This is a genomic window from Arthrobacter sp. M4, assembly GCF_020251205.1.
GTDB lineage: Bacteria > Actinomycetota > Actinomycetes > Actinomycetales > Micrococcaceae > Arthrobacter.
Genome location: NZ_JAIWYX010000005.1, coordinates 169,740 through 227,410, shown reverse-complemented (window position 1 = coordinate 227,410; position 57,671 = coordinate 169,740). Strand labels below are relative to the sequence as shown.

49 protein-coding genes and 1 pseudogene (2 of these 50 cut by a window edge) are annotated in these 57,671 nt (G+C 63.2%); 23 read left to right on the top strand and 27 right to left on the bottom strand.

The window, feature by feature from the left end; genetic code table 11:
* The 3 genes in view from hpaE to LD110_RS11105 are tightly spaced (at most 39 nt apart) and all read right to left on the bottom strand, a layout consistent with a single transcriptional unit that may run on beyond the window.
* Positions 1-910, bottom strand: the 5' portion of a protein-coding gene (gene hpaE, locus LD110_RS11115) for a 5-carboxymethyl-2-hydroxymuconate semialdehyde dehydrogenase (protein ID WP_225498860.1). It extends 632 nt beyond the left edge of the window; 910 of the gene's 1,542 nt are visible here — the first part of the coding sequence; it begins with the start codon at positions 908-910; its stop codon lies beyond the left edge, outside the window.
* Positions 911-949: 39 nt separating this feature from the next.
* Positions 950-1,618, bottom strand: coding sequence for a GntR family transcriptional regulator (locus LD110_RS11110; protein ID WP_225498859.1), 669 nt, complete (start codon positions 1,616-1,618; stop codon positions 950-952).
* Positions 1,611-3,131 carry a fumarylacetoacetate hydrolase family protein gene (locus tag LD110_RS11105; protein WP_225499000.1) on the bottom strand — a complete coding sequence of 507 codons (1,521 nt, stop codon included), beginning with the start codon at positions 3,129-3,131 and terminating at the stop codon, positions 1,611-1,613. The genes LD110_RS11110 and LD110_RS11105 overlap by 8 nt, the downstream gene beginning before the upstream one ends.
* 206 nt (positions 3,132-3,337) lie before the next feature.
* Here LD110_RS11105 and LD110_RS11100 point away from each other — a divergent pair, with 206 nt between their 5' ends.
* A complete protein-coding gene (locus tag LD110_RS11100) occupies positions 3,338-3,910 on the top strand; it encodes an MOSC domain-containing protein (RefSeq protein WP_225498858.1) in 573 nt (190 codons plus the stop codon).
* A 14-nt stretch (positions 3,911-3,924) separates the two neighbouring features.
* Here the strand turns inward: LD110_RS11100 and LD110_RS11095 are convergent, their stop codons facing one another.
* Together LD110_RS11095 and LD110_RS11090 are read right to left on the bottom strand one after the other, a co-directional pair.
* On the bottom strand, positions 3,925-4,215 hold the full coding sequence (locus LD110_RS11095; protein WP_225498857.1) for a hypothetical protein: 291 nt from the start codon (positions 4,213-4,215) through the stop codon (positions 3,925-3,927).
* Positions 4,216-4,233: 18 nt separating this feature from the next.
* On the bottom strand, positions 4,234-5,529 hold the full coding sequence (locus LD110_RS11090) for an alpha-hydroxy acid oxidase (protein ID WP_308012428.1): 1,296 nt from the start codon (positions 5,527-5,529) through the stop codon (positions 4,234-4,236).
* 113 nt (positions 5,530-5,642) lie between these two features.
* Between LD110_RS11090 and LD110_RS11085 the strand changes: the two genes are divergently transcribed.
* Positions 5,643-6,347 (top strand): FadR/GntR family transcriptional regulator, encoded by a 705-nt coding sequence (locus LD110_RS11085; RefSeq protein WP_225498856.1) that lies wholly within the window; start codon positions 5,643-5,645, stop codon positions 6,345-6,347.
* 81 nt (positions 6,348-6,428) lie between these two features.
* On the opposite strand, the gene LD110_RS11080 is transcribed toward LD110_RS11085, so the two are convergent.
* Positions 6,429-6,632: a hypothetical protein gene (locus tag LD110_RS11080; RefSeq protein ID WP_225498855.1), complete on the bottom strand. Its 204-nt coding sequence runs from the start codon at positions 6,630-6,632 to the stop codon at positions 6,429-6,431.
* Between the two features lie 349 nt (positions 6,633-6,981).
* On the opposite strand from LD110_RS11080, the gene LD110_RS11075 reads away from it, so the two are divergent.
* The 4 genes from LD110_RS11075 (at position 6,982) to LD110_RS11060 (ending at position 9,541) form a co-directional block, all read left to right on the top strand.
* Positions 6,982-7,689 (top strand): FadR/GntR family transcriptional regulator, encoded by a 708-nt coding sequence (locus LD110_RS11075; RefSeq protein ID WP_225498854.1) that lies wholly within the window; start codon positions 6,982-6,984, stop codon positions 7,687-7,689.
* Positions 7,690-7,920: 231 nt separating this feature from the next.
* A complete protein-coding gene (locus LD110_RS11070) occupies positions 7,921-8,082 on the top strand; it encodes a hypothetical protein (protein ID WP_225498853.1) in 162 nt (53 codons plus the stop codon).
* Positions 8,083-8,240: 158 nt separating this feature from the next.
* Positions 8,241-8,786, top strand: a complete 546-nt coding sequence (locus LD110_RS11065; protein WP_225498852.1) for a cysteine hydrolase family protein — start codon at positions 8,241-8,243, stop codon at positions 8,784-8,786.
* Positions 8,783-9,541, top strand: a complete 759-nt coding sequence (locus LD110_RS11060; protein WP_374200329.1) for a DUF6766 family protein — start codon at positions 8,783-8,785, stop codon at positions 9,539-9,541. The genes LD110_RS11065 and LD110_RS11060 overlap by 4 nt, the downstream gene beginning before the upstream one ends.
* A gap of 30 nt (positions 9,542-9,571) precedes the next feature.
* Here LD110_RS11060 and LD110_RS11055 read toward each other — a convergent pair whose 3' ends face one another.
* From LD110_RS11055 to LD110_RS11045, 3 genes are all read right to left on the bottom strand, one after another.
* Positions 9,572-10,030 carry a hypothetical protein gene (locus LD110_RS11055; RefSeq protein WP_225498851.1) on the bottom strand — a complete coding sequence of 153 codons (459 nt, stop codon included), beginning with the start codon at positions 10,028-10,030 and terminating at the stop codon, positions 9,572-9,574.
* Complete coding sequence (locus LD110_RS11050; RefSeq protein ID WP_225498850.1) at positions 10,027-12,552, bottom strand: molybdopterin oxidoreductase family protein; 2,526 nt, start codon at positions 12,550-12,552, stop codon at positions 10,027-10,029. Before LD110_RS11050 ends, LD110_RS11055 begins: the two co-directional genes overlap by 4 nt.
* Positions 12,553-13,044: 492 nt before the next feature.
* The gene (locus LD110_RS11045) at positions 13,045-13,290 is read right to left on the bottom strand and encodes a hypothetical protein (RefSeq protein WP_225498849.1); all 246 of its coding nucleotides are present in this window, start codon (positions 13,288-13,290) and stop codon (positions 13,045-13,047) included.
* Positions 13,291-13,559: 269 nt separating this feature from the next.
* Here LD110_RS11045 and LD110_RS11040 point away from each other — a divergent pair, with 269 nt between their 5' ends.
* The gene (locus LD110_RS11040; RefSeq protein ID WP_225498848.1) at positions 13,560-14,417 is read left to right on the top strand and encodes a prephenate dehydratase; all 858 of its coding nucleotides are present in this window, start codon (positions 13,560-13,562) and stop codon (positions 14,415-14,417) included.
* A gap of 15 nt (positions 14,418-14,432) precedes the next feature.
* Here LD110_RS11040 and LD110_RS11035 read toward each other — a convergent pair whose 3' ends face one another.
* Both LD110_RS11035 and LD110_RS11030 read right to left on the bottom strand, forming a co-directional pair.
* Complete coding sequence (locus LD110_RS11035; RefSeq protein ID WP_225498847.1) at positions 14,433-16,250, bottom strand: thiamine pyrophosphate-requiring protein; 1,818 nt, start codon at positions 16,248-16,250, stop codon at positions 14,433-14,435.
* A gap of 75 nt (positions 16,251-16,325) precedes the next feature.
* The gene (locus LD110_RS11030) at positions 16,326-16,547 is read right to left on the bottom strand and encodes a hypothetical protein (protein ID WP_225498846.1); all 222 of its coding nucleotides are present in this window, start codon (positions 16,545-16,547) and stop codon (positions 16,326-16,328) included.
* A 181-nt stretch (positions 16,548-16,728) separates the two neighbouring features.
* On the opposite strand from LD110_RS11030, the gene LD110_RS11025 reads away from it, so the two are divergent.
* From LD110_RS11025 to LD110_RS10995, 7 genes are all read left to right on the top strand, one after another.
* The gene (locus LD110_RS11025; RefSeq protein ID WP_225498845.1) at positions 16,729-18,642 is read left to right on the top strand and encodes an alpha-amylase family protein; all 1,914 of its coding nucleotides are present in this window, start codon (positions 16,729-16,731) and stop codon (positions 18,640-18,642) included.
* Positions 18,643-18,762: 120 nt separating this feature from the next.
* Positions 18,763-20,640 (top strand): transketolase, encoded by a 1,878-nt coding sequence (locus LD110_RS11020; protein ID WP_225498844.1) that lies wholly within the window; start codon positions 18,763-18,765, stop codon positions 20,638-20,640.
* A 159-nt stretch (positions 20,641-20,799) separates the two neighbouring features.
* Positions 20,800-21,174 carry a DUF3311 domain-containing protein gene (locus LD110_RS11015; RefSeq protein WP_225498843.1) on the top strand — a complete coding sequence of 125 codons (375 nt, stop codon included), beginning with the start codon at positions 20,800-20,802 and terminating at the stop codon, positions 21,172-21,174.
* Positions 21,171-22,844 (top strand): monocarboxylate uptake permease MctP, encoded by a 1,674-nt coding sequence (gene mctP, locus LD110_RS11010; RefSeq protein ID WP_225498842.1) that lies wholly within the window; start codon positions 21,171-21,173, stop codon positions 22,842-22,844. Before LD110_RS11015 ends, mctP begins: the two co-directional genes overlap by 4 nt.
* Before the next feature lie 149 nt (positions 22,845-22,993).
* Positions 22,994-24,343 carry an MFS transporter gene (locus LD110_RS11005; protein WP_225498841.1) on the top strand — a complete coding sequence of 450 codons (1,350 nt, stop codon included), beginning with the start codon at positions 22,994-22,996 and terminating at the stop codon, positions 24,341-24,343.
* Positions 24,344-24,395: 52 nt separating this feature from the next.
* Positions 24,396-25,169: an SDR family NAD(P)-dependent oxidoreductase gene (locus tag LD110_RS11000; protein WP_225498840.1), complete on the top strand. Its 774-nt coding sequence runs from the start codon at positions 24,396-24,398 to the stop codon at positions 25,167-25,169.
* Between the two features lie 258 nt (positions 25,170-25,427).
* Positions 25,428-25,664 carry a hypothetical protein gene (locus LD110_RS10995; RefSeq protein WP_308012430.1) on the top strand — a complete coding sequence of 79 codons (237 nt, stop codon included), beginning with the start codon at positions 25,428-25,430 and terminating at the stop codon, positions 25,662-25,664.
* A 25-nt stretch (positions 25,665-25,689) separates the two neighbouring features.
* Here LD110_RS10995 and LD110_RS10990 read toward each other — a convergent pair whose 3' ends face one another.
* Genes LD110_RS10990 through LD110_RS10975 form a run of 4 tightly spaced genes read right to left on the bottom strand, consistent with a single transcriptional unit; the run spans position 25,690 to position 28,269 of the window.
* Positions 25,690-26,028 (bottom strand): MoaD/ThiS family protein, encoded by a 339-nt coding sequence (locus LD110_RS10990; protein ID WP_225498838.1) that lies wholly within the window; start codon positions 26,026-26,028, stop codon positions 25,690-25,692.
* Positions 26,021-27,160 carry a sialidase family protein gene (locus LD110_RS10985; protein WP_225498837.1) on the bottom strand — a complete coding sequence of 380 codons (1,140 nt, stop codon included), beginning with the start codon at positions 27,158-27,160 and terminating at the stop codon, positions 26,021-26,023. The genes LD110_RS10990 and LD110_RS10985 overlap by 8 nt, the downstream gene beginning before the upstream one ends.
* 39 nt (positions 27,161-27,199) lie before the next feature.
* Positions 27,200-28,048 carry a putative protein N(5)-glutamine methyltransferase gene (locus LD110_RS10980; protein ID WP_225498997.1) on the bottom strand — a complete coding sequence of 283 codons (849 nt, stop codon included), beginning with the start codon at positions 28,046-28,048 and terminating at the stop codon, positions 27,200-27,202.
* Between the two features lie 20 nt (positions 28,049-28,068).
* Positions 28,069-28,269 carry a hypothetical protein gene (locus LD110_RS10975; protein ID WP_225498836.1) on the bottom strand — a complete coding sequence of 67 codons (201 nt, stop codon included), beginning with the start codon at positions 28,267-28,269 and terminating at the stop codon, positions 28,069-28,071.
* Positions 28,270-28,435: 166 nt separating this feature from the next.
* Between LD110_RS10975 and LD110_RS10970 the strand changes: the two genes are divergently transcribed.
* Together LD110_RS10970 and LD110_RS10965 are read left to right on the top strand one after the other, a co-directional pair.
* A complete protein-coding gene (locus tag LD110_RS10970) occupies positions 28,436-31,087 on the top strand; it encodes a CHAT domain-containing protein (protein WP_225498835.1) in 2,652 nt (883 codons plus the stop codon).
* Positions 31,088-31,092: 5 nt separating this feature from the next.
* Positions 31,093-31,473, top strand: a complete 381-nt coding sequence (locus tag LD110_RS10965) for a CU044_2847 family protein (RefSeq protein ID WP_225498834.1) — start codon at positions 31,093-31,095, stop codon at positions 31,471-31,473.
* 151 nt (positions 31,474-31,624) lie between these two features.
* Here the strand turns inward: LD110_RS10965 and LD110_RS10960 are convergent, their stop codons facing one another.
* The 5 genes from LD110_RS10960 to LD110_RS23890 all read right to left on the bottom strand — a co-directional run bounded on the left by LD110_RS10960 (position 31,625) and on the right by LD110_RS23890 (position 43,668).
* Positions 31,625-32,386 (bottom strand): hypothetical protein, encoded by a 762-nt coding sequence (locus tag LD110_RS10960; RefSeq protein ID WP_225498833.1) that lies wholly within the window; start codon positions 32,384-32,386, stop codon positions 31,625-31,627.
* Between the two features lie 287 nt (positions 32,387-32,673).
* Positions 32,674-33,120, bottom strand: a complete 447-nt coding sequence (locus LD110_RS10955; protein ID WP_308012429.1) for a suppressor of fused domain protein — start codon at positions 33,118-33,120, stop codon at positions 32,674-32,676.
* Positions 33,121-34,138: 1,018 nt separating this feature from the next.
* On the bottom strand, positions 34,139-34,519 hold the full coding sequence (locus LD110_RS10950) for a hypothetical protein (protein ID WP_225498831.1): 381 nt from the start codon (positions 34,517-34,519) through the stop codon (positions 34,139-34,141).
* Positions 34,520-34,531: 12 nt separating this feature from the next.
* Positions 34,532-40,810, bottom strand: coding sequence for an RHS repeat-associated core domain-containing protein (locus LD110_RS10945; protein ID WP_225498830.1), 6,279 nt, complete (start codon positions 40,808-40,810; stop codon positions 34,532-34,534).
* Positions 40,807-43,668, bottom strand: coding sequence for a LamG-like jellyroll fold domain-containing protein (locus LD110_RS23890; RefSeq protein ID WP_225498829.1), 2,862 nt, complete (start codon positions 43,666-43,668; stop codon positions 40,807-40,809). Before LD110_RS23890 ends, LD110_RS10945 begins: the two co-directional genes overlap by 4 nt.
* 267 nt (positions 43,669-43,935) lie before the next feature.
* Between LD110_RS23890 and LD110_RS10935 the strand changes: the two are divergent.
* From LD110_RS10935 to LD110_RS10910, 6 genes and pseudogenes are all read left to right on the top strand, one after another.
* Positions 43,936-44,418, top strand: a pseudogene (locus LD110_RS10935) (universal stress protein); the annotation flags it as partial.
* Between the two features lie 488 nt (positions 44,419-44,906).
* Positions 44,907-45,923: a magnesium and cobalt transport protein CorA gene (locus LD110_RS10930; protein ID WP_225498828.1), complete on the top strand. Its 1,017-nt coding sequence runs from the start codon at positions 44,907-44,909 to the stop codon at positions 45,921-45,923.
* Between the two features lie 441 nt (positions 45,924-46,364).
* Positions 46,365-46,640, top strand: coding sequence for a hypothetical protein (locus LD110_RS10925; RefSeq protein ID WP_225498827.1), 276 nt, complete (start codon positions 46,365-46,367; stop codon positions 46,638-46,640).
* An 82-nt stretch (positions 46,641-46,722) separates the two neighbouring features.
* Complete coding sequence (locus LD110_RS10920; RefSeq protein WP_225498826.1) at positions 46,723-47,094, top strand: metal-sensitive transcriptional regulator; 372 nt, start codon at positions 46,723-46,725, stop codon at positions 47,092-47,094.
* Positions 47,095-47,227: 133 nt separating this feature from the next.
* The gene (locus tag LD110_RS10915; protein ID WP_225498996.1) at positions 47,228-47,470 is read left to right on the top strand and encodes a heavy-metal-associated domain-containing protein; all 243 of its coding nucleotides are present in this window, start codon (positions 47,228-47,230) and stop codon (positions 47,468-47,470) included.
* 74 nt (positions 47,471-47,544) lie between these two features.
* Complete coding sequence (locus tag LD110_RS10910) at positions 47,545-49,875, top strand: heavy metal translocating P-type ATPase (protein WP_225498995.1); 2,331 nt, start codon at positions 47,545-47,547, stop codon at positions 49,873-49,875.
* A gap of 7 nt (positions 49,876-49,882) precedes the next feature.
* Here LD110_RS10910 and LD110_RS10905 read toward each other — a convergent pair whose 3' ends face one another.
* On the bottom strand, positions 49,883-50,257 hold the full coding sequence (locus LD110_RS10905; protein WP_225498825.1) for a cupin domain-containing protein: 375 nt from the start codon (positions 50,255-50,257) through the stop codon (positions 49,883-49,885).
* Positions 50,258-50,408: 151 nt separating this feature from the next.
* Positions 50,409-50,873: a phage tail protein gene (locus LD110_RS10900; RefSeq protein WP_225498824.1), complete on the bottom strand. Its 465-nt coding sequence runs from the start codon at positions 50,871-50,873 to the stop codon at positions 50,409-50,411.
* 543 nt (positions 50,874-51,416) lie between these two features.
* Between LD110_RS10900 and LD110_RS10895 the strand changes: the two genes are divergently transcribed.
* Entirely contained in the window at positions 51,417-52,559 is a 1,143-nt protein-coding gene (locus LD110_RS10895) for an MFS transporter (protein WP_225498823.1), read from the top strand.
* Here the strand turns inward: LD110_RS10895 and LD110_RS10890 are convergent.
* The 5 genes from LD110_RS10890 to LD110_RS10870 form a co-directional block, all read right to left on the bottom strand.
* Positions 52,541-53,713: a glycerate kinase gene (locus tag LD110_RS10890; protein ID WP_225498822.1), complete on the bottom strand. Its 1,173-nt coding sequence runs from the start codon at positions 53,711-53,713 to the stop codon at positions 52,541-52,543. The two genes, LD110_RS10895 and LD110_RS10890, sit on opposite strands and share 19 nt — an antisense overlap.
* Before the next feature lies 1 nt (position 53,714).
* Positions 53,715-55,100 carry a C4-dicarboxylate transporter DctA gene (dctA, locus tag LD110_RS10885; RefSeq protein WP_225498821.1) on the bottom strand — a complete coding sequence of 462 codons (1,386 nt, stop codon included), beginning with the start codon at positions 55,098-55,100 and terminating at the stop codon, positions 53,715-53,717.
* Between the two features lie 150 nt (positions 55,101-55,250).
* The gene (locus LD110_RS10880; RefSeq protein ID WP_225498820.1) at positions 55,251-56,348 is read right to left on the bottom strand and encodes a tartrate dehydrogenase; all 1,098 of its coding nucleotides are present in this window, start codon (positions 56,346-56,348) and stop codon (positions 55,251-55,253) included.
* A gap of 134 nt (positions 56,349-56,482) precedes the next feature.
* Positions 56,483-57,412: a LysR family transcriptional regulator gene (locus LD110_RS10875; RefSeq protein WP_225498819.1), complete on the bottom strand. Its 930-nt coding sequence runs from the start codon at positions 57,410-57,412 to the stop codon at positions 56,483-56,485.
* Between the two features lie 3 nt (positions 57,413-57,415).
* Positions 57,416-57,671, bottom strand: partial view of a DUF2277 domain-containing protein gene (locus LD110_RS10870; protein ID WP_225498818.1) — the 3' portion only. It continues 17 nt past the right edge of the window; 256 of the gene's 273 nt are visible here — the last part of the coding sequence; its start codon lies beyond the right edge, outside the window; its stop codon occupies positions 57,416-57,418.

Sequence of the window (57,671 nt, the reverse complement as noted above, 5' to 3'; positions counted from 1 at the left end):
GGCTGCCGGCAGTGCAACGCTCACCGTTCAGGCTGAACACGCCAAAGACCGTGGCGTCGAGGGCGGCCTCGATGTCGGCGTCGGCGAAGACAACGGCTGGGCTCTTACCGCCGAGTTCGAGCGAGAGGCTTTTGAACTGCGGGGCCGCTGCGGTCGAGATGGTGGCACCGGTGGAGCTGTCACCGGTGAATGAGATGATCGGAACGTCGGGGTGCTTGACGAGGTAGTCGCCCGCAACGCTGCCGGACCCGAAGATCAGATTGAAAACACCGTCAGGCAAGCCTGCCTCGCGGAAGATTTCAGGCCAGAGCACAGCGGAGAGCGGGGTGTAGCTGGCCGGCTTCATGACGACGGTGTTGCCTGTCGCTATTGCCGGGGCCAGCTTCCACGACTCCTGCATAAAGGGGACGTTCCACGGCGTGATGAGGGCGGCGACGCCGATCGGCTTGCGATTCACGTAGTTGAGCTGGCGGCCGGGCACCTTGAACGCGTTGTCCTCTTGGGAAACGATGAGGTCGGCAAAGAAGCGGAAGTTCTCGGCAGCGCGGCGGGCCTGCCCCTTGGCCTGGGTGATGGGGAGGCCGGAGTCGAAGCTCTCGAGAAGGGCGAGTTCGTCATCGCGGGACTCGACGATATCGGCGATCTTGTGCAGCACGCGCGAGCGTTCGCGCGGCAGCATCTTTGACCACGGGCCTTCCTTGAAAGCACGCTTGGCCGCCGCGACAGCTAGGTCGACGTCTTCTGTCTGCGCGGCTGCAGCCGTGGCGTAATTCTGGTTGGACACCGGGTCGAGGACATCAAAAGTCTTCCCGCTGATCGAGTCAACGAATTTGCCATCGATGAAGTGCTGGATATGCGTGGGCAGATTTTCAGGAACGTAGTGCTTGGTGGTTTCTACTGAGGTCGTCATCGCTGAAGTCCTAACTTGTAATTGGTAGTTGGTCTGGCTTTAGTGCTTGGTTTGGGCCAGATAGGCATCAAGGGTGGCGCTGCGGTGGCGCCGGGCCGCTTTCTCGATCTCGTCAGCGTCAGCGTTGTTCTCGATGAGCTGCAACAGTGCTTCGTGTTCTTCAACGGACTCTTTGGCACGGCCGGGAACAAAACGGAACGTAGAAGACCGCAGCGAGGCGAGCCGGTTCCAGCCACGATGCACGAGGTCCAGGATGTGCGGATTGGGGCAGTGCTCGAACAAGACGCTGTGGAAGTCCTGGTTCAGCTGCGTAAACCGGACGGGGTCGAAGTGCTCCAAGCACTCACGCATCTCCTGGTTCACGGCACGTGCCCGCGCGATGTCGGCACCACCGATCAGCGGGGCCGACAGGGCGGTGGCCGCGCCCTCCACGATGCTCAACGTCTGCATGGTGTAGAGGTACTCGGTGGGGTCGATCCCGGACACGGTGGCACCGACGTTCCGTTCGAATTTCACCAAGCCCTCGGCTTCGAGCCGCCGAATCGCTTCACGCACCGGCACCACGCTGAAGCCCAGGTCCTCAGCGATTTTCGCGAGCACCAGCCGGTAGCCGGGAGTGTAGGTCCCCTCCACAATTCGCGCTTTAACGGCCGCGTAGGCCTGCTCGGATTTGCTGCCGGCCTTAATCTCGACGGCGGTTTCAGTCACCTTCGGTCTCCTTCCGGGTTGCTTCCCACTCCTGATACCGGGCCCGCCACGTGGCATTCATGGGGTACAGGCCGTCAACGCTGTTGCCCTGCTGGACCATCTCGAAGATGAACGCCTCTTCCTTTTCCTGCTGGATGCATTCATCCACCAGTTCCTCGGCGATGATCGGTGGGATCACCAGGATGCCGTCGGCGTCGGCCACAATGATGTCCCCCGGCTGCACTGTGGTGCCGCCGCAGGCAATAGTGATGTCTGTGTCCCACGGGATATGCCGGCGGCCCAGCACGGCGGGGTGCGGGTTGGCGTAGTACGTGGGCAAGTCGAGGTTCGCGACAGCCGTGAAATCGCGGACCCCGCCGTCGGTGATGATGGCCGCGGCGCCGCGAACCTGGGCGCGCAGGGCCAGGATGTCACCGACAGTGCCGGTGCCTTTCTCCCCGCGCGCCTCCATCACCAGGATCTCGCCCTCGTTCACGGAATCGATGGCGCGCTTCTGGGCATTGAATCCGCCGCCGTGCGTCTTGAACAGGTCTTCGCGGTTGGGCACATAACGCAGCGTCCTGGCCAACCCGACAACGCGGCGATCCGGACGGGTAGCCTCCAGGCCGTCGATGCTCACATTGTTCAGGCCGCGCTTGCGCATCTGCGAAGAAAGAGTGGCCGTGGCGACGCTTTCGAGCTTCTTCTTCAGTTCCGGCGCAAGCCCAGGGGTCTTGGTAGCAGGCAGGCCAGCCGCCTCACGCGAGCCCCAGGCCTCTTCCCGCTGCGTGTCGTCAACCTTCGGCCGGGCACCAAAGTCGGCGAACGGCGTCGAACCTTCCGTCACTTTGGTGACCAAGCGGCCGGTGCTGACGGCGCCGGCGCTGACTTCAACCTCGACGACGTCACCTGGGTTGGCGACGGACGCACCGGCCGGGGTGCCGGTCAGGATGATGTCGCCATCCTCGAGCGTGAGCAGTTGCGAGAGGTCGGCGACGAGCTGGGGGAACGGGAAGAGCAGGTCTTCGGTGGTGTCGTCCTGGACCACTACGCCGTTGTGCCAGGTGCGGATCCGCAGCTTGGCTGGGTCGACGGCGTCCGCGCGGATAAGTCCGGGTCCCACAGGAGTGAAGCCGTCGCCGCCCTTGGAACGGAGGTTGGAGCCCTTGTCCGCATAGCGAAGGTCGTAGACGCCCAGATCATTGCTGGCAGTGATCCATTCGACGTGGCTCCACGCATCTTCGAGGCTCACGCGCCGGGCAGGCTTGCCGATGATCAACGCGACTTCGCCCTCGTAGCCAAGCAATTCGCATCCTGCCGGACGTTCCACGGTGCCCGGCGCATCCTGGGACCCGAGGGCCAGGGACGAAGCCGGCTTGAGGAAATACGACGGCAGCTCCGGGGTCCTTCCCCGCTGTGCCGCCCGGCTGGGGTAGTTGATGTGCACTGCGATGACTTTGCGCGCGCGGTCCAGGCATTCCTGGCTGAGTTGGTCTGGGTTGCCTTGGGAAGTCTTGCCCGGCCCGGCGTTCAACTGCCCGGCGTTCAACTGCCCGGCGTTCGACTGCCCGGCGTTCGACTGCACCGCGTTCGACTGCTCGGTCACAGCGCCTCCACTTCATCGAGTACGAAATCGTATACGATAACTATGGACCGGCTTCGCAGGATCCGTCAAGCATTTTTCTCCCGATGCCCGCCTTGCAGGGCCTGGTCCGTGCCCGATGGGTTTAGCGTGGAGACATGACGCCAAACTTCAGGTATGACGTGGAGATCCTGCATCTGCTGGTCTCGCCGGCGCATGCCTACTTTGGCCGGACCCGGGACGGCGCTGCCGATGTGCCCACCACGGACGCGGAGAAGGTAGAGGTTGTGGCAGGCAAGGGGATCGTCGGGGATCGCTTCTTCGGCAAGGCAGCCCACATGGACGCCGCCATCACGCTGATTGCAGTGGAAGCCCTCGAAGCCATGGCCGCGGAGCTCGGTGTCGAGCCCTTCAATCCCCTCCTGACCAGGCGAAACGTTGTCATCAGGGGTGCCCAACTGGCTCCATTGCTGGGACAGGAGTTCGCCATCGAATCGCAGGGATCGGTAGTTCGACTCAAAGGCGGACGACCCGCACATCCATGCGCCTGGATGGATCAGATGCTGGCGCCAGGAGCACACGCGGCCATGCGGGGACGGGGCGGGATGCGATGCCAGGCCTTGTCCGACGGCCTGCTTCACCGCGGAAGTGCCGTACTGCTCAGCCCGGTGCCCCTGGACCCTGATCGGGCAGGGACACCTAGTGTCCTCCGCCCGAGCCGCCTACCGTAGCTGAAACAAGAATCTCAGCCCAAGCCACGATGCGCCGCCCACATCCCGCCTGCCCGAGTGGCAGCCTGGGCGATGAGTTCAGCCAGTTCGGGCCGGTCGGGGACGCGGAACGAGACGTACGTTCCACGACCACCCGCCACAGGCTTGCCATACGCCTTCGCCGCGAGGTGACCATCCGGAAGCAACCGGACGTTGAGCGTGGTCAGCCTGAAGACCTCGCCTCGTCGGGTATCCATCCAGCGGAGCGGCTCAGGGATGGTGACATTGATGGCCAGAGCGCTTACTTCCAAGTCTTCGCTGCTCATGGACGCATGATCCCACAGCTACCGACCCAGTAGCCTCACGTGGTCCGGATTCAGCTCCGAGATCCTGCTGACCCCCAGCAGCGCCATGGTGCGGGCCATGTCCTTCTCCAGAATCTGGATGGCCCTGTCCACGCCAGCCCGGCCGCCGGCCATCAGGCCGTAGAGGTAGGCGCGGCCGATCAGGGTGAAGTCCGCACCGAGGGCAAGCGCGGCAACAATGTCCGCACCGCTCATGATGCCCGTGTCCAGCATGATTGCAGCTTTGCTGTTGGCCGCCTTCAACGCCGCGGAAACCTCGGGCAGCAAGTGGAGCGGGATCGGCGCGCGATCCAGTTGGCGTCCGCCATGGTTGGACAGCACAATGCCGTCCGCCCCATGGTCTACAACCTTGCGGGCATCGTCCACCGTCTGGATTCCCTTGACCACCAGGTTCCCCTTCCAGGTGTCCCGCAGCCAGTCCAGGTCGTCGAAGGTCAGGGTGGGATCGAACATGGAGTTGATCAGTTCCGCCACCGTGCCTGAGTACCGGGACAGGGAAGCAAACGTCAGTGGCTCATGCGTGAGGAAGTTGATCCACCATGCGGGCCGGTAGGAGGCATCCAGCACGGTCTTCAGCGTGAGTGCCGGCGGGATAGTCAAGCCATTGCGAACGTCGCGCAGGCGTGCCCCCGCCACCGCGGTATCAACAGTCACCATCAACGTATCGTTGCCGGCCTTGGCTGCGCGCTCGATCAGTTCGAGGGATCGCTCGCGGTCAGTCCAGAGGTACAGCTGGAACCAGTTGCGGCCTGCGGGCGCTGCCGCGGCAACGTCTTCGATGGACGCCGTGCCCATCGTTGACAAGGTATAGGGGATGCCAGCAGCCTCAGCCGCCTGGGAGCCCGCGTATTCCCCTTCCGACTGCATCATCCGCGTAAAGCCGGTGGGCGCGATTCCCACGGGCAGCCTCGACTCCTGGCCCAAAATCTCGGTGCTGAGGTCGATGCTGGAGACGTCCCGAAGGATGCCCGGACGGAATTCGATGTCCTGGAAGGCTTCCCGGGCTCGACGCAGCGTGAGCTCCGATTCCGCCGCCCCGTCCGTGTAGTCGAATGGAGCCTTGGGTGTCCTCCGCTTGGCAATGTCACGAAGTTCCCAGATGGTGCTTGCCCGATTGAGCCGCGCAGCCTTGCTGAATTCGGGCTTCTTGAACTGCATCAACGGCGCAAGATCGGAGTATCTGGGGACGCGCCGCCGGAGTGCCGGAGGCAGCTTCCGCGGTGAAAGTCCGACGGCGGGAGTCGCCAAAGTGCTCGGTTCAACGGTGTGCGTCATTGCTTTCTCCAGCTCCTGTGGACTACGCATGGGTGTGGATCCGCCTTAGCGGAAGTGTGGTCTGACCACACTCTAATCCATGTGGTCAGACCACAGCAAGGTACTATTTCCCCATGCGTGCACATCAGCTGGTCCTCGAATGGGTGGAGGCCCAACTCTCCAGCGGCAAATTGGTCCTTGGAGGAAGGCTCCCGGCCGAGCGCGCCCTGGCGGAGCAGCTGGGCGTGTCCCGCACCTCGGTCCGTGAGGCTGTGCGGATCCTCGAAGCCATGGGCGTCGTTCGTGCGGGAGTCGGGTCCGGCCCGGATGCCGGGACGGTAGTCATCGCTGAACCGACGGCGGCCCTCGCCTCCGCGATCCGGCTTCACATGGCAACGCAACACCTCCCCGTAGCGGACGTGGTCCAGACCCGAGTTCTGCTGGAATCATGGGCCGCCGCACACGCTCAGCCGGATTCACCTGGCCTGGCGGAGGCGGAAGAGTTGCTGGAGGGAATGCGCGCCACGGCGGACACGGGAGCCTTCCTTGACCTTGATGTCCGCTTCCACCTTGCCCTGGCTAAAGCGGCTGACAACGTGGTGGTAAGTGCAATGCTGGCTTCGCTCCGCGAGGCCATCCAAGTCTACACCGCGAACGTCATGTCCAGACTGCCAAGTTGGGAGTCTGCATTGGCCCGGCTCCGCACCGAACACGAAGAAATTCTCAAAGCCATTGGGAATGGCCACGCCGAACTTGCTTCGCGTCTTATTGCCGAGCATATCGAGGGGTATTACGCGCAGAGCGCCCCGGAAAACACGCCGGAAAACACGCGGCAGTAAATGCAAAATACCGCCGCAAGAATGTTGCGGCGGCATTTTGCAGTTTCAGTTATTGGGCGGATTATGCCAGCTCGCCGCAGGCTAGCCAGCCTGCGGTACAGCTTCCCTGGCAAATTCGCCGGCGAGGCTGAGGGTAAACACATTCGGTCCGCTGCGGGTTACTTTGACCTGGTCCTTGGGGGCGTTTGCCTTGGTGGAAATGTCATGAATTGCGGCATCCAGCGTGTGGTTCATCGTGGAGCGGTCCCAGATTTTCAGGGTCATAGAGTGTGATTCAAAGATCATGCGTCATTGCTTTCTTTGATTATTGAGAATCGTGTAGCCACTTCGTCTCTGAGGCAGCCGCCGTCGAGTCTATCCAAGGCCCACAGAAAGTGGGCAGGAATGTGATGGACAAAACACAATTGACATGATTCCACTCGTGGCCGCAGACGCCAGCCGAACCAGGCGAGGCGACACTTGCCGCGGTGGAGCGCACCGCCGTCGACCGTCCCCCGCAGTAATCCCGGCGCCCGATCTGCGGACGGCGTCGAAGTCGCGGCGCAACTTCTGAAAGAATCAAAAGACCGACGGCGGTGCCAACCTGGCCGCTGAGCCGCTCGGGTAGTGGAAATTCAGGAAGTTGGGACACGCCATGGGCCGCAGGACTCTCGTCGACGACGTCGTCGATGCCCTGCTGGACGACATCCTTGCCGGGCGGCTCAAGCCCCACGACGCCATCCCCACCGAGCTCGAACTCGCGGCCCGGAACGACGTCAGCAGGCTCACAGTGCGTGAGGCCCTCAAGGCTCTTCGAGCGCAAAACATCCTGTATGTGAAGGCTGGTCGGGGCACGTTCGTCAATCCCACGGACAACTGGACCGGACTGGACGCAATCCTCCGTGCGGCTGCCCACGGCAATGGCGCGGACGAGGTGGCCGTAGGCCTTATCGAGATGCGCCGCATGGTGGAAACGGGTGCGGCGGGACTAGCGGCCAGGCGCCACACCGATGAGGACGTCGAGCGCATGCGGCAGGCCGTGCAGGACATGGAGCATTTCCACTCCTCCGGAGACCTCGAGGGATTCGTCGCGGCGGACATCGATTTCCACGACGCCATCCTCAAAGCCTCAGGGAACCCGTTCGTCAGGGCGTTGTTCGCGCAACTGGGCCAACTGCTGTACGTCGCCCGTCGTGCCACCTCCGCTGTTCCAGAGATTCAAGAGCACGCGATTGCGTTCCACCGCCGAGTCCTGGAGGCCATCCTGACTGGCGATTCGGAAACTGCCCGCAAGGCCATGGATGAGCACATGGACCAGACCTACGAAGACTACGAGAAGTACGTCCACGGGACTACCGCCTAGCAGCTGGTCCGAGGCCTGTCCTCACGGCACGCAACACCCCAACTAGCCAAAAATTCACCTAAGGGGTGCCATTTCAGCATTTCATCAGTATGCTTACTAATGATCCGTCCAAGACTGGGGTTCCTAGAACGGGAGGGACGGACCATACGGAAAGACCGCCGCACCCAGCGGGAGGCACCGGCGAAATATCGCCGGCCCAAAAGGTGTGACGTCCTGAAAGGATGGAAACCTATGAATGGACTGCTGGCCATCGTCGGCATTATCGCAATCGTTCTGCTCCTGGTCGGAGGATTCAATTCCGCATTGAACTTCCTATTGTGGGTAGGCATCATCCTGCTGATTCTGGCCGTCCTCGGCTGGGTCTTCGGCCGCTCCCGCGGCAGCCGGATTTGACCGGATACAGCTAGACGGAGGCAATCACCCCCAGTTGAAACAAGGTTCGGGCGTCCGGGCGGGGAACCCCGCCCGGACCCCGTTAACCCCCAGAAGGCAGGGGAGGACACACTGCTGAAGAACTTGCCGGAGACCCGCCCGTCCAGCGTGCAAGCGCCATGATGGCCGTTCTGATCATTGACATGCAGAATGCCTACTTTGAGGCTCCCGGGCTAAGGAAAAGGCAGGCCAGCGTGGTCAAAGCCTGTAACGGGCTAATTTCTGCGGCGTCGGACAAGGGAGCTCCTGTTGTGCTCGTCAAGACTGAACATGAACGGGATCGGTCTACGTGGACGCTCAATATGCTGGATGATGACCAAGGCTTCATCTTCCGGGGCAGCAGGCAAGCCGATTTTGTTCCGGGGCTTCACGTGGACGGCCTCTCCCAATTGGTCAAAACAAGGGACAGCGCCTTTCTGGGCACAGACCTTTTGCTGCGGCTGCGGAATTGGAAGGTCGACGGCGCCATCCTCGCCGGGGTTTCGGCCCACAACTGTGTGGCCCAGACTGGCGCCGACGCCTTTGCCCACAACATTCGCGTGGCCTATGCAAGGGAGGCACTCGCTTCCGAGGACCCAGAATCAGCCCGGAATATGCTGGGCATCCTCTCGAGTGAGTATCGGCAGCCAATCCTCAGCCTTGACGAAGCCATAGCCCGGATATGACACGGCGCCCAGCAACCCGCACCACGCCGCGGATCACGCGTGATGTCGACATCGCCCAGGGCTATCGAGACCATAGGACAAGCGGAGGTGCGATGAAGACGTGGATCCGTGATCGCGGACTGTTGTTGACCAATATTGCCCTGTTCCTGATCTTCTTCGGCGGAATGGTGATCTCCGGAGCTGCCGCCTACAGCGAAGACCAGCAGGCCCATGGGCAGCCGGCCGTTTCGCTCGTGGAATTCCTCACAACGGGGGCGTTTGTTGAGGCAACTTTTGAGAACTGGGAATCGGAATTCCTGCAGATGGGCATGTACGTGGTGCTGACTGCGTATTTGTTCCAAAAGGGCTCTTCGGAATCCAAACCAGTAGACAAGCCGGCCCCGCAGGACCAGGACCCGCGCACTGCATCAATAGGGCAAAACACGCCTTGGCCCGTTCGCAGGGGAGGCTGGGCCCTGAAAATCTACGAGCATTCCCTGTCCGCCCTATTCTTTATCCTTTTCGTGGGGTCCTTCGTTGCCCACGCGCTGGGTGGCGCGCGCCTGTACAGCGAAGAGCAATTGGCCCACGGCCAGCCAGCCGCCACGGTGTGGGATTACTTAGGCACATCCCAGTTCTGGTTCGAGTCTTTCCAGAACTGGCAAAGCGAATTCCTGGCCGTCGCGGTCATCGTGGGCGCCTCGGTCTTCCTTCGGGAGATCCGTTCAGCGGAGTCTAAGCCCGTGGCGCAACCCCACCGCGAGACAGGCGCCTAAACGACACACGCGCCTAAGCAGGTAATCGATCTACTCCGCCACCAGTAGGGCCTGGGGTGCGGCCTGCCGCATGCGTGATTGGAGCCAGGCGAGCTGGACGGCTGTCTGCTTGTCACACTGGTCCACCACCGCCAGCATCTCCGAATCCCGCAAGGCCTGTCCCGCCTGTTTGACCATGCCCCAGGTGATATCCACCAAACTCGCCAGCAGATACAGGTCCTGCAGGTCCCGCAAAAGCCCAACGGGACCCTGACGGGTTTCACTAAGTCCCTCCGCATGCAGCCGCTCGGGTTCCGCTTCCGGTGTTTCGCCGTAACGGTCCACCAAAGGTTGGAGTGCCCGCTGGTGTTCGTCGCACTGTTTGGCCAGCGTCTGGCAGAGGAAGTGCACGTCAGGCTCCTCACCATGCCCCTTTGCGACCTGCCGGAAAGAGTCGGCCAACGTCTGCTCGGCTTTGTGCAGAAGCCCCAGGTATACGGACAGGTTCATGCCGGCTCTCCTTCCCCGCCAATGAATTCTTCAGCCTCCGCATCCGCCCCGCCCAAAGTGGGCGGAACAGCCCGCTCTCCCGGAACTGCCCGCCCGGGCGGGACTGCCTGATGATCGACGACGGCGGGCCGGGACGCCGTCGTAGTTGGCGCCGGAGCCGGGCGGTCGCCGTCGGAGATTTTCTCGATCCGAACCGCCGCGTTCTTGAACACCGGCTGTTTGGATACCGGATCCCACTCGGTGATTGTCAGCTCGTTCGCCGCGGTGGTGTGGGGCGCTGAGGAAGCGGACACCGTGGAACCTGCGCCCAACCCTGCCGCCGCGTCCCAGTACCCGTAGTGGAAGGGCGCAAAAACCGTTCCGGCCCGCACATCACCGATACGGAGCGGGACCTGCAGCTCACCCCTACGGGAGACCACCCGGACGATATCCCCCTCGGCAAGGCCTGCCGCCTCCGCGTCACTCACGCTCATCTCCACCCACGCGGAGGGGGCAGCGGCGCGCAATTGACGTGATCGACCGGTTTTGGTCCGGGTGTGAAACTGGTAGGCAGTACGGCCTGTGGTGTAGCGGAGCGGGTATTCCTCGTCGGGCATTTCATGCGGTGGTGAATAATCGGCGGCCTTCAGGATGGCGCGGCCGGAGGGCGCCATGGCCTTGAACGCCACCGGTCCAACATTCGCTCCTGTCAGCAAATCGTGCCCGTAGCTTTCGCAATAGGACGGTTCGGTGGGGAAGGTGCCGTCACTATAAAGCCGCTCAGTGCCGCTGGGCGGGGAGTCGGTGCAGGGCCATTGAATGCCGCTGCCGCCGCGAAGAAGCTGGTACGTGATCCCGGTGTAGTCGCACGGCCGTCCGCGGGAGCACTCCTTCCACGCCTCGAACGCATCCTCCGGTCCGCTCCAATCCAGCAGGGGTGATCCGTCCAATGTCGTGAACCCCATCCGGCGCGAGTAGTCCAGGAAAATGTCCAAATCGCTACGGGCCTCCCCCGGCGGCTCTACCGCCTTGTCGGACAGGTGGACAGTGCGATCGACGTTGGTGAATGTGCCCGTCTTCTCACCCCAGCCCGCCGCTGGAAGCACGACGTCGGCCACCTCCGCGGTTTCGGTGAGGTACAGGTCCTGCACCACAACAAACAGTTCCGGCTTGGCCAGGATGTTTCGGATGCGGGACAGTTGCGGCAGCGACACCGCCGGGTTTGTGGCGGAAATCCACAGGAACTTGACGGAGCCTTGCTCGGCGTATCGGAAGATCTGCATCGCGTGGGTTGGATCGGCCCAGTGCGGGATCACCAACGGGTCGACGTTCCACAGGGAGGCCAACTGCTGAACATGCTCCGGGTTGGCCCAGTTCCGGAAACCCGGGAGGTCGCCGTCGGCACCGCATTCCCGGTTGTTTTGTGCGGTGGGCTGCCCGTTCATTTGCAGTAATCCACGCCCTGGGTTGCCGAGCATTCCGCGAAGCAGGTGCAAATTGTTGACCTGGCAGGCTGAGGCCGTGGCCTGGGAAGACTGATAAAAGCCCTGCAGGACCGTGGACAAAACCCGGTCCGTAGTCCCAAAGATCCGCGCCGCTTCCCGTATCAGCCCGGGGTCCACTCCGCACAGGGAACCCGCGGCCTCTGGTGTCCACTGCTCCACTACGGAGGCCAGTTCCTCCAGGCCCACTGTGTGGGCCCGGACATAGTCCTCGTCCACCCATCCGTTGTGCAGGAGCTCCCGCACCAGGGAATTCATGAGGGCCAGGTTGGTGCCCGGGTTGATCGCCAAATGGACATCGGCGTGTCGGGCTACGTCAGTGTCGCGCGGATCAACGCACACAAGGGCAGGCCTGTCCGGTCCAGCCAAACGATCCAGGACGCGCGACCACAAAACCGTCTGCGTCTCCGCCATGTTGTGGCCGAAAAGGAATAACGCCTCACAGCTGTCGATATCCCGGTAGGAGCCAGGCTGTCCGTCTGCCCCGAATGACTCCTTCAAGGACGATGCGGCGGTGGCCGTGCATAGCCGGGTGTTCCCATCCATGTGGGGCGTCCCGACTCCCGCTTTCCCAATGACGGCGAGAGCGTAATACTCCTCCAGGAACAGTTGGCCGCTGGTGTAGAAGCCATGGCTGAGTGGGCCCTTCTCTGTCAGCAGGGAGCGGCTGCGTTCCACCACCCGTTCCATGGCCTCGTCCCAGCTGCATTCCTGAAGTTTCCCGTTCCGTCGGATGAGCGGAGAGGTGAGCCTGTCCGGGTGGGACATTCCCTGCCAGCTTCCGAACAAACCCTTGGGCCCCAGCCGGCCGTGGTTCACCCGATCATCGGCGCGGCCGCGGATCCCCACCATCGCGCCGTCCTTCACGGCTATGTCGCAAGCACATCCGTTGCTGCAAAGCAGGCAGGCAGACTGGAACCAGCGATCCACAGTGTCCGCATCCACTCCGTCTGCCATCTTCCGGTCCACACGCACTGGCCACTGCCCGTCCTTGCCGTACGGCGTCCGTGTTCCCCATATCTCAGCAATGCGGTCCACCATGGTGGTCCTCCTCGTATCGGCGGATTGCTTCTGAGCAAAATCAGCTTTCAACTACAGGTACCCAGTCCCCTGCCAAGCTAGACGCAGTTGAAGGTGAGGTCGGCATTTTCCTTGCCTGCCGTCGTCGGGCGGGAATAGCCTGAATGTGGAAGGACAGTTCGCTCAAGCCTCGGGCGCGCCACCTCCCGCTTTCCAGGAGCGAGTCGATGCAGATCATCTCTCCTGTCGGGGCCGCGGCCCCGGCACCTGCCGGCACGACGTCGGACGTATCCGTCTCGTCAGGACCAACCGCGGTGCCTATCACCTTCGAGGCTTGCTGATGCACAAACGCCGTCCCCACCGACTGCCCCTCTTGAGGCCGCAACGTCGGGCGCTGCCATATGCCCAGCACCAGAAGCACCAGGAAGATAGGCCTTCAAGCAATCCGCCTCCGCGCAAAGCCAGGGACTGATGACCTGATTATCGGAGGCTGTCGAGGTGGCACTCACCCGGTCACTCCCCGGGTACTGCCCCCATGATCTCCGAGCGGCCCTGGCCAACAGGCAATGGAGCCTTGGGGACTCCAATCAACGTGGAAATCTCACCGTCCGCACCTTGCAGACGCAGGTGAACGAGCTTGTTTTCGCGTTCCATATCCACCACACGGAAGTTCAGTCCGCGGAGCCGGACCTTGTCTCCAGTCTGTACGTCCCGGAATCGTGAATCGCTGCGGCCTTGGGACTTCGAAGTTTTCGTCATCGCAGGTATGCCTCGCAAGTGGGGCCCAAATTCGGGCGCGCTGCCCCCGGCGGCTGCTTCACCGACGACCATTCACAGTCTATGACTTCGGTGTGCTTTGTCGAAGTCTTCGGTGCCGCGAGTCTGGTGGTCCGCTACTCCTCCGTGGAGGAGCTGATTGCGGCCGCCAGCTCCAGCGTCGGCAGCAGACATGACCAAAACGTCTTCCTAGATCTTCCTAATGCGACTCAGTTGGGCCGCTGGGCGGGCTGGGTGAAACGATGGGCATCATGGCCCAAAAGATTGCGTACCAAGGAGAGCCGGGAGCCAACTCGGACCTCGCATGCCGGGAAATGTTCCCCGAACTCGAGAGCGTGCCATGCGCCAGCTTCGAGGATGCTTTTGAGCTGGTCTCCACCGGAGCCGTTGATCTGGCCATGATCCCCATTGAAAACTCCATCGCCGGGCGTGTGGCCGACATTCACGTCCTGCTCCCCCAGTCCAAGCTGCAAATTGTTGGTGAGTACTTCTTGCCTATCCACTTCGACCTCCTGGGCATTCCGGGGAGCACCATCGAGGATGCCACGGAAGTCCATAGCCACATCCATGCGCTGGGACAATGCCGACGAATCATCCGCGAGGCAGGCCTGAAGCCCGTCATCGCCGGGGACACCGCCGGCTCGGCCCGGGAAGTGCGGGAATGGAATGACCCCCGCAAACTCTCCCTCGCTCCGCCGCTCGCAGCGGGACTCTACGGACTCAAGGTCCTGGCCTCCGGCGTCGAAGATGACCCCACCAACACCACCCGCTTTGTTGTCCTGGCGCGGGAGCGCACCCTCCCCAGCAAGCAAGAGTTGCCGGGCCCGGCGATAACCAGCTTCGTTTTTCGCGTCCGCAACGTCCCCTCAGCCCTCTACAAGGCATTGGGCGGCTTCGCGACAAACGGAGTGAACATGACCAGGCTGGAGAGCTACATGGTGGGCAACGAGTTCACTGCCACCATGTTCATGGCCGACGTCGAAGGCCACCCAGAGGACCCGCGACTCCGACGCGCGCTGGAAGAACTTGAGTTCTTCACAACGGACATCCGCGTCCTTGGCGTTTACGCGGCCGACGGCTACCGCGCCCGGCAGACAGTCAACGCCTAGTCCAACCCCGCGCTTTTAGGCGCGCCCTTCCTCGTCGCCGGCCTTGCGGTGGGGCAGCATCTCCTGCGCCTTCGTCTTGAGGCCCTTGGTGACCACTCCCCAGGCCGCCGCATCGCCCTTCGCCAGGGATTTGGCGGCGTTGAGCGCTTGTTCAAAGGTAGTGTGCGGCGGGATCGGTGGAATGTCCGGGTCGGTACGGACGTCCAGGACCATTGGCCGATCGGCGGCGAGCGCCGCCTCCCAAGCCAGCCCGACGTCGTCGGGGGCATCCACTGAAAGGGCGCCCAGGCCGAGGGTCCGGGCAAAAGCCGCGTAGTCGACGTCAGGCAGGTCCTGGGACTCCTTGAACGACGGCGACCCGCCCAGGGAGCGCAGCTCCCACGTCACTTGGTTGAGGTCGTTGTTGTGCAGGACGGCGACCACAAAGCGCGGGTCTTCCCACTCCCGCCAATAACGGGCGATGGTCGCCAGTTCCGCGAGGCCATTCATCTGCATGGCACCATCGCCTTCGAAGGCGATCACCGGGCGATCCGGATGGCCGAATTTTGCTCCGATTCCGTACGGGATCGCGTTCCCCATGGTGGCCAGACTGCCGGAAAGCGAGCCTCGGATGCCGCCACGGAATGTGAGGTGACGGGCGTACCAGTGGGCGGATGAGCCGGAATCCGCGGTAACAATCGCGTTGTCCGGGAGCCGTCCCGACGCTTCGCTGAACAAGAGCATCGGGTTCACGGGGTTGGCTGCCACCAATGCCTCGGCCCGCATTGTCTCCCACCAGCGTTCGACCTTTCGGGCGAGGCCGTCCTGCCAGGAACGGTCTTCCCTGGGCTCGAGCTGTGGCAGGAGCGCGCGAAGCGCCAGGGCGGCGTCAGCGACGATGTTCAGCTCGTTCGGGTAGCGGAGGCCCGCCAGGGTGGGGTCGATGTCGATCTGGATACCGCGCGCCTGGCCGGGCCGCGGGAGAAATTCGCTGTAGGGGAAGTTGGAGCCGACGGTCAGAAGGGCGTCACAGTCGCGCATCATCTCGTAGCTCGGCCGGGTTCCCAGGAGCCCAATGGAGCCAGTGACGAAGGGCAGTTCGTCGGACAGGACGTCCTTGCCGAGCAGGGCCTTGGCCACGCCCGCACCAATAGTGCGCGCCACCTGCTCCACCTCGGCTGCGGCGCCCCGGGCGCCTTGGCCAATCAGGATGGCGGGTTTCTTGGCCTCGTTCAGGATTCCGGCCGCAGCCGTGATGGCGCCCTCATCTGGCTGGATGCGTGGGAAGCCTTGGTTGCCCAGGCTGGATGGCACCATCTTGTGGGCATGCGACGGCGGAGCGTAGTCCAGTTCCTGCACGTCGGAGGGGATGATAATCGCCGTGGGTGCGCGTCTGGCTGTTGCGATCCGGATAGCGCGGTCGACGACGTTGGGCAGCTGCTCCGGCACCGTCGCCAGTGCGCAATACTCTGAGGCGACGTTTTGGAACAGCGCCGGGAGATCAACCTCCTGCTGATAGGAACCCCCGAGGGAGCTGCGCGCGGCCTGTCCGACGATCGCCACCACGGGGACATGGTCCAGCTTGGCGTCGTACAAACCGTTCAGCAGATGAATGGCACCCGGGCCGGATGTCGCCAAACAAACGCCAGGTTTTCCGGTGAATTTCGCATAGCCGACGGCTTCGAAAGCGGCCATTTCCTCGTGGCGTGCCTGAATAAACCTGGGCTGGTTGTCGGCAATACTAAATGCCACCAAAATGCCGTTGATTCCGTCCCCTGGATAGCCAAATACTTTCTCAACACCCCAAGCCCTGAGGCGTTCAAGCAGGAAATCCGCCACTGTCTGCGCTGCCATGCCTGGCCTCCTGAGCAGTTGATGCCGGCGACTATTTTCCAACCACTATTGGTCTGGCGCCTATTCCTCTGGCGCCTATTCCTCTGGCGGCGGTGCCAGGGGCTCGGTTGGGTCGTTCCGCCGGGGATCCTCAACCGGCGGAATGTCCGGGCGGTTTGGGTCCTCTTCCGGGTTGTCCAGCGGTGGAACTTCCTTCGGCGGCCCGGGTACGGCGCCTGGATCTTCGCGTGGGTCCGCAGTTGGATCGGGGCCCAGCGGGCCGGGTTCGCGGGTTGGGTCTGGAGGGATGGTGCTCATGGCGCTCTCCTAGAAGTGCCTCGGGAGCCATCAGTCTAGGCGCGATGGGACAGCGATGAAAGGGGCTGCCCTCCCGCTCTGCGAGTCCGGTGGGGCCGCTCTGGTGAAGCATAAAGCGCGGTCAGTATTGTGATCCATCAGAGGGGCCTGCGGTATTCGAAAGCTAGGAAGGCGCACACGCATGGACGACTTTGCAGGAGTGGAGCAAACGGCACGGCAGCACGTACTGGAGGCGCTGCGGGATGACGCCGGGCCCGCTGCCGGCGATCCGCATGCGGCCGCGTTCGAGCGCCGTTTCGATGCACACTTCCCGCGCCTAGCCAGGCTCTTCCATTCCTTGTACGGTTCCCGGCCAGATTGGCTCGACCACCTTACCAGCCTCGTAGCAGAGGCCCGCCACTCCTGGGCGACGCGGTCGGAGGCGCTGAAGGCCGTCGACCAGCAGCGGGAAGGCGACTCGGCGTGGTTCCAGTCCAACACCATGCTGGGCGGAGTTTGTTATGTGGACCGATATGCCGAGAATTTGGAGGGTCTTCGGGCAAGAATTCCATATTTCAAGGAACTTGGGCTCAGCTATTTGCACCTGATGCCACTTTTCCTGGCTCCCGAACCGAATTCGGACGGCGGGTACGCCGTGTCGAGCTATCGCCAAGTGAATCCGAAGCTGGGCACAATGGAGCAGTTGCGCTCCGTGGCAAGCGAACTTCGAGCCAACGGCATTAGCCTGGTGGTCGATTTCATTTTCAATCACACCTCGAACGAGCATGAGTGGGCCCTCCGGGCCGCCGAGGGTGATCCGGAATTCAGCGACTATTACTGGATTTATCCTGACCGGACAATGCCGGACGCATTCGAGCAAACTGCCAGGGAGATCTTCCCGGACGATCATCCTGGTTCATTTGTGCAGTTGCCGGACGGTCGTTGGGTGTGGGCAACCTTCCACACTTTCCAGTGGGACCTGAATTACTCCAATCCTGCGGTTTTCCGGGCGATGGCCGGTGAGATGCTTTTCCTCGCTAACCAGGGCGTGGACATTCTCAGGATGGACGCAGTGGCCTTTATCTGGAAGAGGTTGGGAACACCGTGCGAGAGCCTTCCTGAAGCTCATCTGCTGCTGCAGGCCTTCAACGCTGTTTGCCGGATCGCGGCGCCGTCACTGCTTTTCAAATCAGAAGCCATAGTCCACCCGGACGAAGTGGCGATGTATATCGATCCGGAAGAGTGCCAACTCTCCTATAACCCTTTGCAAATGGCGTTGACCTGGGAGGCACTGGCCACCCGGGACGTCTCCCTGCTGGCGCAGGCCCTTGAACGGCGGCACAATCTCCCCGCCCAGACGGCTTGGGTCAACTACGTCCGCAGCCATGACGACATCGGCTGGACCTTCGCCGACGAGGATGCCGCGGAGTTTGGAATCAACGGCTTCGATCACCGCCGCTTCCTGAACTCCTTCTACGTCAACCGCTTCCCAGGCAGCTTCGCCCGCGGCGTCCCTTTTCAGGACAACCCCCGCACGGGCGACTGCCGGATTTCCGGGACAACTGCTTCACTCTGCGGATTGGAGGACGGATCACCGGAGGCGGTAAAGCGCATCCTCCTGGCGCACTCGGTCGCCTTCAGCACGGGCGGCATTCCCTTGCTGTACCTCGGGGACGAGGTGGGGCAGCTCAACGATTACGGTTACGCCCAGGAAGAAGGGCACGACGCCGACAGCCGCTGGGTGCACCGGCCCCACTTCCCGGCGGAGCAGTTTGAGAAGAGGCACGATCCTGCTACGGCGGAGGGCGCCGTGTTCGCCGGCTTGCGCCGCATGGCCGAGGTTCGCGCCCAGACTCCGGAGCTGGCTGGGACGCACTTGATCGATTTTCGTACGAACAACCCGGGAGTGTTGGGTTACCAACGTCCCGGAACCAGCTCGGTTGTTCTGGCACTGGCCAATTTCAGCGACAACCGGCAGGTTATCAGTCCGGAAACGCTGTCCGGCTTTGAAGCGAGCGGGCACAGCCTATTGGTCGACGCTCCGGTGCGCCTGGACCAGGGGTTTGCCTTGGAGCCGCACGAATTCGTGTGGCTCAGGGTGCGGCCGCGGGCCTGAAGGAGGGCCGTCAATGCCCTTGCCCCTCCCGGCTGCCCGGAATAGCCTGAACACCGGAGTTTAAACGCGCACTCAAGCCGCGGGTGCTACCCATTCTCCCGCCGAACAGGAGCGTCATCCATGTCCACAATCACCGATTCCGCCCAGCGTTACGACCTCGAGCAGCTCGCCGCGCTTGCCGCGCAGTTGAGGGTCGATTCGATCCGCTGCAGCACCAAGGCAGGGTCAGGCCATCCGACGTCGTCGTTGTCCGCCGCGGACCTCATGGCGGTCCTGCTCGGCAGGCACCTCCAGTACAACTGGGATGAGCCGGACACGCCGAACAACGACCACCTCATTTTCTCCAAGGGGCATGCGTCGCCACTTCTTTATTCGATTTACAGGGCAGTGGGGGTCGTCAGCGAGGAGGAGTTGCTGAGCGGCTACCGCCAGCATGGCAGCCGGCTGCAGGGCCACCCGACGCCGGAACTCCCCTGGGTGGATGTTGCCACGGGATCGCTTGGGCAGGGACTGCCGGACGCCGTCGGGGTTTGCTTGGCAGGCAAGTACCTCGACAAGCTCAGCTATCACACTTGGGTCCTCTGCGGGGACAGTGAACTGGCCGAAGGTTCCATGTGGGAAGCGCTGGACAAGGCTGGGTTCTACAAGCTCGGCAACCTGACGGCGATAGTTGATGTGAACCGCCTGGGCCAAAACGGCCCCACCGAATTCGAATGGGACCTGAACCGTTACGCACAGCGCGTGGAAGCGTTTGGCGCCCGCGCCATCCGCATCGACGGCCACAACCTCGCCGCGATCGATGAGGCATTTAGCGATGCTGTGACTGATCCTGACCGTCCTACGGTGATCCTCGCCAAGACCATCAAGGGCAAGGGAGCCCCCGACGTCGAAGATAAGGACGGCTGGCACGGCAAGGCCCTTCCAGAGGATATGGCCGATCGGGCTATCGAATCCCTTGGCGGCACCAGCAGCATCAGAATCGCCACGTCGGTACCGGAACCGCTGGAACCCGCGATCGTCCCCGATCCCGGCGCACGCGTGAACTTGCCCAACTGGGAACCGGATGACAAGGTGGCAACCCGGGCGGCCTTCGGTGCTGCTGTCGCCGCACTCGCCGCCCGCCCCGAAGTCGTTGTGCTCGACGGCGAGGTGGGCAACTCAACCCATGCCTCCGAATTCAAGGACGCCGCGCCCGAGCGGTACTTCGAGATGTACATCGCCGAACAGCAAATGGTGGCCGCCGCAGTGGGCCTTTCCGTCAGGGGCTACATTCCGTTTGCCGCGAGCTTTGCCGCGTTCCTGGTATCAAGGGCTTACGATTTCATCCGGATGGCCGGTGTTTCGGAAGCCGATATCCGCCTTGTCGGAACACACGCCGGCGTCGAAATCGGCCAGGACGGTCCGTCGCAGATGGCCCTCGAAGACCTTGCCGCGATGCGCGCCATCCACTCCTCCACAGTGCTTTACCCGGCCGACGCACCATCGGCCGCGCACTTGGTGAAAGCCATGGCCGACACCCCCGGCATCACCTACCTCCGCGCCACCCGCGGCGGGTATCCCGTCATTTACGGGCCGGAGGAAACATTCCCTATTGGCGGCAGCAAAGTGCACAGGGCCGGAAAGAACGACGACGTCACACTGGTGGGTGCCGGCGTGACCCTTTACGAGTGCCTCGCCGCGGCGGACGAGCTCGCCGGGGAAGGGATCACGGCCCGGGTGATCGATGCGTACTCGGTGAAGCCCATCGATCGGGAAACCCTGGTTCAATCCGTCCGGGAAACAGGTGGCCGCGTGGTGGTGGCCGAGGACCACTATCCGCAGGGCGGGCTCGGATCCGCCGTGCTGGAGGCGTTAGCCGGCCAAATCACTGAGCTGCGCCCGTCACTCCTGGCAGTATCAGGCCTGCCCGGGTCCGGTAAGCCCGCGGAACTCCTGGACGCGGCAGGAATTTCTTCCCGCCACATAGCCGACGCCGCACGCCGCCTCCTTGCCGGGTAAGCGCTGCGGAAGTTTGGGCGGACTTCCTCTCACCCGCTGAGCCCTTCCGGAGTGGTTGCTGTAGCGGTACAAAAGAGGTGAGGAGGGTGGTTGTACCCTCCGTCCAGCCACTTTCCGCGACGCCGGAGAGCGGGGGTGGGGCTGAAAAGGAGGTCCCGGATGTCCCGTCATGATGGTCCTGACCCGAACCACCACCCCAATCCACCCGTTCCCCGAGGCCGACGGCTCACTCGGGAGACGCCCACCCGGGGCCCCGCACGCCGCACGCCCTACGTGATCGCCGGAATCCTCCTTGCCGCGGCGATCCTGCTCCCTCTCTTGCCCCAGACGTACTCATTCGCTGCACCCCGCGTGGGCGGCATGCCGTTCTTCTACTGGTATCAATTGCTCTGGGTGCCCATCTCCGCGGCGCTCAGCGGAATCGCGTACTGGCTGGTGACAACAGAGGATCGACGACGGCGGGCGGCGGCCCGGGCAGCCAGCTTGCCGGCAGAAGGCCAAGCCGGGACAGCGAGCGAAGGTGATCAGCGATGAACGGACGTGAGATCAATTGGATCGCGCTCATCATCGTCATTCTGCTCTTCGTCGCTGTTGCCATTATGGGTTTTATGGCGGCACGCTGGCGCCGGACCGGAGAGCAGGGACTGCATAGCCTCGATGAATGGGGGCTGGGCGGCCGCGGCTTCGGAACCTGGATTACTTGGTTCCTGCTGGGCGGGGACCTCTATACGGCCTATACGTTCGTCGCCGTGCCCGCGGCGATGTGGGCCACCGGGGCTGTGAGCGGCTTCTTCGCCGTTCCATACACAATCGTGCTTTATCCGATCATTTTCATCATCATGAGCCGGCTGTGGTCCGTATCCCACAGACACGGCTTTGTCACGTCCGCGGACTTCGTAGGCGGCCGTTATGGGAGCCGCTGGCTATCGCTCGCCGTCGCCGTCACGGGCATTGTGGCCACGATGCCCTATATCGCCCTCCAACTTGTTGGCATCAAGGCCGTCCTTACGGTGCTAGGCCTCGGCAGCTCCCAGAACATGCTGCTGACGGACATGCCGCTCATCCTGGCGTTCGTTGTGCTGGCCGCTTATACCTACACCTCGGGCTTGCGTGCGCCAGCCATGATCGCCGTGGTGAAGGACCTGCTTATCTACCTCTCCGTCATCGTGGCGGTGATCTACCTTCCGATCAAGTTCGGCGGTTGGGACACGATCTTCGGCGCAGCGGAGACCAAGCTGGGCACGGTGAACCAGGCAACCGGAAAGCCCGCGGGCGTGTTCATCCCCGGGCCAGGCAACTACTCCGCGTACTGGACCCTGGCGCTCGGCTCGGCCTTGGCGCTCTTTATGTATCCACACTCCGTGACAGGAGTCCTCGCTTCGAAGGCCCGCAACACCATCCGGCGCAACGCCGCCATCCTTCCCCTGTACTCGCTCATGCTGGGTTTCCTGGCCCTGCTGGGTTTCGTGGCCATCCAAGCGGGCACCAAGCCGGTTGACCTTGATGGCTCCGTCAACCCGCAACTTGTTGTCCCGCAGCTGTTCCTGGACCACTTCCCTGCCTGGTTCGCCGGGATTGCCCTCGCAGCCATCGCCATCGGCGCATTGGTACCAGCAGCCATCATGTCCATCGCCGCTGCGAATTTGTTCACGCGGAACGTGTACCGGGATTTCTTCCGCCCCAACGTCGATGCCAAGACTGAGGCGAACGTGTCCAAGATCGTCTCCCTGGTAGTGAAGGTCGGCGCGCTCATTTTCGTCATCGCCATGGATCAGTCGACGGCCATCAACATGCAACTCCTCGGTGGAATCTGGATCCTCCAGACGTTCCCAGCCGTCGTCGTCGGGCTTTATACGCGCTGGTTTGACCGCTGGGCCTTGCTGGCCGGATGGGCGGCCGGCATTGCCTTCGGCACTATTTCCGCCTACAACGTGGTCAACCCAGTCACTCACGCGCACTTTGGCGGATCCGTCGCCCCCATTCCCGGGACGGACTTCAGTGTCTATATCGCCGTTTCTGCCTTTGCGCTAAACCTCATCGTCAGCGCGCTGCTGACCCTCGTGCTGCGGGCCCTGAAGGTGCCGACGGGAGAAGATACAACGCGCCCATCGGACTATGGCGCCGACGAAACTGATCCGAAGATTGTGGAGATCGAGCGTACCCATCGCTTCGTGGAGCCCGGAGGCGCCCCGCCAGTGGCTTAGCCCGGATGGCCTCTTGCACATCATCATGTGAGTGCTATGATCTAAATCATAGTCAGATGTCAGACATCTGATAGTAAGAAAAGAAACCCCATCAAGCTCCAGCCGCGCCACAGTAGTCGAGCCGGAGCGCACCGACTAGAAGGTCAACGATGACTTCACTCACCCTGCAGTCCAATGCCCTTGGCGAACTCGGGGAACGCACGCTCCGCAAAGTGCGGCGTCGCCTTATGCCCCTGATCGTCCTGCTTTACTTCATCGCCTATCTAGACCGCAATAACGTAGGTTTCGCCAAGCTCACGATGAGCGAGGACATTGGCCTCTCTGCGGCTGCATACGGCTTGGGCGCTGGCATCTTCTTCCTCGGCTACGCAATTCTGGAGGTGCCGAGCAATGCCGGCATGTACCGCTTCGGCGCCCGGAAATGGCTTGCTCGAATCCTGATCACCTGGGGGCTCTTCGCCGCGGCAATGGCCCTGGTGAATGGCGAAGCCAGCTACAACATCATCCGCTTCCTCCTGGGCGCGGCAGAGGCCGGCTTCTTCCCGGCAATCCTCTTCTACCTGACACTGTGGTTCCCGGCTGCGCAGCGCGTTACCGTCCTGGGCATCTTCATCCTGGCCCAGCCCATCTCCAACGCCCTCGGCGCACCGGTCTCCGGCCTCCTTCTGCAGATGGACGGGATCCTGGGGCTCCACGGCTGGCAGTGGCTCTACATCATCGAGGGCATCCCGGCCGTACTCCTCGGCATCCTCACCCCAATCCTCATGACCGACAAGCCGCGCGACGCCAAGTGGCTGGCCGACGACGAGCGCGAATGGCTCGCCACCACCATGGACGCCGAACTGGCCCAGAAGTCCGCCAAGGGACACCACAACTTCCTGGCCGGCCTCAAGGACAAGCGCACGCTGGTCTACTCCGCCCTCTACTTCGGCCTGGTCTGCGGCATCTACGGCCTGGGTCTCTGGATGCCCACCATCATCGCCGCCCTCGGCAAGTTCTCGACGACGGAAGTCGGCTTCATCACGCTGATCCCCTACGCAGTGGCAGCAGTCTTCGTCTACTGGTGGAGCAAGCGCGCCGACAAGACCGGCAAGCGTGCGTGGCACGCTTCGGCCAGCATGATCCTGGCCGGTGTTGGCCTCGTGGCCGCAGGCTACCTGCTTCCGGTGAACGCGGTGCTGGCAATGGCCGGACTGGTGGTTTCCGCAATGGGCATCTACGGTGCCATCGCCCCGTTCCTGTCCATGCCGTCCGCAGCCCTGACCGGTGCTGCCGCGGCGTCCGGCCTTGCGCTGGTGAACTCGCTTGGCAACCTCGGCGGCTTCGTGGCCCCGTACGCCGTCGGCCTGCTCAAGGACGCCACCGGCAGCAATCAGAGCGGCCTGCTCTTCCTGTCCCTCTGCCTCGCCGTCACCGGCGTCGCCACGTACCTGTATGCCCGTCGCCGCCGTGAAGGCGACTCCAGTGCACAGGCGCGTGCCGCCGTCGAAGGCTCTTGAAACCTAACCGAACAACTCCCGGACCAGACAAGCAAGCTAAGGAACCATCGCCGTGAACACCACCCCTTTCCCCACCCAACGCACCGTCGTCCTGACGGGCGCCGCCTCCGCCCGCGGCATTGGCCGCGCGGTTGCGGACAAGATGGCAAGCGAGGGATGGGCAGTTGCCATCCTTGACATCAACGCCATTGACGCCAAAGCCGCCGCGGCTGAGGTAGCTGACAAGTTCGGCGTGCCGACCCTGGGCCTCGGTGCCGACGTCTCGGACAAGGCTTCGGTGGACGCCGCAATCGCCGAGATTGAGGCGGGGCTGCCCCCGATTGTTGGCCTGGCCAACATCGCCGGCATCAGCCGCCCGGTGCCATTCATGGAGGAAACCGTTGAAGGCTGGGACCGCGTTTTCGACATCAATATGCGCGGTACCTTCCTGGTGAGCCAGGCCGTGCTGAAGGGCATGATCGAGCGCAAGGTTGGCCGCATCGTCAGCATCTCGTCGATCTCCGCACAGCGTGGCGGCGGCACCTACTCCAAGGTGGCCTACAGCGCGTCCAAGGGCGGGGTCATCGGCTTCACGCGGGCACTGGCACGCGAAGTCGGCGAGCACGGTGTCACGGTCAACGCCGTGGCTCCGGGCCCCATCGACACCGACATCATGGGTGGAACGCTCTCTGACGAGCGCAAGGCCCAGATGTCCGAAGGCATCATGATGGGGCGCGTCGGCACCCGCGAGGAGGTTGCCGCGCTGATCAACTTCCTGCTCAGCGAGGAAGCCGGCTACATCACGGCTGCCACCTACGACATCAATGGTGGTTTGCAGGTTTCCTAACCGAGCAAAACCCGAGAGTGCCTCTGAACTGAACGGTTCAGGGGCACCTCGCCGTTTAAGAAGCCCGACGTCGGCACGCACGCGCGGCGCCGAACTTCCGGGCGCTGCCGGAAAGGTCACGATTCGGGAAACCGGCGAAACACACTTTCCCCAGAACTAACGCATCCCTTACTGCCGGGAAATAGTCCGGCAACATTCCGACGCCAGTATTGAAGGGTCGGCAAAACGCTGACGGCCCCGCAGACCTGGGAGGTCATGATGCTAAAGGATGTAACACCCCGAACCACACGTATACGCGCCCTGGACCAGCTTCACCGGGGCGATCAGATCGAAGCCCGCCTTTCCGTCGGACCGGCCTACGACGACGTCGTTATCCGCAGGGGCAGCGTCCAGGAAACGGCGCCGGGCATCGGAGTCGTCTGGATCATGGACCAGCTCAGCGGAATGCGCAAAGCCATCAATACCGACGAATGCAGCGTCTGGCGCGTCGCCTAACCGGCTGACCCGGACGCAGCAGGCCCTAGCCGCCCGCCACGGATTGAACGATCAGGATCTCCTGGCCCGCGGCGACCTCAGTTTTCAGACCATCAAGACGCCGGACCTCATCCCCGTTCACGTAAATATTCACGTAGCGGCGGAGGGCACCGGTTTCATCCCTCAAGCGACGGGCCAGGATCGGGTAATCCCCGGTCACCAGGTCCAGGAGACGCCCCACGGTCACAGCCCCGTCGGCGGACGCAGTCAGGTAGGACTGTCCGCCGACGAGTGGCTGCAAGACCCCCGGCAGCAGCACCGAGTATTCCGCAGAATCCGCTGAACTGGTGCTGCTGCCGTTGGCGGCACCCTTGATTTCAGCCATGGCTACCGGTTACGGATGCATCAGAGGCAGCGCCATTCAGGACTGCCGCGCGGACGCACAAAACATCGGGCAGGTGCGACGCGACTTCCGCAAACGTCTCGCCTTCGTCCGCGCTGGCGTAAACGAAACCGCTGCGGGTGCCGAAGTACACCCCTGTGGGTTCGGCCGTATCAACCCAGGCGGCGTCACGGAGCACTGCGTTGTACTCGTGGTCCGGGAGCCCGGAGTCCAAACGGGTCCAGGTGGAACCCGCATCATGCGTGCGGTGCACGGCCAGCCGACCCTCAGGTGGAATCCGGTGTTCCTCGGCGTGCATCGGAATTACCCAGGCGGTGCCGCTGCGATGCGGATGCGCCAGAACCGTGAAACCGAAGTCGGCTGGAAGGCCCTCTGCAATCGATTCCCAGGTGCCGCCGTCGTCGTCCGAGCGGTAGACGCCGCCGTGGTTTTGCGCGTAAAGGCGCCCGCCGCCAGCCGCGTCAGCGGCGATCTTGTGCACGCACTGGCCAAACTCCGGATAACGGTCCGGGAGGAAATCAGCCTGGATGCCCCGGTTCCGCGGCTCCCACGAAGCGCCCGCGTCGAGGGAGCGGTAAACGCCTCCCGTGCTCATGGCGATGAGTACGCGGTCCTCGTCCGAATCGAGGAGGATCGAGTGCGCGGCGGGACCGCCAAATCCGGCGCCCCATTCCGTGCGATGCGGGTGGTCCCAGAGTCCGCGGTTGAGTTCGAAGTGCTCGCCGCCGTCGGTGGACTTCCACACGGAGATCGGCTCGCAGCCGGCCCAGACTACTCCGGGACGCTCGGCGCTGTCTGGCTGGATCTGCCACACGCGTTCGAGTGCAGCTTCTGTGTCTTCAGGAAAAGTGATGGCGCCGTGGTCCGGCTCAGTCCACGTTGCGCCCAGGTCGTCGGAGTGAGCCACCGTTGGCCCCCAGTGTTCGGAGCGGACCCCCACCATAATCCGGGTCCTGCCGTCCCGCGTATCGATCCCGATGCTTGGTACTTCGCTCGTGATAAAGAACGGGCCGGAGAGGGACCAGGTGCTGCGGTCAGGGCTTGTGGCCAGCCACATTCCCTTTTTGGTCCCAATCGCCAAGACATAACTCTCTGCGTTAGCCATGCTCCCCACTCAACCATCAGCCAACGGGGGTGGCAACGACTTTTTGGCTCAGCGCCCCGTTTCCTTGGGGCTGCCGGCTGGCTTTCGGCCGGCCACAACGGTGGCGTCGAGGTCTTCGGAGTGTTCAACCGTCGTCATCAGGCCGGCTTGCTCCAGCAGTTGCCTGGTTTGGGGCGCCTGCTGCTCGCTGGTCTCAATGAACAGCCGACCGCCGGGCGCTAGCCAATCTCCGGCGTCGGCCGCTATCCGACGCTGCACCGCGAGGCCGTCAGCACCGCCGTCGAGCGTCACCCAGGGCTCGTAGAGCCTCGCCTCCGGCGGCATCAGCCGGATCGAGTCGCTGGGCACGTATGGCGCGTTGACCACCAGGAGGTCTACGCGGCCGCGCAAATTGGCCGGAAACGCGTGGTAAAGGTCGCCGCAGAGGACGGTTCCCCCGACGTCGGCGAGGTTCTTCGCGGCGCAAAGCACCGCCGTCGGGTCAATGTCAGTGGCGTAAAGCTCTGTTGGCCGGTTTGCCTTGGCCTCCAGTTGCGCGGCCACCGCCGCGCCAATTGCGCCGGAGCCGCAACAGAGGTCGACGACGACGGTCGGCTGTGATTTTGTTGGGGGCTCAACGGCCGTACCCACCTGCTTCCCGACCGCCAGTTCAACGAGGTATTCCGTTCTGCGACGGGGCACAAACACGCCCGCGTCCACGGCGTAGCGTCGACCGCAAAACTCCACCCACCCAAGAACGTACTCAAGTGGCACGCCGGAAATCCGTCGCTCGATCATGCCTGCAAGTTCAGCGGCTGAGCGGTCCTCGCCCAGCAACAGCAGGGCCTCGTCTTCGGCAAAAACGCAACCGGCAGCGCGAAGCCGGGCTACGACGTCGTTATACGACGGCTCGGACAGCGCCTCAGGGGAAACAGCGTTCAGTCGACAAACTCCGACTGTGTCTCAATGAATTCCCAGTCGGCTTCCGTGAGGCCGCCGTCGGGACTATCTGTATGGGGGCCACCGGCCTCAGCGATGCCCTGAATCACGGACATCGGCAGTTCCTCGGCGCGCAAATGCTCGCGCAGCCATTCCTTGTGTTCGACATCCAGGTCCAGCCACCACATGTAGATTTCCACTGCGGACCACCCCTTTCTGCCTCTAACTTAGGCGCGGCGCACCACCCGTTCAAGCCCTTAGGTGCCTGGAGCGGCGCTCCACGGGAGCGGCTTGGCGGCCCTCTTGTGAACGCCCCGGTGCTGGGCCAATCTTTAGCTATGGCTCGGTGTCCGGCTGCGTCCATGGATGGCATCGCTGGCGACGGCGGCTGACGTGAATGGTGATATTGAGCTGGAGATAAGCTCCAGCGTTGAACACGACGAATATACGGTGCGGGTGGTCCATGCACCGGCGGGCGGGCACGCCTCAGCGACCTTTCAACTCGATGTCGACTCGATCCTCCGCCGCCGAGCCGAGCTCGAGGCCACGGTCCTGGCGTCCGCTGTCTCGGCCCGGCGAAGTACACCGATAGCGGAGCTGCCCGTCCGGCAGGTTGGCCAGGAATTATTCCAGGCACTGTTCACCCGCGAGGTCTACGGCATTTATCGCGCCAGCCTGGGCGCGGCCCAGCACAGCGGCGAGCAGCTCCGGGTTGTTCTTCGGCTCGCGGCACCGGAGCTGGCGGCGATGCCTTGGGAGATGCTCTTCGATCCGGAGACCGAGTCGTATTTGTGCCAAACGGAGCCGCTCCTTCGGCATATCCCAGCGGCGGATTTCAACCTGAATCCTTTGGATATCGCGCCGCCGCTCCGGATATTGGGGATCGTGGCGGCCCCGCGGGACCTCCCCGGACTCGACGTCGACGCCGAGAAAGCCCACTTGGCACAGGCCCTCGCCGGCCCCATCAGCGATGGCACCATCGAGCTGGTCTGGGCTTCGAGCGGCACGTGGGACGACGTCCAGTCAAAGCTGCTGGCTGGCCCGTGGCACGTGGTGCATTTCATTGGCCACGGGGACTACGACGCCCGGACCGATGAAGGCCGGATTGCCCTGGTGGCTCCAGATAGTAGGGCGGCAATGGTCCGTGCCGTGCGGTTTATGGCGCTGTTGAGCGTGGCTGTGCCGAGGCCGCGGCTGGTGGTCTTGAACTCGTGCTCCTCGGGTGAGATCGGTTTGGAAGACCTGTTTTCCGGTACGGCTTCCACGCTGGTCCGCAGCGGTATCAGTGCGGTGGCCGCCATGCAGTTTGCCATCAGCGACACCGCCGCAATCGCCTTCGCGCACGGTTTCTACGCGGCAATCGCCAACGGCCGCGGCGTGGACGAAGCTGCTCGCGTCGGCCGGATCTCCGTGATGGCCAGCCCCGATGGGACCTTGGAATGGGCAACGCCAGCGCTGTACGTGCGCGGCGGATCCACGCAGTTGTTCACGCTGACCCGGCCGCCTTCGCGTAAAACCGTCGTGCCTGAATCGGACGACGCCAAGGCGGGCGGACCTGCTTTGCCGGCTGCCGCCGTCGGGGGCGCTTTGGCCGCCGCCTTCACGGGTGCTTCACGTGCGCCCGAGCCAGCGCAGCCTGATGAAGCGGCACAGCAGCGGGCCATGCATGCCCAATTACGCGCGCTGTATGTGCAGGCTCGGGCCGAGATGCGGGCGCGGCGGCACGACCTGGCGGTGGAGCTGTTGGATGACTTGTTGACGCTGCAGCCCGACTACCGGGAAGCCGTCGAGCTGCGTGCCGTAGCTGTGGAACGGGCCGAGGCATCACGCGCCTATCGGGCTGCGAGGGCCGCCCAGGACGCGGAGGATTGGCGGGCAGCGGCCGAAGTCTTTGCCGGGCTGGAGAAGGACCCGGAGTTTCCAGATGCCGCCGCGCGTCGCCAGGAGTGCGAGCGCCGCCAGCGTATGTCCGATCTACAGTCCGAACTGCGCTTCCACGCAGCGGGCGGCGGCTGGCGGGAGGTCCTCGCTGTCGCTTTGGAGCTTGAGCAATTAGACCCCGCGGCGGCGGACCCGGACGGGCTGACGACGGCGGCACGCGCCGAACGGGACCGGCTCGCTGCTCTGGAAGAAGAGGCCAGGCGGGAGGAGCAGGCGAGGCGGGAGGAGCAGGCCAGGCGTGAGCAAGCGGCGGAGCGAGCGCGTGAGGCGCGGGAGAGGGATGCGGCGGAAGCCGCTGCGGCCACCGAAAAGGCTGCGGCGGACAAGGCTGCGGCGGACAAGGCCGCCGCGGAGCAGGCTGTCTTGGAGTCCGCCCGACCCAACCCGCCCCAGCGCGCGCCGCTGGGCGGGCCGCAAGGCGAGCCGCAGAAGTCCGAACCGCCGTCGAGCATCTCAGCGCAAATTCCCGGCGCCGAATCAATGCAGCCCACCAATTTGTTAAGGGGTTGGCTGAGGGGCGGTGGAGCGTTGCTGACCGCGGCTGGCATCCTTGGCGCGACCGCTGCGGCCTACCTCATGTGGGGCAATTCCGACTGGTGGTTCGCGGGAGGAGCCGAGTTTCTGCACTTTATCGCGGGACTGGTGATGCCCGCTGGCTACGTTTTGCTCCTCGTGGCCGGGTTCCCGGACAGAAAACCCACCGGGCGCCTGATCCTGGGCTCAGCCATCTTTTCTGTTGCCATTACTGGCTGGCTTGTTGATACGCAGTCGGAAAGCCGGGGGACCGCCGCCATTTGGTTCAGCTTCATCGCAAGTGCGCTTGGGCTATGGGCGGGTGTCCGGGCAGTCAAGGCATTTCCGGAGAATCGGTTCGCTGCTTGGGCGCTCTTGGTGCCATTGTCCTTGCCATGGACCATCTGGCTTTCCACCGAATACCCATTCCACCCCCGCATTCTGGACAAGGACGCAACTGCCGGCGTTACTTACTTTGTGATCGTGGCAATTGCGGGCTTGGTATTAGTGGTGGCTCCAGCGAAGAAGCATTCGTCCGCCAACCGAAGCGTTGAAAGGGAGTAGCCGCGGTGGCTCAGCTGATTGAATTCCCGCTTGAAGGTGGCAGTTCCATTCTTGTGGAGGTTCATTCCGGATTGGGTGGAGTCGTCACCCGCGGAGGGGCCGATCACACTGGAGTATTTGCCCGTGCGCAGCAAACATTCGAGCGCGCGTTGGGGAATATCCAGCCAGCGCTCCAAAGCGTCATCGACCAGCTTTTCACTATCAAAAACCGTCCAGATGAGGTCACAGTGGAATTCGGTATCGACCTCCACGCCGAGGCCGGGGCATTCATCGCGGCGGCCAGCACGTCGTCGAATTTCAACGTGACGCTGCGGTGGAAGCGGGATGACCACCGCGCGGAGCCCAGCGGACCATCGGATGAAGTGCAGGGCGCGCAGACCGCCTAAGCGGAACAGCGACTTCAGGGCGTCACGGACGGGATTGTCGTTCGACGTTCGACATCCCGGATCGGATCCAACTCGCAGCCAAACTCGAGGGCTCAACAGCCAATTGCGGGAGTCATTCCCCCCGTTCAACGGCGCGGGCTTCGATATGCAGCTAAAGTCGCTGGCGGATGAAGTCGAAGAATGTTTCGTAGTTGCGGGTAACTGATTTGGGGAGCCGGCGTTTTGAGTAAAAGAGGTCATTTTGGCCCTCGGCAACTTTGTCAAGACCACGCTCTATGATGCGCAAGAGCACCTTGCGCGGTTCAAGGTCTTGCAGGATTGCCGCATCGGAGTAGGCGCGCTTCAGAACAGCTTCAGCCTCAGGGATGAACAGGTAATCGGGCCCAGAGGGAAGGACCTGTTTCTGCAGGTCGACCCCCCATCGGAATTCTATGTCGCCGAAATCAACGGCAGAGAAATCATTGCCCTCAATGGTGTTCGCGAAGTCACCGTAGATGTAGGCGCGAGGCCCGGTGTGGCCCCAGATCTGGGTGGAGTCCATCCGTCCGGAGAAGACACAGTCGATGAGGTCCCCTGCTGAGAGCAGGAAGCGGCTGCTTCGGATGTTGCGGAAGCTGCAGTTCACGAAACGCGCCCTGCCCAGCAGGGTGTTTGAGAAGAACTTGGACCCGTCAAAGGTGCAGTTGATGTATTCCGATTTCTCTTTCCCGTCACCGAAGCCGAGTGAGTCCAGGCGGAGCTTGGAGAAGTTGCAGTCTTCGAACCTTGAGCCTTGGGAGCCGAAGTGCTTCATACCCATGCCGGAGTAGTCGATGCCTTTGACGTGCTCATGGTCAACATACACATCACCTTCCAAGGGGAGCTTGACGTACCCCTTGGAACGAACGCGGATTTCAAAGTCGTCGGTGCCCATTATGGAATCCTATAAGTTGACCTGTTGAGGGATCCCTGGCCGGATCCCTGGCGTTGGCGGCCGTGACCCGCTGCCGTACCGTGGCGTCGTCCGCAGCTTGCCCTGCACGGACGCCCGCGGCGTCAAGCCAGGCGTAGAACGAGAGCTGCGGATTTGAACTAGTCCCGCTGCCCAAGGCTTTGAGCTATTCGGCCACAGTTAGAAAACATCTCGCTTCCCCAGCCAATGCTGGACTCAGCGTGTCCACGATCCGGGGTTAAGGACGTCCTCAAGCTGTCAGATTGAGGTTATGCGATTCCTTTGCGCCGCCAGTCGAACAGGTCGGGGTTGGATTCGTCCAGTATCTCTTCAAAGCGCTCCCACCCTGCCTTGTGGACAAACGTTGCCTCTGACCCAGTGACAGGTATGAGCCAAGCGATTACACCGGAGCCCTCATCCGTTTCGAAAGTTGCGAACTCGTCAGGGAGGAAGACCGGAGAATTCACAAATAGAGCCTTGACATTTGTTCCCGGTGATAGGAAACCACGGGGTCCGATGACCTGGCCGGACAGTAAGGCGCTGTTATTGTGTATAGCTTCTTCGCCGACTTGCTTGAGTATGGATGGGATGTATTCTTCATTCTCGCCCGTATGGGTAGCGAGAAGAAGTTCATGTCTGATCAGTTTGTTTGATCGTACAGAGGGGAGTCCGTATCGACTCAGGCCAATCGTGCTGTAAACGGCAGTCCCTGGCATCACTTGGGGGGGTAAACCTGGCAATCTGAAAGTGCATCCAGTCGTCGGGGTCAGTCCTTGCTGACTCGATCGCGCCAAGGAATTGCTCGATGTGTGTTATCAGGTCTCTCACGTCATCTGCCCGCCTAATCGGATTCCTTTCCCACCGAGCGTCTCTCATATGTCAGCCCGTACAGCCACCGCCCTCGAAGTGCCTCTCCTCCAGACACACATCGGCCGTGGCGCGTTCTTCCTGAAGGTAGCAACGGTCATGGCGACGCCAACCAGGGCGAGCATGATTGGGGAAGAGAGTAACTGAGTTCGATTCAGTACTTCCTAATCGAGCTGATTCCTCGCCACCATTCGACGTCTCGTGACGCGCTTTCAAGGCTGTCAATCATAGCGAAGGCGTGTCGAACGAACCGGTCCGGAAGCCGTACAGCATGTTCCATGATGTAGTGAGCCAAGCCCTCCGGCCATACGAAACTGCCGTCGCTTAACTCCAGATTGCCGTTCCGTTGCCCACAGAATCGGCAGCGCGAGAACCCCATGAAGCTCCGCGCGATCAACCCCATCTGCAAGTAGGAGGCGACGAAATCACGCTCCTCGGTATCCCGCCCCGGGTCCACGAATTCCTCGGGAGAGGGGCACGACGGGTCTGTCTCAGGACCGTCCCAGTAGCCAATCAGAATCAATTTCCTGGACTGAACCATCGCCACTCCCCACCATCGAAGATCGTCAACGTGTTGCCTCGGCCGCTCGCGCCAATATCGGTCGTCGGCGCCTTGATCCGCACTCCAAGGTTTTTTGGCCAGTTCCTGAGCAAACGTACCTGTCGGGCAGCCCGTGCGACACGACAAGAGCCTTAGCGACGCGGCGGGTTCACCTCCATCATGGAGAAGCCGGCCGTCGTCAAAGCGCGGGTCCCCCGGCGCCAAGGACGACGTCCCCTGATGACGGTGAGCAATTTGCCGTTCGTGTTCCGCTACATCCAACAGAAGAGAACCAGATTCCCTCTCCTGTTACAGCCGGATACTCATCAGGTTGTTTGCGATGGATCGGAGGGCGAACCCACGAAGGTCATACTGGGCAACTGCAGTGACCACGGGTCGACAGCGTGATCGGAAAAGATTTCCAGCCACCTGCCATCGGACAGCCTAAATGCTGGGTCACCAGTCATACGCAGAGACTGCGGCTCGACCGCCACGATCGACAGGCCGCACAGGTCCCACACCATATCTGAGGCTTCAACGTCACTCCACCCGAATTCAAGAACGTCGTCCTTGATCACGCGCCATGCCGAGGGTGAACTGAACGCCCAGGTCTCTCCAGCCAGAGTGAGGGTCGGATCGGTGAACGCAGCATGTTGGATCTTCAAAGGTAAAAGAGGTACAAGTTCCACCTTTAAAGACTCGATCATCTCCCAATTTAATCATGGTCCAAGGTCAATGTGTGTTAGTTCCCGTAGTGTCTGCCTCCAGGCCGCGCCCTTGGCGCCTCGAGGAGGTTGTGGCTGCTTGCCTGTGAAGGGATTAATTGCATTGCCAATCGCGTCAGTAAACGAGGCTCTCAATTTAGCCCGCCCCGACGGTTCCATGATGCGAACCTTTGATCCGTCAGGCAGCGTGTATTGCATCCCTGGCGATTTCGTGGGGGCGCTTTCAAAGCCGGCACCCTGAAAGCCGCCCTCAAGGCGAGATCGACTCGTTGAAATAATGGTTCCTTCAGCGTCTGCAATAAATCCGGCACGAGTCCCTGACACAGGGTTCGTGGCTGCCGTCGGCGCACTCGAAGCGGCCATCTGCGGACCTGTTGATGCGTTGACAGCTGCGGCTCGGTTGCCGAGGTTTTGTGTGGCTTGTGCGCTGTCTTCCGCAGCTTGGCGGGCTGCTTCAATTTGTCGCTGTGCGTTGTTGGCTGCTCTAACGCCGGGTTTGGAGAGAAGGTTTCCGACCCATTCACCGACCATGGGGGCCGCTTTGCCAATGGCGTAACCAATGCCCACGCCGGCGGCGCCGCCGATGAGGCCCCATCCGGCGGCTTCGGCCATGCCGCCCCAGTATTCTTCCGGGGATGGTGCTTCTTTGTTGCCGAGGGCCACGTCGACAGCGTTTCCCACGGCGTAGCCGGCGGCTGCGCTGACAGCTCCGATGCCTGCTGCAACGGCCAGGCCGCAGACGACGCTGGCGACGCATGCGGTGGCCGCGGTGGCCACCACTGCCGTTACAACGACGGTGACGACAACGGCGGTGGCGACTTCGGCGATGGTTCCGGCATTGTCGTGGAACCAGTTCCCGACATCTCCCCACCAGTCAAGTCCGGAGGGGTCGGAGTAGTTGATGGGGTCGTTGGCGGAGTAGGCGTAGGGGGTGAATCCTGCGGGCTTGTCGGTGTGGAGGACAGGGTCGGGGGATGTGAAGAATCCCAGGACCGGGTCCAGGTCTCTGGCGCCGAGATGGGTCAGGGCGGTGTGGGTGTCGTTGAGTCCGCCGAGGTAGCCGTTGGCGGCGCCGAATCCTGCGGGGTTGGCTGCGTTGGAACCGACGCCGGTCGCGGCCGCCGTTGATGCCGTGTGGCCGCCGGCGCCGGTGGCGGTTTGCGTGGTTCCGCGTGCCAGGCCCATCGGGTCGGTGTACCGCGTGACGGCGGTGACTCCGGTGGTGCCGTTGGTGGGCTGGACGATGGTTTGGGCGGTGTTGACCCGGTCGCTGACGATGAACGCCAGTTTCACGGTCCCGGCGGCTGCCGTTCTTTGCGCGACGGTTTTGCCTGCGAAGCTGTAGGTGCAGCTCGCGGTGGTGGTGCCGCCGGGTGTGGCGTGCGCCGTGATCGCACCGATCGTGACTGTGGTGCCCGTGCCGTCGGTGATGCCGACGAGGGTCCCGGCTGCGTTGTAGTACCGGGTGCCGGTGCCGGTGCCGCCGCCGGTCGGGGGCGGGGGTGTTCCGCCCGCCGCGGAGGGGTTGGGATTGGCCGGGATCGTGCTGGCCCCGCTGGTGCCGGCGACCAGCCCGTCGGTGGTGTAAGTGATTTGTTGTCCGGCGCGGTTGGTGAGCCGGCCCGCGGCGTCCCAGGCGAACGTCGCCGTGCTGCCGCCGCCTGCGGTCGTGGTCATGGTTTGGAGGCGGTGCGGTCCTGCCTGCCCGGCGGCTGGGTAGGTGTAGGTTTCGGTGGCTGCGAGGTTGCCGGTGGCGTCGAAGCGTTTGACCTTGGACCGGTCACCGGTGGGCGTGTATTCGTAGCTTTGCGCGTAGGGGGCGGGTCCGCCGAGCCCGGTGACCTGCGTGGCCGACGCGGACGGTACGGTGGCGCAGGTTTTGTCTACCGGTGTCCAGACCGCTTCGAGGTGCGAGGCGTAGTCGTAGTCGAAGCACTGGTAGTCCGCCGGGGCGCTGGGCCGGGAGGCGTAGGAGGTGTCCCGGGAGAGGATTTTCCCGCCGGGGGTATAGGCGTAGCTGGTTTTCCCCAGGTCGGCGGTGGTGCCGCGTGCGGTGTTGATGGCCCATTGCTGGGCGAGCCGCCCGGTGGTGGCGTCCCAGGAGAAGTAGACCGAGTTCTTCCCGGTGGTGTTGTTGGTGGCGGAGGTGAGGTTCCGGTCGTATTGCTCGTAGGAGGCGAGCAGGCCCAGGTTGTTGTATTGGGCGTTCCCCGCGATGGTTTCCCGCTGCGTATTGGTGACAGCCATGGGGTTGTCGAGGGCGTCGTAGCTGGTGGTCAGTGTTTCGGCCGGGAGGCCGCCGAGGGCAGGTGAGGTGGTGGTGGCGATTTTTCCGGTCTGGGTGTATTTCGCGGTGCTGGTGTAGGGGGTGTTGGCGAAGGTGCCCAGCCCTGCGGGGAGGGTGGTTGTGGTGGTCGTGGGCTGGTATCCGGCGGTGTAGCCGGAGAGCGTTGTGGTGACCTGTTGGTCGAAATTGGTCCCGTTGTACCGGGTTGCGCTGCTGAGTGTGCCCTTCTTCTCGGCGTCGTAGGTGTTGGCGATTAGGGTGCGGGGTTGCCCGCCGGGGGCCTTGGTGGTCTTGGTCAGGACGCGGTCCAGGGCGTCGTAGGTGTAGCCGGTTTCGATGCCGGTGGCGTCTGTGGATGTGAGCATCCGTCCGGCGTCGTCGTAGCTGGTGGCGGTGGCGCCGCTGTCGGGGTCGCTGCTGGAGGTCTGCCGGCCCTGGGCGTCGTAGGTCCAGGTCCATTGGTTGTTGGCCGTGTCGCGCATGCCGGTCATTTGGCCGAGCACGTCGTACGTGTAGGTGGTGGTGTCCGCTGTCCCGCTGGGTGCGGTGCCGTGGTAGAGCACCCGGGTGGCGGTTTTGCCGTTGAGCGCGGTGATGGTTTTGGTCGCGGACTCCTCGCCCGGGCCGGTGGTTGTGGTGACGTCGACCCCGGTGTAGGAGATCTGGGTGCTCCACTGCTCCTTGTTGTCGTTTTCCAGCGCTTTGACCCGGGTGGTCCGTCCGGCGCCGTCGTAGCTGTATTCGGTGGAGGAGGGGACCGCGATGGTCGGGATGCGCAAAGTTCCATCGGGAGGGCTGGCGATGTAGTACTTGTTCCGGGTCAGCCGTGTGGCACCGGTTTCGGTGTAGAGGGTGTCAGTGGTGATAGTGCCCCCGGTGGGGGCCGGGGCCTGCGTTTGCCGGACGCGGCCGAGGCCGTCGTAGACGGTGTACGAGGTGACGGTATCGCCGTAGCCGTTGATGGACTGGGTCCTGGCGTAGGACGGTGCGTCTTTGGAGACCTGGTAGGTGGCCGAGGCCGTGGGGACCGGGGTGGTCGCTTTGGGCCGGGTGGCGTCCCAGTAAGCTGACGGGCGGCCGGAGGCGTCGTAGGTGTAGCTGGCGGTGTTGTTGTTGGCGTCGGTTCTGGTCAGGGCCTGGCCGCGGACGTCGTCGTAGGTGGTGGTTTCGACGAACCCGGCAGGGTTGGTCACAGTGGTGGCCGCCGCGGGGCCGCTCGCCGGGGTGTATACGGTGGTGGTGATCCGGGCGGTGCCGGTGTTGTTGTCCGTGGCCGAGGTAGCCCGGCCCAGGGCGTCATAGCTGATGTCCGGTCCGTTAGTCCACGCGGTGACGCTCGAGGCTGCCACGGTTTTGGCGGTGTCGGTTCGGGTGGCCCGTCCGGTGGCGGGCGGGGCGTAGCCGGCCCCGGGGGTGGCGGCGCTGTTTCCGTCGTAGAGGGTGCGGGTGGCGCGAAGCAGGGCCCCGGTGGCAGTTCCATCGGTGTTGCACGTGCCGCTATGGGTCGAACTGGTAGCTGTGAGGGCAAGCAGGTTCGTGTTCGTGTTGTCCGCGTAGGCGGTCACGGTGCATGATTCATCACCGGTGATGGAGTTGTCGCCGGTAGAGGAGCTGGATTTGACGCGTCCATAGCCGTCGAAGGTATTGGTGGTGGTGCTGGTCCGCCATCCGCCGGGTGCTGAACCGCTTTTGTCGGTGTTCTTGACGGTCAGGGTTCCGGCATGGCGGGCCTTCGCGCCCCCACTGGCCGCCGAGGCGGTGGCGGTGGGCTCTGATGACCAGGGGACGGTCACGGTGGAGGACAGCGCTTCGCCGTTGTCCCCGAGGTACTTCTTGGTCGCGACGGTGGTCCCTGCGATCCAGACGGAGTCTTTGATGACCGTGGTGGCTCCGTCTACAGCGGTGGCAGACACATCGGAGGTCCGCAGGGTTGTGGAGTTCGCAGGGGTTTGGTCCAAGCCGCGCAGGTAGGTGGTGACGGTCGTGGGGAAGGCCGTGGAACCGGCGGGTCCGCTGATGGTTTTCACGTCCTGCCAGCCGGCTGACACGGACCAGGTGATCTGCGCCCCGGCGGAGCCTGAGACGTAGCTGGGGGCGGCGTATTTCCAGGCCGGCGTGCCGAGATATTCGTAGCGCGTGACCATGATGGCGCTGCCGGTGGCACCCGGTCCGGGGTTCGTAGTCACCGACAGCACGGGGTAGATGTGAAAGTAGTCCATCCTGGTCGGTTGCGGGATGGGGTTCATGGGGGTCCAGTACTGCGGGAAGCAGCGCCGGGTATTGGTTTCCGGCGAACCGGGCAGCGAACCGGGCGTGCAGTCCGCGCCGGAGTAGACGATGGCGTGCGTAGCACCGGTCGGGGTGGTGACCTGGCTGATCCGGTACCGGTCCAGTGGTGCCTGCCCGTCCACGGCCCAGACCCTGTTTTGCAGGGTCTGGCCCCCGAAGACGGTGGGCGGGTCCTCGACGGCGGGACCGCCGGAGCGGGTGTTGGCACCGGTGTGTTTGATCTCGGCGAGCCAGAGGGCCGGCTTGGTGCCGTCGCCCGGGTCGGGCATGGTGTGCGTGAGGGTCCAGGTGTCGGCTGCCTGGTAGTTGGAGGCGTCGTAGCGGCTTTTACTGGTGACGGTCCTGAGGCGCTTGTCGGTGTAGAAAGTCGGTGACTGGGTGTTGCAGGTTCCTGACGAGGGGCAGGCATACGTTGCGGGGACGTCGTTGCCTTTGCTGCAGTCCATCCTGTCGGTGGCGTCGCAACGGTCCAGATAGCCCAGGTCCACTTGCAGCGGCGCAGGGGTGGTCAGTTCCGTATCTTTGCGCATGGCGTAGTCGATGCGCGTGAGCCGGCTGGCCCGGGTGTATTGGAGCAGGGGCCCGGATCCGGCCAGGGATGCATAGTAGTTGGTGTCCTGGGTGTAGAAGAACGCCTGGCTGTTGCCATTGACATCGACGACGTAATCCAGGTTCCAAGACCACGCCTGCTTGCAGTGGCTCGGCGTGAAGCTGCCCTTCCAGCAAGGCTGGCCCGCCGAGGCGGCCCAGACATCCACTACGTCCAGGGAATTCGTACCATTGCCCGACACCCAGCCGGGCAGGTGATTCAGGCCGAAGTAGTACTGGGTGCCGACGGTGTCGGTCAGGCGCCAGAATCCCTGTTCGTCGGTGCCGGGGGCGCCACCGTTCAGGTATTCGATCTTGGTGTTGTCATCCGTCTGCAGCTTCCAGGTCCCTGTGGCCTCGTCTTTGATCAGCTGTCCGTTGCGGCCGCCGAAGGATACGGTGAACTGCTGGCCGCCCGGGTTGCCGCACAGGTCGTAAGAGGACTGGATGTTCTGTTCGATGCAGGGGGTGAATTTTTGCCGGATCTGCCCGGGGCCGGCGAGGGCCCAGCCATCGCCGGCGACGGAAGCCTGGTTGTTGGTGGCGCTGGTCAGGCCGTCCACGCGCGAGGAGTCGTAGGACAGGGACAGGGCAGGGGTTGCCCCGGCCGGGGCGTTGCGCAGCGGGAACGGATAGGACCAGGTGAACCCGCCGGTTTGGCCGCTGCTGCCCCAGCTGCCCGCTGAAGATCCCGGCGTCGCGGCGAAGTTGCCTGAGCCGTTGTCGTTGGTCGTGTTGGCCATCGGGATGGCGATGCGCGTGGAAGCGGAGAGCGCCCGTCCGGGTCCGTGGCTGGTCCCGGATTCGTTGCCGGTCGTGGTTTCGGCCGGGGTGTTTCCGGCCTTGATGACGGCGGGTTCGGCGCCGTTGACCGTTGCGTGGGTGCCTGGCGCGTCCGGGGTGGTGAGCAGCGGAAACGCTGCCGTGTCGTTACTCCAGTTCGCCGTTGGGACCGCCGTGATGGGTTTCACGGCTTCCGGGGTGAAGTACGCCGCGGGTTCCGGAACCGTGGCCAGGCCGCTGCCGGAGGCGATCAGGGCCGCCGCGAGGGTGCCGGTCAGGACCACGCGGGTCAGGCCCGTGCGGGTCAGGACGTGTCGGATGCTCACTTCAGGACTCCCTGCTGGCTGCCGGTGATCTTGGACCAGGCGTCGATATATGGTTCGGCGGAATCCAGGACCCGCTGGGTTGCGATCGGCCTGACGATCTGGCCGGTGAACGGTTCGGCACCGGCCGCGGACGAGCCGCCGAGGATGAGCGGCTGCGCACCGGTGGATGCCGTGTGGGTACCTTCTGCGGTGGCGTAGACCCAGGTTGCGGTGCCCTCGGTGCGGGAGGCGCTGATCCTGACCTGCTGGTTGACCTTGTCGTAGGAGGCGAGCAGGAAGTACCAGCCGTTGCCCCGCGATGGGTTCAGCGGGGATACGGCCTGGATACTGTTGCCGTTGACTGCGCGGGCGCCGAACTGCCACCGCCCGGCGCTGTCCAGACGAAGCAGCCCGCCGGGCACCCCGTTGTTGTCCAGCTGGGTCAGCGCGGTCTGCCACGACGCCCCGGCCGGGCTGGCCGCGCAGAACCAGCCGCCGACGGTGAAGCTATTGGACACGTCAATCACTGCGGATGCGGTCTTGAACACGGCTCCGGGGCCGTTGAACTGCATCGCGTCCACGGCCGGTGCCGGGCTGGCTGAGGGTTGCCGGCAGTCCTGTGAGGTCGGGTTGGTGAACGGGTCAGTGACCTGCACCCAGGAAGCGGACCCTGCCGGGGTGACGGGCACCAGCTGGGGTGTCCAGGCGGCTCCGCCGACCCTGAACGAGGAACTCGCCGGGGAGCTGTGGTACTGGGTTTGCAGGTTCACGTTCCCGGCGATGTCGAACGCCCAGGCCGTGATGGTGGTGGTCTCCGCGATGGCGCCGATGGTTGTCTGCAGGCTCTCGGTGGCGCAGACAACGACGAAGTCCTCGACCCGGGTGTTGCAGGCCAGCGAAGCAGGATAAGTGGGGGCCGGGCCTCCGGCGCGGACCGTGTACACGAAACCGTAGACAGGCTTGGTACCGGTTTTATTGATCGTGATGTTGTAGGTGGTGCTGCCGGGTACACCGGTCGGATCAGTCCCGGTGCTGATCTTTTGATCGACTGTGATCGCGGGCGGGCCGGGATGGTCGGTGGCGATGATGAAGGTCATGGACACGATCGCCGATGTCAGTTGGTACTGATCGGATACCTGGGTTTGGAGGGTGTATTTGCCGTCCGGCAGCGGATCGGGCCGCCACAGCGCCGTGCCTCCCGTTCCGGGGATGGCGATGCCGTTGACGGTGGACCTGACAGCCTGGTTGTCAGCGTTGTAGAGGGTGCCCCACACGTAGATGGCACCGCCGACGGCGCCGTCGCCATCCGAGGAGACAATGGAGAACTGCGGCGCCTGTTCCCGGGTGACCGCCGGGTACGCGGGGCTTCCCGTGGCATCCGCAGTGTTCGGACATTTGAACGCGCAGCCAGTCAGACCGGTCACCACCGGGTTCTGCGGCTTCTCGGCATAGTTGATGGTGATCATCGCGTTCTTGTCGAAACGTTTCCACCCCAGCGGGTCAGCCTCATTGTCAGCATTCAAAGCAACGGTCCAGGTGCTGGACCCTGAGATCCAGTCCTTCGCAGGGCCCATGTCCCACCCGATGGTTTCCGCCGGGCAGGACGCCGACCAACCCTTGGCCACCGTCTGCGTGTCCAGCTTCATGTAGTAGCGGGGCTGGTTGTTCCAGGTGGTGGCCGAACTGATCGGTTCGCTCAGGTACAGGCTCACAGGGGTGGGCTGGCAGGACGAAGAATAGACCTCAGTAGCGTAGAACCGGGCCGCGAAAATCGACTTGCCGATCATCGGCGTCGTGTTGAAATCCCAGAGCGATCGGGTGACGTGGTTCCGTCCGTCCGTCACCCAGTAGTACGGAAGGAACCCTACGTGCGAGGTCTGGTCGGTGTACGTAACGTCGTTCAAGTAGGACGAGGTGGGGTAGGCACTGTCAACGTAGATGTAATTGGTCCGCAGCACGCTCCAGTCCGGATCGACATAGATCGGGTACACGGATTTGTTGTCCGCGTCGAGCACGCTGGCCATGTCGAAGACTTCGTTGGTTTTCCCGTCAGGGGCGGCGAGGGATAGCTTGAAGGGGCTGGTCATGCCGTGGCCGCCGGGATCCGTTGCTGACGCGTTGGGTTGACTTGAATCCCACCACCGGCCCTGTCCCGTTCGTAGTTCCTCCTGCCCGGATGACTGGCCCTTGGCCGTCAGTCCACCCTGGCCGTCTTCGGAGACCTGGACATTCTTGGTGTCCAGCCAGATGCGCATTTGCGCCAAACGGGGATCGGACGCGGCCTGAGGAGAATTGATCCGCAGCACCTGCGAGACGCTGGCCTTGCGGACCACCTGGATCAGGTCAACGCCAGGCAGCACACCCGCGTAGGTGGCCGTATTGTCCTTGATCTCCGGGGCGGGCAGCGCCCCGAACGGCCAAGACTCCTTCACCTCATGCCCGGCGTCGTCCTTGATCGTCGCCAGATGAGCGTCTCCGCCAACACCCAAGGCGATGTCCGCGGGTACCAGCGACGGCCGGTACACGGCGCCTGTTTCCGTGGGCTCCCGGGTCAGGATCGTGGAGATCGCTTCCCACTGCCCTTCATGGATCATCCGGACAGGCTCGGTGTTGATGCTGCGGGTGAACGTTCCGTCCGGGTGGGCAACTGTTTCTTCTGTTGGCGTGGTCTTCCCATCGACCAAGGCGTCCATGCCCGTCCGCTTGGCGTACTCCGCCGCTGCCTGCTCACTGGTGGCCGCCGGCGCGGCCGCAGGCGCGGGATCCTCCAGCGGCACAATCACTGTTGACCACGCCGGGGCCGTGACAGCTCCCAGGCCAATCGTCAGGGCAAGGGAGAGCGCCGCGGCCGCCGACCGGGCAAGAGTTCTCTTATTCACGAACTGCCGAATCCTTCGTTCTGTCGATTTCGGGTTCGGCAAACCACGGAACTGGAGCCCCCAATATCGCGATAACAAGCAGATAATTAGCAGAGTGAAGGTGGGAGAAGACTGAAAATCTGCTAGACACGCCGGAAATATGGCTGAATCCGCAAAGTTTGAGGTTTGTGTCGACACCACTTTCTGCGGAGCACCAGCTAGCCGCCGCGGTGCAGATATCAACCAAGGGCCTATATTCATGCTCCGAACAGGACCACAATGTGAAATATGGTTCAGGAAAACTTCAGCGGCCGTGCTCCCTTGGTGGTAGGTGTGCTCCCCGAACAGCACACCCAGGTTCTGCGTGTGGCGCGGGATATGGCCCTGCAGATGGACGCCCCGGTCGTCTTCGCCTACGTCGACGAGGCCAGTTACCTCGTGGAGTGGGACCCGTCGAAGGAAACCCACCGGCTGTCCCTCCATCCTGAGAAGGAAGAAAACTCGATCTCTGCCGTCCGTTCGGAGCTGCGCGAGCTGATCACTGCGGAGTTCGGCTCGCAAGGGGTGGACTGGACCCTTCGGATGCTGGCTGGGGATCCTGCCAGGGCGCTCGGCCGCCTCGCCGCCGAGGTGCACGCAACCATGATCATCGTGGGAACGCCCGCCCGGAGCCTTGTGCACCGCATTTCCGAGGCGCTCAACGGATCAGTCGCATCATGGTTGAGCCACCACCAAAACCGCCCCGTGCTCATCGTCCCCTCGCCGAAACAGGGTAGCCACGTGGCAGACAGCCAGGAAGTCGCCGCCGAAAGCCATGAACCCGGCGCCGACGACATCGGCTCTGCCACCAGCGGCGGCCCAGTCAGCGCGGGCGACGGTGGCCAAAGCGCTAAGCCAACGACGGCGACAGACCCCGCCGAGTGACGTGGCCGGCCTAAGCAACGCGGATCCGAGAACCCCGCTCTGACCTGCGGAAACCGGTTCTTCGCAGGTCCTAAAACTAAAGCGAAAGTAGTTATTCGAGGTTGTGGCCAAGGCCCTGAGGGCCGTCTAAGCTGTTTAGTGCAGGAGCTGAGAGCACCTGCCCCAAGACCGCTCCGGAGTGCGTATCCCCCAATAACGCACTCCGGAGCTCTTGGTTTAAGCCGGCCAGAACCAACACGCAACCAGCCGCTGCCACTTCAAATTTCATGAGCACCTCCGTATCGGGTTTGCACCCAGCTCGCGCCCTTATGATGGCGATTTAGGGAGGTGCGCGTGTGAGCATCGTGGACAACGCGGTCTATGTGAATGGCCACAGGACTCGGGATCCGGAGAGCCTGGACGAAACATATTTTGTCCTCCGTCAGCGGCAGGGGATGGCTTGGATTGGCCTTTATCGCCCAGATGACAAGGAACTCCGTTCGGTCGCCGATGAATTCGACCTGAGCCCACTGGCCGTGGAAGATGCGCTTACCGGGCATCAGCGCGCCAAACTGGAACACTACGGAGACACGCAATTCCTGGTGTTGCGCCCGGCCCGGTATTTGGATGACGTCGAAAAGGTCGAATTCGGCGAAATCCATGTCTTTGCCGGACCGGATTTTGTGGTCACTGTGCGCCATGCCGAATCGCCGAACCTGGCCCGTGTGCGGCACAGGATGGAGTCGCAACCGGAATTCCTGGCCCTGGGACCTGAGGCGGTGCTCTATGCAATCCTGGACCAGGTGGTTGACGAGTACGAGCCCGTGGCTGCGGGCTTGGAGAACGACATCGACGAGATCGAAGACGACCTGTTTAGCGGTGACCCCGGCGTTTCCAAGCGTATTTACGAACTTTCACGGCAGGTCATCACCTTCCAGCGCGCCACTGGCCCTCTGACCGCCATGCTTCAGGAACTGATGAGCGGCTCGCCGGACCATCGCCCAGATCCCGATCTCCAGGATCATTTCCGCGACGTGCTGGACCATACGCTCCGGCTCAGCGACCGCATTTCATCCTTCCGTGCCCTGCTGCAGAATGCCTTGGCGGTCAACGCAGCCCTTGTGGCGCAACGCCAGAACGAGGAAATGCGCCTCCTGACCGAATCCAGCATCGCGCAAAACGAACAAACAAAACGGATTTCGTCGTGGGCCGCCATTCTCTTCGCGCCAACCTTGGTGGGCACGATCTATGGCATGAACTTCCACACGATGCCTGAGTTGGATTGGGTGTTCGGATACCCCATGGCGATTGGACTTATGGTCGCAATGGGGATCGGACTGTATGCCACCTTCAAGCACAACAAATGGATCTAGACGCGCCGGCAAGCCCGCCGACAAGCGCGCCGGCCAACACCCATTGAGCGCCGCCGGAACCACTCACTCAACGTCCTGAAAGGCACCCACTCAGGCCTGTACAACCAATGATGCACGCCAGCATCGTTATTGGATCTTGACATAACGCCAAGGCCCAGCCATTGTTTCTATACGGATTGAGACCGGAAGTCTCATTACCGGGCTGGGTTTTCGTCCCGCGCGCTGTTGTCGGCGGGCGCTGGCCTTGTCGCCGCCCCAAATGCCAGGGGTGGCCTGGCTGGCTGCGGAGATTTCTGCGAGGTTGCCGTCTTCTCCGTGCGATACAACAGACTCCGTCCCGCGACGCGCCCTTCCGTAGTTGGGGCCAGGAGGGCCGCCACCGGGACCGGAGGTAGGTTGCCATAGACCATGAGTGCCCCGCTCCCTACAAGGAACGAGTCAATGCCGACAGTCGCTCAACCGCACTCCTCTTCATCCCATGCCACGCCCGAGTCCGCGGGCAGGTACCTCTGGTGCTCCACGTGCCGCACGGACAGGCACCTCCAAGTCCTTTCGGCGGAGCCGCACAGGCACCCGCAATCAGTCCTGGTAGAGGTCACGTACACCTGCAGCCACTGCGGTCACGTCTTTGGGCATACTGCCACCTACGAGCAAGTGGCGGCTGTTCTGGACCGTCCGACGTCGGCTGAGCGCCGCGCGGGCCTCAGGGACTACTGACACCACCACAGACCCATCGTGTGATTTATACCCCCTAGGGGTATCTTGCGAGATACCCCTAGGGGGTATAAAGTTGTGTCCCATGAGCAACACGGAAGACGCCCTCCTCCTGGACGCCGCGCCGTCGGCCCCTGATGAGGCGGGACAGCACCAAGCTGTAAATCATGGCTACACCTCCAATAAGGACGCCTACCTGCGCCGCCTCAAGCGGATTGAAGGCCAGGTGCGTGGGATTGCGCGCATGGTGGAGGACGACAAATACTGCATCGACATCCTCACGCAGGTGGCCGCAGTCAATAAGGCACTGCACGCTGTGAGTTTGGGACTGGTCGAAGAGCACATCGGTCACTGCGTCGTTGGCGCAGCAGCTGAGCCCGACGCTTCCGTGCGCGCTGACGCAATTGACGCGAAGGTCAAGGAGGCCACGGATGCCATCGGGCGACTGCTGCGGTAACTCCGCCGGCCACCACACCATCCAACTCATCACCAGGGAGCAAGCGATGTCACCACAACCCATCCGACTCACCACAAGAGAGAAGGCGCTGGGACTCACCCAAACCAACAAACTCGCCACCAAGGAGCACGTTATGGGCCAGAACACCGCCACCATCACCACCAACGTCAGCGTTTCCGGAATGACCTGCGGGCACTGCGTTTCCTCCGTCAGCGAGGAGCTCGAGGCACTTGATGGCGTGGAAAACGTGGATGTCGATTTGAACTCGGGCGGCATTTCAACCGTCACGATCACGTCCACCCAGAAGCTCTCGGCCTCGGAGATCGGCGAAGCTGTGGCAGAGGCGGGCTACCTGGTAGTAGCCAACGAAGCTTAGGAGGCCCTCGAGTGGGCGACCACATAACCACTCACAGTCCGGGCACCCGCTTCATCGAGCTAGACATCGAAGGCATGACCTGCGCCTCCTGCGTGAATCGCGTGGAGCGAAAGCTGGGAAAGCTCGAGGGCGTGGAAGCCACAGTCAACCTCCCCCTCGAGTCCGCCCACGTCCTGGTCCCGGAAGCCATTTCTGACCAGCAAATCGTGGATACGGTGAACGCCTCCGGGTACAAAGCCACCATTCGGGAGGCGCCGACCCACCATACCCACCACACTGATAGCGCTCACCCTGGGCATACTCACACGCCCGACGTCGACGCTCACTCGGGCGGGCCCGTCACCGCAGCAGAACATGGCGAACACGGTGACGCGGAACATGCCGAACGCACTGACCACATGTCGCACGGCCCCGCCGCGCGACAACTTAGGCCCCGCCTGTGGCTGGCGGCGATCCTGACGCTGCCGGTCTTTGTGATCTCGATGATCCCAGCTGCCCAATTCCCCAATTGGGGCTGGGCCGCGGCCGTCTTGGCTTTGCCCGTTGTGAGTTGGGCGGCCTGGCCATTTCACAGGGCTGCAGCAATCAACGCCCGGCACGTCGCCTCCACAATGGACACGCTTGTTTCCCTGGGTGTGATCGCGGCCTACCTTTACTCTGCGTGGCAGTTGTTCGCGGATCCGAGCATGACCGAACATCCGGGCATGGAGATGTCCGCTGGCGGCGGGCTGTACTTTGAGGTCGCCTCTGTTGTGACTACGTTCCTGCTGCTGGGCCGGTATCTCGAGGCGAACGCCAAGGCCAAAGCCGGCGACGCCCTCAAATCCCTGCTGAGCCTGGGGGCCAAGGACGCTACGGTCCTGCGTGACGGCGTTGAATACAAGATCCCCGCCGACCAACTCGATGTGGGCGACGTCTTCGTGGTCCGGCCTGGCGAGAAAATCGCGACGGACGGCGTGGTGACCGAAGGCGCGTCCGCCGTCGACGCCTCCTTGGTAACCGGTGAATCGGTGCCGGTGGAGGTCGGGCCGGGCAGCCCCGTCACGGGCGCCACCATCAACACTTCCGGCCGACTGCTGGTTAGGGCAACGCGAGTCGGCTCCGAAACGACTCTTGCCCAGATGGGACGACTGGTCAGCGAAGCGCAAACCGGCAAAGCCCCGATCGCCCGCCTTGCCGACCGAATCAGCGCAGTGTTCGTGCCGGTGGTCCTGGTGATCGCCGTGGTGACGTTTGCTCTGTGGCTGGCCCTCAGCGGCGACCTTGGTGCCTCCTTCACTGCCGCCGTCGCGGTTCTGGTGATCGCTTGCCCGTGTGCCCTGGGCCTTGCCACTCCGGTGGGTTTGCTGACCGGAACGGGGCGGGGGGCCCAGTTGGGCATCCTTATTAAAGGGCCTCAGGTCCTCGAGGACACGCGCACGGTGGACACCATCCTGCTCGACAAGACGGGCACGGTGACCACGGGCAAACTGGCCGTGGACCGCGTGCTGGCCGCCGATGGTGTGCCTGAGGACGAGGTCCTGCTACTGGCGGGCGCTGTCGAGTCGGCTTCCGAGCATCCCATCGCACACGCGATCGCGGCCGCCGCGAAGGCCTCCCTCCCCGTCCGGGTGGGGGCGTCCGACGGCGGGACGCTGCCCGCCGTCGTCGGCTTTAGTTCAGCGCCCGGCGGCGGAGTGCACGGAACTGTGGTGCTGGACGGCTCCTCGCGCGAAATCCTGGTGGGGCGGACCGGTTGGCTGCTGGAGAACGGCATCTCGCCTAGTGAGGCCCAGGCCGAACAGTTCGCGGCCGAAGAAAACGGCGGGGCAACCGCCGTGTGGGTGGCCGCGGACGGTGCCGTTGTTGGCATCGTGTCCCTGCGGGATACCGTGAAGCCCGGCTCCGCAGCGGCAATTCGGCGCCTCAAGGAGCTTGGCATCCGGCCGATGCTGCTGACCGGCGACAACGCGGCCGTTGCCGCCCGGGTGGCTGCCGACGTCGGAATCGCTCCCGACGACGTGCTAGCCGGCGTCCTGCCTGCAGGAAAGGTCGGCGCCGTCAGGAGCCTTCAGGAGCGCGGCGCAATTGTCGCGATGGCCGGCGATGGGGTCAATGACGCTGCGGCCTTGGCGCAGGCTGACCTGGGAATTGCTATGGGGTCGGGGACGGACGTGGCGATCGAGGCTTCGGACCTGACGGTGATGGGCAACGATCTGGGGCAACTGGTCCACGCGATCGAGCTGTCCCGAAAGACCCTCGCCACCATCAAGACCAATTTGTTCTGGGCATTCTTCTATAACGCAGTGGGCATCCCTGTGGCCGCGTTGGGGCTGCTCAACCCGATGATTGCGGGCGCCGCGATGGCTGCCAGTTCGGTGTTGGTGGTGACGAATTCGCTGCGGTTGCGGCGGTTTGGAAAGTAGGGATTTTTCAGTCTGGTTTGGCGAAGGTGGCGGCGCTCATGACTTCGTAGGCTACAAAAGCCTCGTCGCCTTCCACCCAGGCATCATGACCTGCGGGAATGGCATAGGCGTTGCCAGGCGTTATCGTTGCCCGCGTCCCATCATCCATCTGCACCATTAGTACACCGGCGGTGCAGAATCCAAGGTGATTAACCTGGCAGCTGTCCGTATGGACAACGGTCTTCACCGTCTCGGACCAGCGCCAACCGGGCTCGAAGGTAAACCTACCCACGGTGGTGTCACTGATGGTGACCACATCAATCTGGGTCTTGGGTGGACGACGCTTTTCATCGGGCTCATCAAATGACTTCGATTCGAGAGCCTTGACACTTACCGAGGCCATAATGTCCCCCTCAATCGTTCCTTGCCTGGAATCGGCAACCGGCGCTACCAGAGTGCTCCCGTAGGGAGGGCAAGTCAATAAGCGCGGGTGCGTTATTAAGTGGTGCGTCCAGCTGTCCCATAAATCATGCTCTAGGCATCCAGGACCGCCCTCAGTATTGGCCTTTAATCACAAAGTACGAGCCGCGGATTACACCTGCCAGCTTTGATTTTTGGCGTGCGAATTTGAAGCTTGACGCGAGTTCCTCTGGAACGTCCATGCCGTCGGAGAGCTTGAACCCCACTGCCCGCTTGGTTCCGTCCTCGATGCCGTACATCACGTTGATTGACAGGCCGGACTCGTAGAACACGTATGCCATCCGAATACCGTCCACCTCGAAGGAAGTCACCTCAAGCGGACGGGCGGAGATGACAAGGTTGCGCTCCTCGGAGAGAATGCGGTTCACCCACTCGAGAGTCTCCGGCGCCTCACCTGCGGGCGTGACTGTGAAAGTGTGGTCGTACTTGTTTTTGTAATAGCGCGCCTCGTTGGCACGCAGTCCCGCCAGCGCCTCCGCCACGGGCGACGATTCCAAGCCAACGGTGGACACGTTCACGAAATCTACGGTGTACGGCATGCACCCTCCTGGTAGTTATTCCTCGCACATCGTCGCAGATTTGGGCGCACACGTCCGGAACTGCTCAGTGTTTCCGTGATTCAAGTCACTTGATGTAAGCTGATTTTTGGTCAAGCAGCAGGCTTCGAGTTACCCCGAGAGATCCTGCGCCTTGACCATCCTCTTTCCTGCCGTCGGCAGGTACACGAATTCCAGCCCCCGAAGCAGCTCCTCCCTAACCGCCCCGCGCCATGGGCGGAGGTTTGCCTGATGGCCGGGCGCTTCGAACTTTTCAACGCTCCCGGTGGCGGCTATTCCGTTCGGCTCCTCGACGATAGCGGCTCTATTTTGGTTATCTCCGTTCGCTACTGCAATAAGAAGGCAGCAGCCCGCGGGATCACAACTATCCGTGAAATCGCTGCGAGCGGGTTGATCCACGACCAAACAGAAAGAGGAATCGCACCCGGCGGAGCTCTGCCAACTAGCGAGTCGTGACGGGCCCTCGAGTTGGATTCGTCACCTGAGGAAACGTAAAACGTTTGACGTTTCGAGTAGGGTCGGCTTATGAGCAGGATCGGATATCTCTCGGCGTCGGTGCCGTCACGGTTGTCAACAGCGGGTTCAGCAGTGGCGCTCCCGATCCTGGCCGTCCAGCAAATGAACGATGTAAGCATGGGCGGAGCGCTCGTTGCCGTCTCATTGGGTCCAAGTGTGCTCGCGGCACCCATCGCCGGAGTAGCCCTTGACCGAGCCCGTAATCCAGGCATCCTTGTTACTGCTTCTGCGCTAATCACTGCTGCAGCCCTCGCTGTGGCGGCTTTCCTCGGCCAGGTGCCGCTTCCCGTTGTGGTCGGGGCGCTGGCCTTAGCAGGGGCAGTTTCTCCCTTTTATATGGGCGGGCTTTCAAGTTTCGTCGCCGACGCGATCCCGGACGGACGCCGTGCTTTCGCTTACGACGCCCTGTCCTACAACGTGTCCGCTGTGGCAGGCCCGGCACTGGTGGCCATCACGGTGGTCCTCTTCCCGGCCCAAGTAGCGCTTTGGGTCCTGGCTGCCGCCGCCATCGTCGGAGCAGTCAGCTCGGCCGTCATCAAACTGCCGACACATGCTGCGGAACGGGTGTCCGTGTGGCGGGCGGTCAGTTCGGGGCTTCGCCAGCTACTGGGCCATCGCCCTTTGGCCGTGGTCACCGCCGCATCAACACTGAGCCAGCTCGGCCAAGGCGGCCTTGCCGTTGCCGCGGTCGCCCTTTCGGTCGAAAGAATTGGCTCACCGCAGGACGGTGCCCTCCTGGTCACGGCATTCGCCGTGGGCAGCCTTCTCGGCGCGCTATGGGAAACAGTGAGACCAGCCCGGACACGCCCGCACATTGTGATGACCGTGGGCTTTCTCGGCACCGGGATGCTTACGGTTGCCGCCGCCCTCGACGTCGGACAGCTCTGGACTGTAATAGCCATTGGCCTGTCCGGCGTTTTCACGGCATCCAGCGCGGCGGCAATGCTCTTCCTTCGGAGCCACCACAGCCCGCCGCCCGTGCGATCGCAGGTCTTCACGGTGGGCGCGGGCCTGCGTGTCACGGCTTCAGCCGCGGGAGCCGCTTTGGCAGGTTCCGCAACCGGCCTCAGCGGTGCCATCACGGTGGCGGGCCTGGGCCTTGTGTGGGTGGCGTCAGCGGGACTGATGGTCGCCTACCCCACGAGCAAATGATCTCCTGGAGAGGCCAGCCTCTCCCCAATGTCCCGCCCGATCTGCCTCAGCAATTCGGCGGACAGGGCCGCGTCCTTTGATGAGTCCAGCTCGGTGTACTCGGCCAGTGCATAGACCCGGGAGACGGGCAGTTCCGCCCACCTCTCCTTCGGGAGCAGGGAGCGTCCGACGACGGCGATCACCGTCCGGGGGCCGGAGCGGCGGGCCACGGCGGCTGGCAGTTTCCCGGACAGCGTCTGCTCATCGATGCTGCCCTCGCCGGTGATGACCAGCTCGCATTCTTCTGCACGGGCGTCGAAATCCAGCAGCTCAAGGAAATAGTCCGCACCTGACACCTGCTTCGCGCCAAGCAGCAGGCTGGCGAAGCCAATGCCGCCAGCACTGCCGGCGCCCTCATGGTGGGCCAGCGCCGCCGCGTTAGTGAGCCCGGCGTCGGTGAGAACGGAAACAAAGTGCGCCAGACCGGCGTCGAGCGCTGAAACCTGATCCGGTGAGGCGCCCTTCTGCGGAGCAAAGACCGCGGGCGCGCCGTGGGGGCCCAGCAGCGGGTTGTGCACGTCGCTGGCGACGATCAGCTCTACGCCATCGAGCACCGGCACAGCCTCACGGCTGACCGAAGCAATCCGCCGCAGATTGGCTCCGCTGCCCCGGAGTTCGGCGCCGTCGGTGTCAGAGAATCTGAAGCCCAAGGCGGTGAGCATCCCCATGCCGCCATCAGTGCTGGAGCTGCCGCCCAGCGCCAACACAATCCGGGCTGGCCGGAGGCCAAGCGCGAAGAGGACAGCATCGCCGAAGCCCCGACTGGACGCCTCGAGCGGTTCCAGCCTCCCGTCGGGCAAGCGGCCCAGCCCGCAAGTGTTGGCAACCTCCACAACGGCCGTGACGCCGTCGAACGCTATGCTCGCCTGGACCGGCTGGCCAGTAGGTCCGGCCACTGTACAGCTGTGCAGGCTAAATCCTGAGGCGACGGCCGCATCCACGCTGCCGTCACCCCCATCGGCCAGAGGGAGCAGTTCACAGTGGACAGGCGCGGCGGAGGCCGCGGAACGAAGTCCCGCGGCCAACGCTTCCGCTACCTCGGCGGCGGTCAGGCTGCCCTTGAACTTGTCGGGGGCAATCAGGGTCCGCACGATTTTGGGGGCGGGTTTGTGCATTTCAGACGCTTTTCGAGAGGGCCGGGCTGCGGTCATGCTTGGGTGCGTGGTGGCTGTATTGGGACAAGTCATCCCCGCTGGGCAGCGGCTCCACAGCCTGGCCGGCAAACACCCTGCGGGCGCGGTCCACATCCAGCGTGCGGTCCCACCAGGCGATGAAGAGCGTGGCCACGGCATTGCCGGTGAAGTTGACCAGGGCGCGGCACTCGGACATGAACTTGTCGATGCCGAAGATCAGCATGATGCCCGCGGCGGGGATGGTGCCGATGGTGGTCAAAGTGGCGGTGAGGGCGATGAACCCACCGCCGGCCACCCCGGCTGCCCCCTTGGACGTGAGCAGCATAACGGCGAGCAGGCCAAGCTGCTGCGGGATGCTGAGGTTGGTATTGGTGGCTTGGGCGATGTAGAGCGCGGCCAGTGACAGGTAGATCGCGGCGCCGTCCAGGTTGAAACTGTAGCCAGTGGGGACCACCAGGCCAACCGTCTCCTTCTTGATGCCCGCGTGCTCCAACTTGCGCATCAGGCCGGGCAGGGCTGGTTCGGCGGTGGAGGTGCCGAGGATCAGCATGTACTCCTCTTTGAGATGCCGAATCATGCTGAAAATGTTCAGCTTGAGGAACGCCATAACGGAGCCAAGGACAACCACCACGAACAGGATGGACGTCACGTAGAACAGTGCAATGAGTCCGCCCATGCTGGTCAGCGAGGATACGCCATACTTGCCCACAGCGAAGGCCATGGCACCGAAGGCACCGAGCGGGGCCGCCTTCATGATAAAGCTCAGGATCTTGAACATTACGCCGGTGAGCCGCTGCACGCCGTCGAGTACGGGTGCACCGATCCTGCCAAGGGCGTTCAGGGCGATGCCGAAGACCACCGCAATGAAGATGATCTGGAGGATGTCGCCCTCAACAAACGGCGAGACGATGCTGTTGGGGATGATGTGGGTGATGAACTGCCACCACTCCTGGTGCTGGCCGGCGTCGATCAGCTTGGCCGCCGATTCGGAAGTCTTGATTTTGCTGGCGTCCGCGTTGACGCCCTCTCCGAGGCGGAAGATGTTGATGGCCACCAGGCCGAACACCATGGCACAGATAGTGCCGATCTGGAAGTAGGTCAGGGCTTTGAGGCCGGTCATCCCGACTTTTTTAAGGTCTGCCACGCTGGCGATGCCGCCAACGATGGTAAGGAAGACGATTGGGCCGATGAGCATCTTCATGGCGTTGACGAAGGTGGTGCCGATGGGTTCCATGGCCACGCCAGCGCTTGGGGCGAGCCAGCCAAGGAGGATGCCGATGAGAATGGCAGTCAGGACCCAAACATACAGCTGCTTGTACCAGCGTTGCTTGGGAGCCGGCCCTGCCTGGCCGGTGGTGACGTGGTCCATGATTCCTACCTCATTGTGGAATGTCTCTGGAGAGGGGCTGAAGGGGGTGCCGCCGTGGCGGCTGTCTGATTGGTGCCCGACGACGGGCTGGCGGCTTTCGCTGTGGCGACCGTCCGCCGTCGGGCACTTGCTGGGTGTTAAGGCGCAGCGCTAGACGGCGGCGAGCGTGTGGGTGAGCGCCTTGATAATGGCCTCGGTGACCTCATCCGTGTCTGCTTCGCCGCCGATATCGCGGGTCAGGTGGCCGGCGCCGGTGGTCTGCTCGATAGCGGCTTCGACGCGGCGAGCTTCATCGTGCAGGCCAAAGTGGTCCAGCATCAGGGCCGCGCTGGCGATGGCGCCGATCGGGTTGCTGATGCCCTTGCCGGCGATGTCAGGCGCGGAGCCGTGCACCGGCTCGAACATGCTGGGGAACCGGCGCTCGGGGTTCAGGTTGGCGCTGGCTGCCAGGCCCAGGCTTCCGGCGAGCGCGGAACCGAGGTCGGACAGGATGTCCGCATTCAGGTTGGACGCGACCACAACGGACAGGTCCTCCGGGTGCAGGATGAACTTGGCGCTCATGGCGTCAACAAGGACACTTTCGGTCTGCACATCCGGGTAGTCCAAGGCGACGCGCTTGAAGGTTTCGTCCCAGAGGACCATGCCGTACTGCTGGGCGTTGGACTTGGTGACGCTTGAGACCTTCTTGACAGTGCGGGTGCGGGCCAGGTCGAAGGCGAAGCGCATAATGCGTTCGCAGCCCTTCTCGGTAAAGAGTGCCGTCTGGAGGGCAACCTCATTGCCGGGGCCGCGGCCGCTCAGGTTGCGTCCGCCGAGGCCCGCGTATTCGCCTTCGCTGTTTTCGCGCACCACAATCCAATCAAGTTCGGTGTTGTCCGCCTTGCGCAGCGGCGACTGGACGCCGGGGAGGAACTTCACCGGACGGATGTTGGCCCACTGGTCGAAATTCTGGGTGATGTTGAGTCGAAGACCCCACAGGCTGACGTGGTCCGGGACGTTCTCCCAGCCAACTGCGCCGAAGTAGATGGCGTCGAAGTCCTTGAGCGCTTCAAGGCCCTTGGGGTCCATCATCTGGCCGGTCTTGGCGTAGTACTCGGAGCCCCAGGGGAACTCGGTCCATTGGAACGCGAACTTGCCGTCGGACTGCTCAGCCAGGGCGTTGAGGACGCGCCGGCCGGCAGCTACGACCTCCTTGCCCACGCCGTCGGCGGGGATGGACGCGATGCTGAATGTTTGAGTGGCGCTCATGTGCCTGTCTCCTCGTTGAGTGTTTAGTCCTGTGAGCCTGTTAGGCGAGTCACACTTCTCTTTCCTCTTCAAGTAGACGGGCCGGGCCTATGCAGCGTCCAAGACTAAGATCCGATGCGGTTGATAGGTGGGGCCTATTGAAATTTCGGCTTGTTGGCGTCGGCGTCGTGCTTTTCCGGAGGCGCAGCGTGCTCCGCAGCCACGTCCAGGAACGCCCGCGCGGCCGGCGTCAGGTCTTCTCTCCGGCTCACCACAGCCACGTCCAAGTAGGAAACAGGTTCGATCAGCAGCGTCCGTAGCCCGGCCTTGTGGGCGGTTGGAGCCCACGACGACGGCATCACCGCGTGTCCGACACCCGCCAGCACCAGCGGCAGGATCGACGTTCGATGGGCCACTTCCACGACGATCTCAACCTCCACACCATGGGCAAGCGCGTCATCCACAAGCCATCTCATCAGCGAACCGCGCTGGCTGGCGACCAAGCGATGACCGCCCAGATCGTCGCGCTGGATGGAATCCCCTGCACCGAAGCTGTCGGCACGCGGGTTGACGATCAGGATCAGGGGTTGCCGTTCCAGCTCCAGAACCTGTACTCCGGGAACGCGGATCGGAGTGGGCGAGCCAGCTAAGCCAACCTCCGAACTGCCGCTGCGGACGGACTCTATAACCTCTTCCGGAGTAAACGCCGCCGTGACGTTGAGTCGGACCGAGGGATAGGCGACGGTGAAGTCCGCAATCATAGAGGTCAGCGGCTCGATTCCCGGCGACGGCATGGTGATGATGTCCAGCTGGCCGCTCCGGACACCCCGCGTGGCCTGCACCGCCGACTGCGCGGCGTCGAGATCCCGCATTACGAGTCGCGCCGGCCCCACGAGTTCCTTCCCAGCCTCGCTAAGGATGGCGCGGCGGCCAATCCGGTGGAACAACGGCACACCCAGCTCCCGCTCCAGCCCCGCGATGGTTTGGGACAGGGACGGCTGCGCGATCAACAAGTGTTCGGCGGCTTTGTTGAAGGTTCCGTGGTCCACTACCGCCAGGAAGTACTTGAGTTTCCGGGTGTCCATTCCTTATGCAGTGCCAAAGCGCACGGCAGCCCGCGCCCTGGCCTTGGCCGCCTCCTCGTCCCGGTTCCGCGCCGGTGAGTGGGTGGTCAGGTGGTCCAGCAAGTGCTGAGTGATGTGGGCAATTTCCTGGACGGCCTCGTCGAAAACGTCCTGGTTCGCTTTGGAGGGCTTGGTGCTGCCGCTGATCTTGCGCACGTACTGCAAGGCGGCAGCCTCAACCTCCTCGCTGGTGGCCCGGGGCTCGAAGTTATGAAGGGTT

Coding starts and splice junctions, on each gene's coding strand:
- LD110_RS11100 (WP_225498858.1), top strand. CDS start 3,338: ATGACGCCAAACTTCAGGTATGACGTGGAGATCCTGCATCTGCTGGTC.
- LD110_RS11095 (WP_225498857.1), bottom strand. CDS start 4,215: ATGAGCAGCGAAGACTTGGAAGTAAGCGCTCTGGCCATCAATGTCACC.
- LD110_RS11090 (WP_308012428.1), bottom strand. CDS start 5,529: ATGACGCACACCGTTGAACCGAGCACTTTGGCGACTCCCGCCGTCGGA.
- LD110_RS11085 (WP_225498856.1), top strand. CDS start 5,643: ATGCGTGCACATCAGCTGGTCCTCGAATGGGTGGAGGCCCAACTCTCC.
- LD110_RS11080 (WP_225498855.1), bottom strand. CDS start 6,632: ATGATCTTTGAATCACACTCTATGACCCTGAAAATCTGGGACCGCTCC.
- LD110_RS11075 (WP_225498854.1), top strand. CDS start 6,982: ATGGGCCGCAGGACTCTCGTCGACGACGTCGTCGATGCCCTGCTGGAC.
- LD110_RS11070 (WP_225498853.1), top strand. CDS start 7,921: ATGAATGGACTGCTGGCCATCGTCGGCATTATCGCAATCGTTCTGCTC.
- LD110_RS11065 (WP_225498852.1), top strand. CDS start 8,241: ATGATGGCCGTTCTGATCATTGACATGCAGAATGCCTACTTTGAGGCT.
- LD110_RS11060 (WP_374200329.1), top strand. CDS start 8,783: ATGACACGGCGCCCAGCAACCCGCACCACGCCGCGGATCACGCGTGAT.
- LD110_RS11055 (WP_225498851.1), bottom strand. CDS start 10,030: ATGAACCTGTCCGTATACCTGGGGCTTCTGCACAAAGCCGAGCAGACG.
- LD110_RS11050 (WP_225498850.1), bottom strand. CDS start 12,552: ATGGTGGACCGCATTGCTGAGATATGGGGAACACGGACGCCGTACGGC.
- LD110_RS11045 (WP_225498849.1), bottom strand. CDS start 13,290: ATGACGAAAACTTCGAAGTCCCAAGGCCGCAGCGATTCACGATTCCGG.
- LD110_RS11040 (WP_225498848.1), top strand. CDS start 13,560: ATGGCCCAAAAGATTGCGTACCAAGGAGAGCCGGGAGCCAACTCGGAC.
- LD110_RS11035 (WP_225498847.1), bottom strand. CDS start 16,250: ATGGCAGCGCAGACAGTGGCGGATTTCCTGCTTGAACGCCTCAGGGCT.
- LD110_RS11030 (WP_225498846.1), bottom strand. CDS start 16,547: ATGAGCACCATCCCTCCAGACCCAACCCGCGAACCCGGCCCGCTGGGC.
- LD110_RS11025 (WP_225498845.1), top strand. CDS start 16,729: ATGGACGACTTTGCAGGAGTGGAGCAAACGGCACGGCAGCACGTACTG.
- LD110_RS11020 (WP_225498844.1), top strand. CDS start 18,763: ATGTCCACAATCACCGATTCCGCCCAGCGTTACGACCTCGAGCAGCTC.
- LD110_RS11015 (WP_225498843.1), top strand. CDS start 20,800: ATGTCCCGTCATGATGGTCCTGACCCGAACCACCACCCCAATCCACCC.
- mctP (WP_225498842.1), top strand. CDS start 21,171: ATGAACGGACGTGAGATCAATTGGATCGCGCTCATCATCGTCATTCTG.
- LD110_RS11005 (WP_225498841.1), top strand. CDS start 22,994: ATGACTTCACTCACCCTGCAGTCCAATGCCCTTGGCGAACTCGGGGAA.
- LD110_RS10995 (WP_308012430.1), top strand. CDS start 25,428: ATGCTAAAGGATGTAACACCCCGAACCACACGTATACGCGCCCTGGAC.
- LD110_RS10990 (WP_225498838.1), bottom strand. CDS start 26,028: ATGGCTGAAATCAAGGGTGCCGCCAACGGCAGCAGCACCAGTTCAGCG.
- LD110_RS10970 (WP_225498835.1), top strand. CDS start 28,436: ATGGCATCGCTGGCGACGGCGGCTGACGTGAATGGTGATATTGAGCTG.
- LD110_RS10960 (WP_225498833.1), bottom strand. CDS start 32,386: ATGGGCACCGACGACTTTGAAATCCGCGTTCGTTCCAAGGGGTACGTC.
- LD110_RS10955 (WP_308012429.1), bottom strand. CDS start 33,120: ATGCCAGGGACTGCCGTTTACAGCACGATTGGCCTGAGTCGATACGGA.
- LD110_RS10950 (WP_225498831.1), bottom strand. CDS start 34,519: ATGATCGAGTCTTTAAAGGTGGAACTTGTACCTCTTTTACCTTTGAAG.
- LD110_RS10925 (WP_225498827.1), top strand. CDS start 46,365: ATGCCGACAGTCGCTCAACCGCACTCCTCTTCATCCCATGCCACGCCC.
- LD110_RS10920 (WP_225498826.1), top strand. CDS start 46,723: ATGAGCAACACGGAAGACGCCCTCCTCCTGGACGCCGCGCCGTCGGCC.
- LD110_RS10915 (WP_225498996.1), top strand. CDS start 47,228: ATGGGCCAGAACACCGCCACCATCACCACCAACGTCAGCGTTTCCGGA.
- LD110_RS10910 (WP_225498995.1), top strand. CDS start 47,545: ATGACCTGCGCCTCCTGCGTGAATCGCGTGGAGCGAAAGCTGGGAAAG.
- LD110_RS10905 (WP_225498825.1), bottom strand. CDS start 50,257: ATGGCCTCGGTAAGTGTCAAGGCTCTCGAATCGAAGTCATTTGATGAG.
- LD110_RS10900 (WP_225498824.1), bottom strand. CDS start 50,873: ATGCCGTACACCGTAGATTTCGTGAACGTGTCCACCGTTGGCTTGGAA.
- LD110_RS10895 (WP_225498823.1), top strand. CDS start 51,417: ATGAGCAGGATCGGATATCTCTCGGCGTCGGTGCCGTCACGGTTGTCA.
- LD110_RS10890 (WP_225498822.1), bottom strand. CDS start 53,713: ATGCACAAACCCGCCCCCAAAATCGTGCGGACCCTGATTGCCCCCGAC.
- dctA (WP_225498821.1), bottom strand. CDS start 55,100: ATGGACCACGTCACCACCGGCCAGGCAGGGCCGGCTCCCAAGCAACGC.
- LD110_RS10880 (WP_225498820.1), bottom strand. CDS start 56,348: ATGAGCGCCACTCAAACATTCAGCATCGCGTCCATCCCCGCCGACGGC.
- LD110_RS10875 (WP_225498819.1), bottom strand. CDS start 57,412: ATGGACACCCGGAAACTCAAGTACTTCCTGGCGGTAGTGGACCACGGA.